Source organism: Arthrobacter sp. NPDC090010 (assembly GCF_044748305.1).
Classification (GTDB): Bacteria; Actinomycetota; Actinomycetes; order Actinomycetales; family Micrococcaceae; genus Arthrobacter_E.
This window is the reverse complement of sequence record NZ_JBIVFT010000007.1, coordinates 36,408-92,476: the sequence shown is the minus strand read 5'-3', so window position 1 is coordinate 92,476 and position 56,069 is coordinate 36,408. Positions and strand designations below refer to the sequence as shown.

General features: G+C 66.4%; 51 protein-coding genes and 1 CRISPR repeat array. Of the genes, 23 read left to right on the top strand and 28 right to left on the bottom strand.

The features are described 5' to 3' along the window. Positions 1-52: 52 nt before the first annotated feature. Genes ACIPXZ_RS11735 through ACIPXZ_RS11725 form a run of 3 tightly spaced genes read right to left on the bottom strand, consistent with a single transcriptional unit; the run spans position 53 to position 3,303 of the window. Positions 53-1,222, bottom strand: coding sequence for an XdhC family protein (locus tag ACIPXZ_RS11735; protein WP_400594208.1), 1,170 nt, complete (start codon positions 1,220-1,222; stop codon positions 53-55). Positions 1,223-1,259: 37 nt separating this feature from the next. Then, a complete protein-coding gene (locus ACIPXZ_RS11730) occupies positions 1,260-2,804 on the bottom strand; it encodes an NCS2 family permease (protein ID WP_400594205.1) in 1,545 nt (514 codons plus the stop codon). Between the two features lie 13 nt (positions 2,805-2,817). Next, a complete protein-coding gene (locus ACIPXZ_RS11725) occupies positions 2,818-3,303 on the bottom strand; it encodes a nucleoside deaminase (RefSeq protein WP_400594202.1) in 486 nt (161 codons plus the stop codon). A gap of 381 nt (positions 3,304-3,684) precedes the next feature. Between ACIPXZ_RS11725 and ACIPXZ_RS11720 the strand changes: the two genes are divergently transcribed. Beyond that, entirely contained in the window at positions 3,685-5,034 is a 1,350-nt protein-coding gene (locus ACIPXZ_RS11720; protein ID WP_400594199.1) for an 8-oxoguanine deaminase, read from the top strand. Between the two features lie 103 nt (positions 5,035-5,137). On the opposite strand, the gene ACIPXZ_RS11715 is transcribed toward ACIPXZ_RS11720, so the two are convergent. After that, positions 5,138-5,344 (bottom strand): hypothetical protein, encoded by a 207-nt coding sequence (locus ACIPXZ_RS11715; RefSeq protein ID WP_400594196.1) that lies wholly within the window; start codon positions 5,342-5,344, stop codon positions 5,138-5,140. Between the two features lie 426 nt (positions 5,345-5,770). Between ACIPXZ_RS11715 and pucL the strand changes: the two genes are divergently transcribed. Together pucL and ACIPXZ_RS11705 are read left to right on the top strand one after the other, a co-directional pair. After that, positions 5,771-6,682 (top strand): factor-independent urate hydroxylase, encoded by a 912-nt coding sequence (gene pucL, locus ACIPXZ_RS11710; RefSeq protein ID WP_400594193.1) that lies wholly within the window; start codon positions 5,771-5,773, stop codon positions 6,680-6,682. A gap of 277 nt (positions 6,683-6,959) precedes the next feature. Next, positions 6,960-8,432: a nucleobase:cation symporter-2 family protein gene (locus ACIPXZ_RS11705; RefSeq protein ID WP_400594190.1), complete on the top strand. Its 1,473-nt coding sequence runs from the start codon at positions 6,960-6,962 to the stop codon at positions 8,430-8,432. A gap of 58 nt (positions 8,433-8,490) precedes the next feature. Here the strand turns inward: ACIPXZ_RS11705 and ACIPXZ_RS11700 are convergent, their stop codons facing one another. Beyond that, a complete protein-coding gene (locus tag ACIPXZ_RS11700) occupies positions 8,491-9,288 on the bottom strand; it encodes a hypothetical protein (RefSeq protein WP_400594187.1) in 798 nt (265 codons plus the stop codon). A gap of 300 nt (positions 9,289-9,588) precedes the next feature. Then, positions 9,589-10,344 carry an IclR family transcriptional regulator gene (locus ACIPXZ_RS11695; RefSeq protein WP_400594184.1) on the bottom strand — a complete coding sequence of 252 codons (756 nt, stop codon included), beginning with the start codon at positions 10,342-10,344 and terminating at the stop codon, positions 9,589-9,591. 230 nt (positions 10,345-10,574) lie between these two features. Between ACIPXZ_RS11695 and ACIPXZ_RS11690 the strand changes: the two genes are divergently transcribed. From ACIPXZ_RS11690 to ACIPXZ_RS11670, 5 genes are all read left to right on the top strand, one after another. Continuing rightward, on the top strand, positions 10,575-11,990 hold the full coding sequence (locus ACIPXZ_RS11690) for an NAD-dependent malic enzyme (RefSeq protein ID WP_400594181.1): 1,416 nt from the start codon (positions 10,575-10,577) through the stop codon (positions 11,988-11,990). 74 nt (positions 11,991-12,064) lie between these two features. Continuing rightward, positions 12,065-13,663, top strand: coding sequence for a malate synthase A (gene aceB / locus ACIPXZ_RS11685; RefSeq protein WP_400594178.1), 1,599 nt, complete (start codon positions 12,065-12,067; stop codon positions 13,661-13,663). Further along, positions 13,663-14,928, top strand: coding sequence for a DUF6986 family protein (locus ACIPXZ_RS11680; RefSeq protein WP_400594175.1), 1,266 nt, complete (start codon positions 13,663-13,665; stop codon positions 14,926-14,928). The genes aceB and ACIPXZ_RS11680 overlap by 1 nt, the downstream gene beginning before the upstream one ends. Positions 14,929-14,946: 18 nt before the next feature. After that, complete coding sequence (locus tag ACIPXZ_RS11675; RefSeq protein ID WP_400594172.1) at positions 14,947-15,777, top strand: bifunctional allantoicase/(S)-ureidoglycine aminohydrolase; 831 nt, start codon at positions 14,947-14,949, stop codon at positions 15,775-15,777. 161 nt (positions 15,778-15,938) lie between these two features. After that, positions 15,939-17,729, top strand: a complete 1,791-nt coding sequence (locus ACIPXZ_RS11670) for a DUF4434 domain-containing protein (protein ID WP_400594169.1) — start codon at positions 15,939-15,941, stop codon at positions 17,727-17,729. A gap of 61 nt (positions 17,730-17,790) precedes the next feature. Here ACIPXZ_RS11670 and ACIPXZ_RS11665 read toward each other — a convergent pair whose 3' ends face one another. The 4 genes from ACIPXZ_RS11665 to ACIPXZ_RS11650 are packed head-to-tail and all read right to left on the bottom strand — an operon-like array spanning position 17,791 to position 24,096. After that, positions 17,791-20,895 (bottom strand): glycoside hydrolase family 2 TIM barrel-domain containing protein, encoded by a 3,105-nt coding sequence (locus ACIPXZ_RS11665; protein WP_400594166.1) that lies wholly within the window; start codon positions 20,893-20,895, stop codon positions 17,791-17,793. Beyond that, a complete protein-coding gene (locus ACIPXZ_RS11660) occupies positions 20,892-21,815 on the bottom strand; it encodes a carbohydrate ABC transporter permease (protein ID WP_400594163.1) in 924 nt (307 codons plus the stop codon). Before ACIPXZ_RS11660 ends, ACIPXZ_RS11665 begins: the two co-directional genes overlap by 4 nt. Further along, positions 21,812-22,762, bottom strand: coding sequence for a carbohydrate ABC transporter permease (locus tag ACIPXZ_RS11655; protein WP_400594160.1), 951 nt, complete (start codon positions 22,760-22,762; stop codon positions 21,812-21,814). The genes ACIPXZ_RS11660 and ACIPXZ_RS11655 overlap by 4 nt, the downstream gene beginning before the upstream one ends. Beyond that, a complete protein-coding gene (locus tag ACIPXZ_RS11650) occupies positions 22,759-24,096 on the bottom strand; it encodes an ABC transporter substrate-binding protein (RefSeq protein ID WP_400594157.1) in 1,338 nt (445 codons plus the stop codon). Before ACIPXZ_RS11650 ends, ACIPXZ_RS11655 begins: the two co-directional genes overlap by 4 nt. A gap of 138 nt (positions 24,097-24,234) precedes the next feature. Between ACIPXZ_RS11650 and ACIPXZ_RS11645 the strand changes: the two genes are divergently transcribed. Next, entirely contained in the window at positions 24,235-24,837 is a 603-nt protein-coding gene (locus tag ACIPXZ_RS11645; protein ID WP_400594154.1) for a TetR/AcrR family transcriptional regulator, read from the top strand. Positions 24,838-24,917: 80 nt separating this feature from the next. After that, complete coding sequence (locus ACIPXZ_RS11640; RefSeq protein WP_400594151.1) at positions 24,918-25,562, top strand: NADPH-dependent F420 reductase; 645 nt, start codon at positions 24,918-24,920, stop codon at positions 25,560-25,562. A gap of 151 nt (positions 25,563-25,713) precedes the next feature. Here ACIPXZ_RS11640 and ACIPXZ_RS11635 read toward each other — a convergent pair whose 3' ends face one another. Continuing rightward, positions 25,714-26,919, bottom strand: a complete 1,206-nt coding sequence (locus ACIPXZ_RS11635) for a hypothetical protein (protein WP_400594148.1) — start codon at positions 26,917-26,919, stop codon at positions 25,714-25,716. A gap of 202 nt (positions 26,920-27,121) precedes the next feature. On the opposite strand from ACIPXZ_RS11635, the gene ACIPXZ_RS11630 reads away from it, so the two are divergent. Beyond that, complete coding sequence (locus ACIPXZ_RS11630; protein WP_400594145.1) at positions 27,122-28,180, top strand: App1 family protein; 1,059 nt, start codon at positions 27,122-27,124, stop codon at positions 28,178-28,180. Between the two features lie 25 nt (positions 28,181-28,205). Here the strand turns inward: ACIPXZ_RS11630 and ACIPXZ_RS11625 are convergent, their stop codons facing one another. The 6 genes from ACIPXZ_RS11625 to ACIPXZ_RS11600 all read right to left on the bottom strand — a co-directional run bounded on the left by ACIPXZ_RS11625 (position 28,206) and on the right by ACIPXZ_RS11600 (position 33,926). Then, positions 28,206-29,654, bottom strand: coding sequence for an aldehyde dehydrogenase family protein (locus ACIPXZ_RS11625; protein WP_400594142.1), 1,449 nt, complete (start codon positions 29,652-29,654; stop codon positions 28,206-28,208). A 77-nt stretch (positions 29,655-29,731) separates the two neighbouring features. Beyond that, entirely contained in the window at positions 29,732-30,475 is a 744-nt protein-coding gene (locus ACIPXZ_RS11620; RefSeq protein WP_400594138.1) for a maleylpyruvate isomerase family mycothiol-dependent enzyme, read from the bottom strand. 4 nt (positions 30,476-30,479) lie between these two features. After that, positions 30,480-31,301 (bottom strand): fumarylacetoacetate hydrolase family protein, encoded by an 822-nt coding sequence (locus tag ACIPXZ_RS11615; RefSeq protein ID WP_400594135.1) that lies wholly within the window; start codon positions 31,299-31,301, stop codon positions 30,480-30,482. Beyond that, on the bottom strand, positions 31,298-32,428 hold the full coding sequence (locus ACIPXZ_RS11610; protein WP_400594132.1) for a cupin domain-containing protein: 1,131 nt from the start codon (positions 32,426-32,428) through the stop codon (positions 31,298-31,300). The genes ACIPXZ_RS11615 and ACIPXZ_RS11610 overlap by 4 nt, the downstream gene beginning before the upstream one ends. Before the next feature lie 93 nt (positions 32,429-32,521). Beyond that, on the bottom strand, positions 32,522-33,310 hold the full coding sequence (locus ACIPXZ_RS11605) for an IclR family transcriptional regulator (protein ID WP_400594127.1): 789 nt from the start codon (positions 33,308-33,310) through the stop codon (positions 32,522-32,524). Between the two features lie 37 nt (positions 33,311-33,347). Then, on the bottom strand, positions 33,348-33,926 hold the full coding sequence (locus tag ACIPXZ_RS11600) for a histidine phosphatase family protein (protein WP_400594120.1): 579 nt from the start codon (positions 33,924-33,926) through the stop codon (positions 33,348-33,350). A 141-nt stretch (positions 33,927-34,067) separates the two neighbouring features. Here ACIPXZ_RS11600 and ACIPXZ_RS11595 point away from each other — a divergent pair, with 141 nt between their 5' ends. The 4 genes from ACIPXZ_RS11595 (at position 34,068) to ACIPXZ_RS11580 (ending at position 36,380) form a co-directional block, all read left to right on the top strand. Further along, on the top strand, positions 34,068-34,574 hold the full coding sequence (locus tag ACIPXZ_RS11595; RefSeq protein ID WP_400594117.1) for a hypothetical protein: 507 nt from the start codon (positions 34,068-34,070) through the stop codon (positions 34,572-34,574). Positions 34,575-34,649: 75 nt separating this feature from the next. Beyond that, positions 34,650-35,474, top strand: coding sequence for a metal-dependent hydrolase (locus ACIPXZ_RS11590; RefSeq protein WP_400594114.1), 825 nt, complete (start codon positions 34,650-34,652; stop codon positions 35,472-35,474). A gap of 28 nt (positions 35,475-35,502) precedes the next feature. Beyond that, a complete protein-coding gene (locus ACIPXZ_RS11585; RefSeq protein ID WP_400594111.1) occupies positions 35,503-36,093 on the top strand; it encodes a YdeI family protein in 591 nt (196 codons plus the stop codon). Beyond that, positions 36,090-36,380, top strand: a complete 291-nt coding sequence (locus ACIPXZ_RS11580; RefSeq protein WP_400594108.1) for an acylphosphatase — start codon at positions 36,090-36,092, stop codon at positions 36,378-36,380. The genes ACIPXZ_RS11585 and ACIPXZ_RS11580 overlap by 4 nt, the downstream gene beginning before the upstream one ends. A 208-nt stretch (positions 36,381-36,588) precedes the next feature. Here ACIPXZ_RS11580 and ACIPXZ_RS11575 read toward each other — a convergent pair whose 3' ends face one another. Then, the gene (locus tag ACIPXZ_RS11575) at positions 36,589-36,807 is read right to left on the bottom strand and encodes a hypothetical protein (protein WP_400594105.1); all 219 of its coding nucleotides are present in this window, start codon (positions 36,805-36,807) and stop codon (positions 36,589-36,591) included. A gap of 209 nt (positions 36,808-37,016) precedes the next feature. On the opposite strand from ACIPXZ_RS11575, the gene ACIPXZ_RS11570 reads away from it, so the two are divergent. Then, a complete protein-coding gene (locus ACIPXZ_RS11570) occupies positions 37,017-37,607 on the top strand; it encodes an adenylate kinase (RefSeq protein ID WP_400594102.1) in 591 nt (196 codons plus the stop codon). A gap of 47 nt (positions 37,608-37,654) precedes the next feature. Next, a complete protein-coding gene (locus ACIPXZ_RS11565; protein WP_400594099.1) occupies positions 37,655-38,116 on the top strand; it encodes a GNAT family N-acetyltransferase in 462 nt (153 codons plus the stop codon). Here ACIPXZ_RS11565 and ACIPXZ_RS11560 read toward each other — a convergent pair. Next, entirely contained in the window at positions 38,111-38,863 is a 753-nt protein-coding gene (locus ACIPXZ_RS11560) for an NUDIX hydrolase (RefSeq protein ID WP_400594096.1), read from the bottom strand. The two genes, ACIPXZ_RS11565 and ACIPXZ_RS11560, sit on opposite strands and share 6 nt — an antisense overlap. Before the next feature lie 100 nt (positions 38,864-38,963). On the opposite strand from ACIPXZ_RS11560, the gene ACIPXZ_RS11555 reads away from it, so the two are divergent. Together ACIPXZ_RS11555 and ACIPXZ_RS11550 are read left to right on the top strand one after the other, a co-directional pair. Continuing rightward, on the top strand, positions 38,964-39,959 hold the full coding sequence (locus ACIPXZ_RS11555; RefSeq protein WP_400594094.1) for an SPFH domain-containing protein: 996 nt from the start codon (positions 38,964-38,966) through the stop codon (positions 39,957-39,959). Between the two features lie 47 nt (positions 39,960-40,006). Beyond that, on the top strand, positions 40,007-40,897 hold the full coding sequence (locus tag ACIPXZ_RS11550) for a hypothetical protein (RefSeq protein WP_400594091.1): 891 nt from the start codon (positions 40,007-40,009) through the stop codon (positions 40,895-40,897). Positions 40,898-40,920: 23 nt separating this feature from the next. Here the strand turns inward: ACIPXZ_RS11550 and ACIPXZ_RS11545 are convergent, their stop codons facing one another. From ACIPXZ_RS11545 to ACIPXZ_RS11535, 3 genes are all read right to left on the bottom strand, one after another. Next, on the bottom strand, positions 40,921-41,520 hold the full coding sequence (locus ACIPXZ_RS11545; RefSeq protein ID WP_400594089.1) for a DnaJ family domain-containing protein: 600 nt from the start codon (positions 41,518-41,520) through the stop codon (positions 40,921-40,923). Positions 41,521-41,660: 140 nt separating this feature from the next. Next, positions 41,661-43,049 (bottom strand): APC family permease, encoded by a 1,389-nt coding sequence (locus tag ACIPXZ_RS11540; protein WP_400594086.1) that lies wholly within the window; start codon positions 43,047-43,049, stop codon positions 41,661-41,663. A gap of 199 nt (positions 43,050-43,248) precedes the next feature. Then, positions 43,249-43,671 (bottom strand): hypothetical protein, encoded by a 423-nt coding sequence (locus tag ACIPXZ_RS11535; protein ID WP_400594084.1) that lies wholly within the window; start codon positions 43,669-43,671, stop codon positions 43,249-43,251. A gap of 57 nt (positions 43,672-43,728) precedes the next feature. Between ACIPXZ_RS11535 and ACIPXZ_RS11530 the strand changes: the two genes are divergently transcribed. Continuing rightward, positions 43,729-44,451: an AAA family ATPase gene (locus ACIPXZ_RS11530; RefSeq protein WP_400594081.1), complete on the top strand. Its 723-nt coding sequence runs from the start codon at positions 43,729-43,731 to the stop codon at positions 44,449-44,451. Between the two features lie 151 nt (positions 44,452-44,602). On the opposite strand, the gene ACIPXZ_RS11525 is transcribed toward ACIPXZ_RS11530, so the two are convergent. The 5 genes from ACIPXZ_RS11525 to ACIPXZ_RS11505 form a co-directional block, all read right to left on the bottom strand. Further along, positions 44,603-45,088 (bottom strand): SRPBCC domain-containing protein, encoded by a 486-nt coding sequence (locus ACIPXZ_RS11525; protein WP_400594078.1) that lies wholly within the window; start codon positions 45,086-45,088, stop codon positions 44,603-44,605. 17 nt (positions 45,089-45,105) lie between these two features. Next, entirely contained in the window at positions 45,106-45,462 is a 357-nt protein-coding gene (locus ACIPXZ_RS11520; RefSeq protein ID WP_400594075.1) for an ArsR/SmtB family transcription factor, read from the bottom strand. A gap of 162 nt (positions 45,463-45,624) precedes the next feature. Then, positions 45,625-46,920, bottom strand: a complete 1,296-nt coding sequence (locus ACIPXZ_RS11515; RefSeq protein WP_400594072.1) for an MFS transporter — start codon at positions 46,918-46,920, stop codon at positions 45,625-45,627. A 22-nt stretch (positions 46,921-46,942) separates the two neighbouring features. Next, positions 46,943-47,926: an alpha/beta hydrolase fold domain-containing protein gene (locus ACIPXZ_RS11510; RefSeq protein ID WP_400594069.1), complete on the bottom strand. Its 984-nt coding sequence runs from the start codon at positions 47,924-47,926 to the stop codon at positions 46,943-46,945. Beyond that, positions 47,916-48,884: an alpha/beta hydrolase gene (locus tag ACIPXZ_RS11505; protein ID WP_400594066.1), complete on the bottom strand. Its 969-nt coding sequence runs from the start codon at positions 48,882-48,884 to the stop codon at positions 47,916-47,918. The genes ACIPXZ_RS11510 and ACIPXZ_RS11505 overlap by 11 nt, the downstream gene beginning before the upstream one ends. 140 nt (positions 48,885-49,024) lie before the next feature. Between ACIPXZ_RS11505 and ACIPXZ_RS11500 the strand changes: the two genes are divergently transcribed. Together ACIPXZ_RS11500 and ggt are read left to right on the top strand one after the other, a co-directional pair. After that, entirely contained in the window at positions 49,025-50,008 is a 984-nt protein-coding gene (locus ACIPXZ_RS11500) for a LacI family DNA-binding transcriptional regulator (RefSeq protein ID WP_400594063.1), read from the top strand. Between the two features lie 183 nt (positions 50,009-50,191). Next, complete coding sequence (gene ggt, locus ACIPXZ_RS11495; protein ID WP_400594060.1) at positions 50,192-52,021, top strand: gamma-glutamyltransferase; 1,830 nt, start codon at positions 50,192-50,194, stop codon at positions 52,019-52,021. Between the two features lie 87 nt (positions 52,022-52,108). On the opposite strand, the gene ACIPXZ_RS11490 is transcribed toward ggt, so the two are convergent. Continuing rightward, entirely contained in the window at positions 52,109-53,035 is a 927-nt protein-coding gene (locus ACIPXZ_RS11490) for a hypothetical protein (protein WP_400594057.1), read from the bottom strand. Positions 53,036-53,190: 155 nt separating this feature from the next. Between ACIPXZ_RS11490 and ACIPXZ_RS11485 the strand changes: the two genes are divergently transcribed. After that, positions 53,191-53,586 carry a VOC family protein gene (locus ACIPXZ_RS11485; RefSeq protein WP_400594055.1) on the top strand — a complete coding sequence of 132 codons (396 nt, stop codon included), beginning with the start codon at positions 53,191-53,193 and terminating at the stop codon, positions 53,584-53,586. Positions 53,587-53,710: 124 nt separating this feature from the next. Further along, positions 53,711-56,062: direct repeats of the CRISPR family, unit length 29 nt; unit sequence GGGCTCATCCCCGCCTGTGCGGGGAGCAC. Between the last annotated feature and the right edge of the window lie 7 nt (positions 56,063-56,069).

The window sequence follows — 56,069 nt, the reverse complement described above, 5'->3', positions numbered from 1 at the left end:
CGCGGTGTGCGCCCGGGCGGGGTCGTGGGTGGCTGAGCCGGTGATGACCGGATCAGTGATGAATGGGCCCGGTTCCCCGGGACAGCGGTGTGGGGCTACGGGTGCCGCCCCGGAGTGTCGCGACCAGTTCGGCGGCGACCGCCACGGCCACTTCGCCCGGCGTCACTGCGCCGAGGTCGAGCCCGATGGGGGAATGAAGGCGATCCAGAAGCCCAGGCTCAAGGCCTTGCTCCAGCAGGGCCGCGCGACGCTGCCGATCGCTGCGCCGCGAGCCGAGAGCCCCGACATAGGCGAGGTCGAGACGCAATCCCGTGGTGAGAAGCGGGATGTCGAATTTCGGGTCGTGGGAGAGCACGCAGAGAATGCTGCGCTCGTCCAGGAGGCCGCGGTCCGCCTGGTCCCGCAGATAGCGGTGCGGCCAGCTCCGCTCGAGGCTGTCGGCAGCGGCGAATCGTTCCTGGGCGATGAAGCTCGGCCGGGCGTCACAGAGGGTGAGGTGGAAGCCGAGGAGCTTCAGGACCGGGATGAGCGTCTCGGAGAAATCATTGGCGCCAACCACTACCGCCCGCGGGGCCGGCAGGCGGCTCTCCACGAAGAGCTCGACCGGCTCGGCCTCCCGCTCTCCGGCCCAGCAGCCCTGCGGAGGTGCCACGCGCACCAGACCGGACAGGCCCTGCCGGAGGAGGGACTCCACCTGCGTATGGGCCCGCTCCAGCACCTCGTCCTGGACTAGCGCGGGCTCAGCGTCAAGTCCCAGCAGCGTCGTCCAGGCACCGCGCGGCAGTTCGCGGACGACGGCGGCTGCCGGGACGGCCAGAGTCGGTGCGGCTGCCGTCGTCGTCGTTCCGGTGTTGAGCCTCCGCAGCAGAGCCACCGGCTCGGCCGAAAGCGCCGCGCGTGCCCCGAGGTCGAGCCTGCTCAAGTGGACGTCGAGTTCGCCTCCGCAGCTCAGGCCCACCGCGAAGGCGTCTTCGGCACTGAATCCGAAGCGTTCTCGCCGTTCACCGCCTCCGGCCAGGATGTCCTGCGCCGCGGCGACGACGGCCCCCTCCACGCAGCCTCCGGAAAGGCTGCCGAGGATCCGCCCGTCTGCGGAGACGAGCATGGAAGTACCGGTGGGGCGCGGTGCGGAACCCCGGGCGGCCACGATGGTGGCGACCACGAGCTCCTCGCCGCATTGCGCGGGTTCCCAGGTGGTGAAGTGCTTTCCGAGTTCCAGCACCGCGCTCCTCCTTTTCTTTCTCAGTTCCGGCTCGGGCCTAGGCGCCCATCAGCGTGTTGATGGGGCCTCTGGCGAAGTAGACCACGAAGCCCGCAGTGACCACCCACATGAGCCAATGAACCTTCTTGGCCCGCCCCGAGGCCGTGGCGATCACGGTCCAGGAGATGAATCCGGCCCCGATGCCGTTGGCGATCGAGTAGGTCAGCGGCATGGTCACGATGGTCAGAAAGGCTGGCAGGGCCACCGAGAAACGGTCCATCTTGATCTCGCGGATCTGGGCCATCATGAGGGCTCCGACCACCACGAGTGCACCGGCCGCCACTTCGAGCGGAACCACCGAGGTCAGCGGTGTCAGGAACATCGAACCGATGAACAGGGCACCGGTGACGACGGAAGCCAGCCCGGTCCGGGCGCCTTCGCCGATGCCGGCGGCCGAGTCGATGTACACCGTGTTGGAGGAGCCGCTGTTGAAGCCGCCGGCCACGGCGCCGAAGCCCTCCACGATGAAGGCGCTCTTCAAGCGCGGGAAGGTCCCGTCCTTGTAGGACAGCCCTGCACTCTTGGCCAGGCCCGTCATCGCGCCCATGGCGTCGAAGAAGTTGGTGAACACCAGAGTGAACACGAGCATGATGGCCGCCAGGCCGCCGATCCGCCCGAAGGATCCGAACAGATCCACCTGTCCCACGAGGGAGAGGTCCGGTAAGGACACCAGCTGCCCGGAGATGACTGGCGTGTTCAGATGCCAACCGCCCGGATTGTTCGCACTGGCGGCGCCGATGTGGAAGACCTGCTCGGCGATGACCGCCAGGATCGTGGTCACCACGATGCCGATCAGGAGCCCGCCCTGGATCTTGCGGGCCACCAGGACCCCCATCAGCAGCAATCCGATGATGAAGACGAGGGTGGGGATCGTGGCGATGGACCCGTCGGTTCCGAGCTGGACCGGCGGACCGGCAGGGGTCCGGGTGACGAATCCCGAGTCCACGAAGCCGATGAAGGCGATGAACAGGCCGATGCCCACCGTGATGGCGGCCTTGAGTTCCTTGGGCACTGCTTTGAAGATGGCCGTCCGTGCCCCGGTGATCCCGAAAAGGACGATCAGGATGCCGTTGATGACCACCAGTCCCATCGCTTCGGGCCAGGTCACTTCGTGGATGACGGAGACCGCCAGGAAGGAGTTGATGCCCAGCCCTGCGGCGATCCCGAACGGCAAGCGGGCCACGAGCCCGAAGATGATGGTCATGACACCGGCGGTCAGACCGGTGACGGCGCCCACCTGCAGGGCCGGGAGCCAGCCGCCCATGACGTCACGTGGGGCGCGATCGGCGGAGAATCCGCCGAGGATGAGCGGGTTGAGCACCACGATGTAGGCCATGGTGAAGAAGGTGACGACGCCGCCGCGGATCTCGCGGGCCACCGTGGATCCGCGTCGGCTGATTTCGAAGAAGCGGTCCAGGAGAGAGCCTTCACGGGCGGGGCCGCCCTGAGCAGACGACCTTCCCGTGCCGGCTTCCGAGCCGCGTGCGCTGGTGTTCCCTTGATTCCCGCCTTGAGTACCGGACTGGGTTGAGGTGATGGACATGGGAGCACCTGCCTCAGTAGTCGATCCGGGATTCGAGGGTGTTCCAGGTGGTGAAGGGGTCCATGCGCTGGGGGCCGTCGGCGTCCAGCTCCTCACGGACCACGGGCATCATGGCCCGGGCTTCCGGCTTCTCGAAGTAGTCGTAGAAGACCGCGTCATCGAAGCCCACCGAGGCGGCGTCGTGCCGGTCCGCGGCGAAGACCACGCGGGAGACGCGGGCCCAGAGGGCGGAAGCGAGGCACATGGGGCAGGGCTCGCAGCTGGTGTACAGCGTGGCTCCGCTGAGGTCGAAGGTGCCCAGGGCCGCACAGGCGGTGCGGATCGCCGTGACCTCGGCGTGGGCGGTGGGGTCGTTGTTCGCGGTGACGCGATTGACGCCCTCGAAGCGCTGGCCGTCGGCGGTGACGACCAGAGCCCCGAAAGGGCCCCCGTGGTTCAGAACGTTCTCAGTGGCCAGCTGCACTGCAGCGGCCAATTCCTTGATGGCGGTGGTGCTCATTTCAGAGACTCCCTTGCGATGGCTGGAACCGGCCGCAAAAGAAGCCCCGGGAGGCGGGGTTACCATTCGACCTGGATCCAACGTTGTGCTGTGAAGGATTGTAAGTACGCCTGGTAGATAGCGTCCCGTGATCCGGGGTGCCCGCCTTTGGCAGGAACGAATGTAGCAGAGCTTCTGTGAGCCGCGCCACATTTTTTTGAAACTCTTTTTCCACTCACCGGAAACTTACAGCGGACCTGGGGCAACGCCGTCGTCGGCCCGAAAAGCCGGGCAGTCACCGTTGACCCGGAACGGTCCGCCACCTACGCTGAAGCCACCTGGATCAGCAGACAGGCCATAACTGAGCTGGCACACACCCTTCGTACCGAAAGGATGCCAGCCATGGGCCGGATCTGGATCAAGAACCCCCTCGACATCTTCACCGCATCGCCACGAAACGCCCCCGGAGGCCTCGTGGTCGAGGACGGGGTCATCGTCGAACTGCTCAACAGCGGACAGAGCCCATCCACCCCCGTGGATGAGACCTTCGACGCCTCGGGGCACGTCGTGACTCCCGGGCTGATCAACACGCACCACCACTTCTACCAGACCCTCACCCGCGCCTGGGGGCCGGCCGCCAACGCCAAACTCTTCCCCTGGCTCCAGAACCTCTATCCGGTCTGGGCGCGTCTCACACCCCAGAGCCTGGATCTCGCGGTCACCGCGGCACTCGCCGAGCTGCTGCTCTCCGGATGCACGACGGCGGCCGATCACCACTACGTCTTCCCGGCCGGACTCGACGACGCCATCGATATCGAGGTCGACGCCGTCCGCAGGCTCGGCATGCGCGCAACGCTGACCCGCGGCTCCATGACACTCGGGGAGGACGATGGCGGACTGCCGCCCCAGAGCGTCGTCCAGGACGCGGACACCATCCTGGCCGACTCGGAGCGGCTCATCGCCCGCTACCACTCCACCGCGCCGGACGCCGACATCCACATCGCCCTCGCCCCCTGCTCCCCCTTCTCGGTGACCCGCGAGATCATGGCGCAGAGCGCGGAGCTCGCCGCCCGCCATGGAGTCAGGCTGCACACCCACCTTGCCGAAACCCTGGACGAGGAGGACTTCTGCCGGGAGATGTTCGGATTGCGCACCGTCGACTATCTGGAAAACGTCGGCTGGCTCGGCCCGCAGAGCTGGCTCGGTCACGGGATCCACTTCGACGACGCCGAGGTGGCCCGGCTGGGAGCCGCAGGCACGGGCATCGCACACTGCCCGACGTCGAACATGCGGCTCGCGTCCGGCATCGCACGCGTGGTGGAGCTGGAAGACGCCGGCACTCCGGTCGGCCTGGGGGTGGACGGCTCGGCGAGCAATGACGCCTCCAACATGATTCAGGAGGCACGCCAGGCCCTCTATCTTCAGCGCCTGCGTTACGGAGCGGACATCCCGGTGGAACGGGCTCTCGGATGGGCCACTCTCGGATCGGCACGCGTCCTGGGGAGGGAGGCGCAGATCGGTTCGCTCGAGGTGGGCAAGCAGGCGGACCTTGCCTTCTTCCGGCTGGACGGGCTGCGCTTCTCCGGCAGCCACGACCCCCTCGCCGCACTCCTGCTCTGCGGTGCGGAACGGGCGGACCGGGTCATGGTGGGCGGGACCTGGCGAGTCGTGGACGGCCAGATCCCCGGCCTGGACCTCGGCGAGTTGATCAGCCGGCACAGCGCGGCCGCGCGACGCATCGTGATGGCCTGATCCGTCGACCCGCCTTCGATGACACACGGAAGAACCCCCGGGCTCCATTGACCGGGGGTTCTTCCGTGCTCAGTGACGCCTGCCGACAGGCCGCCGTCGCACCCTAATTGCCGGACGCCGTCCTGCGGAAGAACGGAAGCGCCTTGACCCACCGATTGGCGCGGCCCTTCGCGGCCTCCGCTTCACGGGCCCGCCGGTACGCCGGCAGGCAGAAGTCGGGATCCGTCCCGCCGAGCGGCAGGTAGAACTCCTGAGTGCGGGCCTGGGCCGCGAGTTCGTGAATCCGGGTGGTGCTGCTGCGATCCTGCATGATCTACTCCTTACCGTTCGTCCAGGGAACCCCGCGTTCCAGCGGTCGTTCCTAGCTGACCATCCACTTTACATTCCGTATTGCGGAAGAACTTTTCTGTTCTACGAAAAGTCTAGAGAGGCCACCCCTCGCCGTCAAGACCTTCCGGAGCGCTTCCAGGGCGGCCGCGAGAGCCGACTGTCACAATCGCCAATTTTGAGTGATTCAAAAAATGTGATTTACAACACGACAAGGCCGTGCCTACGATATTGAGCAATTCGTGATCCACATCACGGGTTACCTGAGAGCAGCAGGCAGGGTCGTAATGAGCTGGCATCCACGGATGTCGGCTCTTTTTTTGTGCCGGGATCCGCCACAACAGGCGCCATACGGCGCACGACACCAGAGCGGTGGGCAGCGAAGCCCACCAGGAAAGTTGAGCAGACCATGAGCAGCAACATCGTCCTCGGCAAGAACCAGTACGGCAAGGCCGAGAACCGCGTCGTCAAGATCACCCGCGACACGGATCGCCACGAGATCGAGGACCTCAACGTCACGTCCCAGCTCCGCGGCGACTTCACTGCGGCGCACATCGACGGCGACAACGCGCACGTCGTCCCGACCGACACCCAGAAGAACACCGTGTTCGCCTTCGCCCGTGACGGCATCGGCTCCCCCGAGGAATTCCTCATCCGCCTCGCCAACCACTTCACCGGCGAATTCGAGTGGGTCACCGGCGGTCGCTGGGAAGCCGAGCAGTTCGCCTGGGAGCGCATCCTCGCCGGCGGCCAGGAGCACAACCACTCCTTCGTCCGCAAGGGCCAGGAAGTCCGCAACTCCGTGGTGACCAAGGACGGTGACGACATCTACGTCATCTCCGGCCTGAACGACCTCACGGTCCTCAAGTCCACGCAGTCCGGCTTCGTCGGCTACCCGAAGGACAAGTACACCACCCTGCAGGAGACCACGGACCGCATCCTGGCCACCGACGTCTCCGCCCGCTGGCGCTACAACAACGAGGCCGTCGCCAACGGCACCGTCGACTTCAACGCCACCTATGAGTCCGTGAAGGCCCTGCTCCTGGAAGGCTTCTCCGAGGAGTACTCCTACGCACTGCAGCAGACGCTCTTCCAGATGGCCCAGAAGGTCTTCGAAGCTCACCCCGAGATCGACGAGCTGCGTTTCTCCACCCCGAACAAGCACCACTTCGTCGTGGATCTCACCCCGTTCGGTCTCGACAACCCCGGCGAAGTCTTCTTCGCGGCCGACCGCCCGTACGGCCTGATCGAGGCCAACTTCGAGCGCGAGACCATCTCCGACCCGGGCAACGCCTGGGACGGCATCGTCGGCTTCTGCTGACATCCAGAAACTCACCCGGGCCGCGCGTTCGGCGCCCACCGTGCCTGCTCTGCACCGCTGCGGCGGCCAGCGCGGCCCGGGTGACACCCCACCACGGAACCACACCGCCCAGGCGACCCGGCGTCGTCGTTCCCCCCTGACTGACTTTCGTGCCCCGGCAATGGCGCCGGACCGCACACCCCTCCAGTTCTCCGGCCCCCGGTTCCCACCGATGTCGGCCACCCTCGCCGCAACGCCGCGGCACCTCACCAATCATTAGGCAGACAGGAAGTCTGAAATGAGTGCAACAACCGTCAAGCCCACCGCTACACGGCCAGAGGACGAGCGCCTCCCGCTCGGTGCAACCGTCGCGTACGGGCTCCAGCACGTTCTCACCATGTACGGCGGCATCATCGCTCCCCCGCTGGTCATCGGCCAGGCCGCCGGCCTCCAGCCGGACCAGATCGGTGTACTGATCGCCAGCTGCCTCTTCATGGGCGGTGTCGCAACGCTGCTGCAGACCCTGGGAGTGAAGTTCTTCGGCTCTCAGCTCCCGCTGGTGCAGGGTGTCTCCTTCGCCGGCGTGGCAACCATGGGTGCCATCGTCTCCCAGGGCGGAGGGCTCCCGGCCGTTTTCGGTTCCGTGATCGTCGCCTCGATCATCGGCCTGCTCATAGCGCCGTTGTTCTCCCAGATCCTGCGATTCTTCCCGCCGGTGGTGACCGGCACCGTGATCACCACCATCGGCCTGACGCTCCTGCCGGTCGCGGCCAACTGGGTCATGGGCGGCAACTCCAAGGCACCTGACTACGGCAGCGTCCCGAACCTGGCACTGGCCGGCGTCACCTTCGTGATCGCCCTGGTCCTCTCCAAGGTCGGCAGCGGCACCATCTCCCGCCTGTCCATCCTGCTCGCCATGGTCCTCGGCACCGTCATCGCCATCTTCACTGGCCAGGCCGACTTCTCCAAGGTGGGCACCGGCGCGATCTTCGCCATCCCGACCCCGTTCGCCTTCGGCCCGCCGACCTTCAACGTGGCTTCCATCATCTCGATGTTCATCGTGATCCTGGTGACCCTGACCGAGACCAGCGCCGACATCATCGCCGTCGGTGAGATCGTCGGAACCAAGGTGGACCGCAAGCGCGTCGCCAACGGCCTGCGCGCCGACATGATCTCCAGCGCCGTCGCGCCGGTGTTCGGCTCCTTCACCCAGAGCGCCTTCGCCCAGAACGTGGGCCTGGTGGCCATCACCGGCATCAAGAGCCGCTTCGTGGTCACCGCCGGTGGCGGCATCCTGATCCTCCTGGGCCTGTTCCCCGTGGTGGGCCGCGTGGTCCAGTCTGTCCCGATGCCAGTGCTCGGCGGCGCCGGCGTGATCCTGTTCGCCACCGTGGCGGCCTCCGGCATCCGGACGCTCTCCACCGTGGAGTACAAGGGCAATATGAACCTGATCATCGTGGCTTCTTCGCTGGGCTTCGGCCTGCTGCCCGTGGTGAGCCCGACCATCTACAACAAGTTCCCGGATTGGTTCATCACGATCTTCCACTCCGGCATCAGCTCAGCCGCCATCATGGCGATCCTGCTGAACGTGCTGTTCAACCACTTCAAGGCGGGTAACTCCAAGGACTCCTCGGTGTTCGTGGCAGGCTCGGACAGAGTGCTCACCACGCAGCAGATCCGCGTACTGCGCGAGGGTGACCGCTTCGAGAACGGCAAGCTGATCGACTGCGACGGCAAGGAAGTCCCGATCGAGCCCGAGAGCGCTCACTAGCGCACCTCCCCCTCCGCGAAGTAACAGTTGACGCCCCTAAAACTGAGTTTTAGGGGCGTCAACTGTAACTTCGGGCTCGGTTGCCGGGCCATCCTGCACTCGCGAGCGCCTCACGGACGCGGACGACGGCGAACGGCCGGCTCCCTTTCAGGTCACCTTTCCCGATTCGGACCTCGGTCCACCCGGCTTCCTCGGTCAGTCGTTGACGTTCGAAGTCCCGGAGGTACTGATCCTTGCCATCGTGCACACCGCCGTCGTACTGCAGTGAGAGCCTCCATTCCGGATACGCGGCGTCCGGCCACACGCAAACACCGCGCCACGGCAAGGACAGCGAATGATTGAGCACGGGTTCGGGCAGCCCGTGCTCAATCAGGGCCAGACGGAGCAAGGTCTCCTGGGCGGAGTCCGCACCGACGCGAACCATGTCGAGCGCCAGCCTGGCCTTCTTGATCCCACGCTTCCCCGGATGCGCTTCGACAGTTCCCCTCAGTTCGGCCACGGTGCACAGTGCCTTGCGCGGGTAAGGATGGTGTTCGTCATGCGCGTTGACCAAGTAGTCGCCCACCGCCACCAGGTCCTCCAAGCGAAGGAACTCCGCAAGGTCGAGGTAGGTCCGCGCCGGCGAGGTGACCCGGACGCCGTCGTGGATCACCACTTCCCCTGACGCGAAACTCAGCTTTCTGCCGCCGACCCGCTTCCGCCGCGGAGTGCTCGCCCCACTCGGACGCGCGAGGCGGACTTCCCCGCACCGCGGCAGCCACAGGGGCAGAGGCGCCCGCCAGATCCGTGCGGCGCTGAAGTCGACGAGCACGGAGCTTTCGTCCAGTTCGGAATAGCCGCGCAGCAACGACGTCATGGATAGCTCCGCCTCAACAGGAAAACGAAGTCCTCGGGAGGGAACTGTGAGGTCGCGGCCGAGTGTCCTCTTACGTGGAACGTCCAGCCGATCTGATCTGGTCAGTGCGAACGAAGTCCCAAGGAGCGATTCCGGGAGCGGGGCGGCGCGACGTGGCATGCCTCATTCTGGCCAGTCGACCGGCACCCGCGGCGGGTTATCCACAGGAATCGAACACTTCACCCCGCGAAGTTACAGCTGACGCCCCTAAAACCGAGGTTTAGGGGCGTCAGCTGTAACTTCGCGGAGGAGGGACGGGCGTCAGACGCGGTTGAACTCCAGGGACAGCGCCGCAGCGGCGTCACGGAGCATGGGCACGGCCCGCTCCGAGAAGGACTGGTCCACACGGGTGATCGGGCCCGAGACGGAGATCGCACACGGCGTCGGCGCATTGGGCACCGCCATGGCGAAGCACCGTACACCGAGCTCCTGCTCCTCCTCGTCGATCGAGTAGCCCCGTTCCCGGATGTCCGCCAGGTCCGCCAGCAGATCGTCGATGGTCCCGAGGCTCTTGACGGTGGGGGTCGGCATCCCGGTGCGCTGCACGATGCCCCGCACGGTCTCGTCGTCGAGCTGAGCGAGGATCGCCTTGCCGACGCCGGTGTCGTGCATATGCGCACGGCGGCCCACCTCGGTGAACATGCGCATGGCGTGCGGAGACGGCACCTGGGCCACATAGATGATCATGTCCGTGTCCAGCACCGCCATGTTGGCGGTCTCCCCGAGACGGTCCACCAGCGTCTTGAGCTGAGGGCGTGCGACGGCGCCGAGCTGCATCGAGGCCGCCTCGCCGAGGCGGATCAGCCGCGGGCCCAGGGCGTAGCGCCGATTGGGCAGCTGGCGAATGTACCCGAGGGACACCAGCGTGCGCAGGAGCCGATGGATGGTGGGCAGCGGCAGATCCGTCGAAGAGGACAGCTCACTGAGCGTCACATCCCCGCCTGCGTCCGTGATGAGTTCCAGCAGTTCGAAGACGCGTTCCACGGACTGGACACCGCCTGAGGGCTTCTCTGCCATCCCAACTCCTTCCCGCGTCGTTGCGTAGGTGTGCGCGGTCACTACCGGTAAATCTTATCCGCATCGCGGAAAGGCTTCGGACCGCCTAGATACATACAACAGTTAGAAACGGTCTGGATGCAAGCACTTTTTGGTCTTGTCTTTCCGCTCTGTAGAGAATAATATCCATAATACGAAAACATCTCGCGGACTACCGAAGCCCCGCGGGCCCTACTCTGGAGGAGTATTCAATGGCGAATCCCAGCCCCGGAAATTCCATCACCCTGCGCGTCGAGGCCCCTTCGAGCTTCACCGCCACCAGTGAGCTCGCCGCCGCCGTCGGCAACGCGGGCGCTGCCGTCACCGCGTTGGACGTGGCGGAATCCCACCACAACACCATCGTCGTCGACGTCACCTGCAACACCACGGATGACGAGCACGCGAAGCGCGTCGAGGCAGCCCTCAACGCGCTGGAAGGCGTCAAGGTCCTGCACGTCTCGGACCGCACCTTCCTGATGCACCTCGGCGGCAAGCTCGAGGTGGTCCCGAAGGTTCCGCTGCGCAACCGTGACGACCTCTCCCGGGCCTACACCCCCGGCGTCGCCCGCGTCTGCATGGCTATCGCCGAGGATCCCTCCGCCGCCCGCAACCTCACCGTCAAGCGCAACACCGTCGCCGTCGTCACCGACGGCTCCGCAGTGCTGGGTCTCGGTAACATCGGCCCCGCAGCCGCCCTCCCCGTCATGGAAGGCAAGGCCGCGCTCTTCAAGCAGTTCGCCAATGTCGACGCCTGGCCGGTCTGCCTGGACACCCAGGACACCGAGGAGATCATCCGCACCGTCAAGCTCCTCGCACCCGTCTTCGGCGGTGTGAACCTGGAGGACATCGCAGCTCCCCGTTGCTTCGAGATCGAGGCCCGTCTGCGCGACGAGCTCGACATCCCGGTCTTCCACGACGACCAGCACGGCACCGCCATCGTGACCCTCGCCGCCCTCGTCAACGCCCTGCGCGTGGTGGGCAAGAAGATCGAGGACGTCAAGATCGTCGTCTCCGGCGTCGGCGCGGCCGGCTCCGCCATCATCCAGCTCCTCAAGGCCCAGGGCGCTCAGCACATCATCGCGGCCGGCCGTTCCGGCGCCATCCACAAGGGTGAGAGCTACGACGACCGCCACCGCACCTGGATCGCCCAGAACACCAACGAGGAGGGCTACTCCGGCAGCCTTCACGACGCTCTGGCCGGCGCCGACGTCTTCATCGGCGTCTCCGCTCCGAACATCCTGGGCGAGGAGCACGTGGCCTCCATGGCCAAGGACGCGATCGTCTTCGCCATGGCCAACCCCACCCCCGAGGTCGACCCGGTGGTCGCATCCAAGCACGCGGCCGTCGTGGCCACGGGCCGCAGCGACTTCCCGAATCAGATCAACAACGTCCTGGCCTTCCCCGGCCTGTTCCGCGGTCTCCTGGACGCCGGAGCAAGCGACATCACCCCGGACATGCTCGTGGCCGCCGCAGAAGCGATCGCCAACCGCGTGGCTGATAATGAGCTCAACGCCAGCTACATCATCCCGAGCATTTTCGACCTGCAGGTGACCAAGGACGTCGCAGCCGCCGTGGCCGCCGCCGCCCACGCCAATTCGGCCGCTGCTGAGGCAGTGGCAGCCCTCTGACCGGCTGGGAAATCCAGCACTCGCCGTCCGGCCCCGCGGGGCCGGACGGCACCGTGGAGAAGTAAGGACAGCACATGACCATCACCGTCACCAACCCCCAGCCGGTGGAGCGCGCCGAGGAGATCCTCACCCCGGAAGCCCTCGCCTTCGTCGAGGCCCTGCACCAGAAGTTCGCCGCCCGGCGCGATGAACTGCTGGGTGCCCGCGTCACCAAGCGCGAGCAGGTCGCCAAGACCGGAACCCTGGACTTCCTGCCCGAGACCGCCGAGGTCCGCAGCGGCGACTGGAAGGTCGCGGAAGCACCGGCCGCACTGCAGGACCGCCGGGTTGAGATGACCGGTCCGGCGTCGCCGGCCAAGATGGCCATCAACGCATTGAACTCCGGCGCCAAGGTCTGGCTCGCCGACCTCGAGGACGCCAGCACCCCTACCTGGCACAACGTCATCGACGCGATCCTCAACCTGCGTGACGGTGCCCGCGGCACCCTCTCCTACACCTCCCCTGAGGGCAAGGAGTACCGCCTGCGCACGGACATCCCGCTCGCCGTCGTCGTGACCCGTCCCCGCGGCTGGCACATGGACGAGAAGCACGTGCTCGTGGACGGCCGCGAAGGCGTGGGTGCCCTGGTGGACTTCGGCCTGCACTTCTTCCACGTGGCCAAGCAGCTGATCGAGAACGGTCACGGCCCGTACTACTACCTCCCGAAGATGGAAAGCCACCTCGAGGCCCGTCTCTGGAACGACGTCTTCACCTTCGCCCAGGAACACCTCGGCATCCCGCACGGCACCATCCGCGCCACCATGCTCATCGAGACCATCCCGGCCGCCTTCGAGATGGACGAGATCCTCTACGAACTGCGCGACCACGCCTCCGGTCTGAATGCCGGCCGCTGGGATTACATGTTCAGCATCGTGAAGTACTTCCGCGACGGCGGCGAGGACTTCCTCTTCCCGGACCGCGCCTCCGTGGTCATGACCGCTCCGTTCCTGCGGGCTTACACCGAGCTCCTCGTGAAGACCTGTCACCAGCGTGGCGCCTTCGCCATGGGCGGCATGGCGGCCGTCATTCCGAACCGCCGCGAGCCGGAAGTCACCGCCGCAGCCTTCGAAAAGGTCCGCAACGACAAGACCCGTGAAGCCACCGACGGCTTCGACGGCTCCTGGGTGGCGCACCCGGATCTGGTCCCGATCTGCGTCGAGGTGTTCGATTCCTTCCTCGGCGACAAGCCGAACCAGCTGGACAAGCAGCGCCCCGAGGTCGAGGTCACGGCAGCTCAGCTGCTCGACGTCGCTTCCGCCAAGGGCGAGGTCACCGAGGCCGGTCTGCGCCTGAACCTCTACGTGGCCATCGCTTACACCGCGGTCTGGATCTCCGGCAACGGCGCGGTGGCCATCCACAACCTCATGGAGGACGCCGCCACCGCGGAGATCTCCCGCTCCCAGGTATGGCAGCAGATCAATGCCGGTTCCGTGCTCGCCGACACCGGCAACACGGTCACCCGTGAGCTGGTCAGCACCATCCTGGCCGAAGAGACCGAGAAGCTGCGCGGCGAAGTGGGCGAGGACGCCTTCGCCAAGTACTACGCACCGGCCAGCAAGCTGATCGCGGATCTCTGCCTGAACGAGGACTTCACCGACTTCCTCACCACCCCGGCCTACGAGCTGGTCGACTGATGGCGGGCACTTCTCTCTCCGCCGCCGATCTGGCGGCCGTCGAATCCCAGCTCGAAGCCACCGACACCCTCCTGGACCGCAACTACCCGGGTGATGACGGAAGCCGTCAGCCCATCCACACGGTCTACGTCTCCGCCGAGCGCTTCACGCCGGACTTCGCGGCGGAATGGGGCCAGGCGGCGAACGACGTCGTGGCACAGCACGGAGGCTTCGAGGCCTTGGGTTCCCTGCTGGGGCAGTCCGATGAGCTGAACGCCGCCGTCGCGCCGCGCGTCGCCGCCAAGCTGGCGAGCGAACCGATCGAGGATCTCCGGCTGGACTTCGAAGACGGTTACGGCAACCGTGGCGACGACGCCGAGGACGCCGACGTCGTCGCGGCCGCCAAGGCGGTCCACCAGGCGGTGGAAGCCGGCACGGCTCCCCCGTTCATCGGCATCCGTTTCAAGTGCTTCGAGGCTCCCACCCGGGCCCGCGGCCTCAAGACGCTGGACCTGTTCGTCTCCACGCTGGTGGAGCAGGGCGGTCTCCCCGACGGTCTGGTCCTGACCTTGCCGAAGGTGACCACCGTGGACCAGGTCACGGCCATGGACCATGTGGTGTCCCGCCTCGAGGAGATCCACGGCCTGCCGGCCGGGCGTCTGCGCTTCGAGGTGCAGGTGGAGACCCCGCAGCTGATCCTGGGACACGAGGGCACCCACCCGGTGGCCCAGCTGCCGCACGTGGTGCCCGGACGCATCAGCAGCCTGCACTACGGCACCTACGACTACTCCGCCAGCCTGCAGATCGCGGCGGAGTACCAGTCCATGGAGCACCCGGTGGCCGATGTGGCCAAGGAGATCATGCAGCTGGCCGTGGCCGGGACGGGCATCCGTCTCTCCGACGGCTCCACGAACATCATCCCGGTGGGTGAGAACGTGGAGAACGCCTGGAAGCTGCATGGCCGCCTGGTCCGCCGCTCCCTGGAGCGCGGTTACTACCAGGGCTGGGATCTGCACGCCCACCAGTTGCCGAGCCGCTTCGCCGCCAGCTACGCCTTCTACCGCGAGGGTCTGGCTTCGGCCGCCACTCGCCTGAAGAACTACTTCTCGCAGACGGATGCGGGCGTCATGGATGAGCCCGCCACCGCCCGGGCGCTGGCCAACTTCGTCCTCCGCGGCGTCCAGTGCGGCGCCGTCGGCGAGGACGAGGTCCTTGCCCTGACCGGCGTCGCCCTTCCGGAGCTGACGGTGCTCGCGCACCCGCGGCTCGCCACCACTTCTCACTGATTCACGAAGGAGTCCTTCATGGGAAATCTCTACTACCCCACCGGTGGCCTGCCCGCGCAGACCCATCTGACCACTGAGCGTGCGATCGTCACCGAGGCGTACACGGTCATCCCCAAGGGCGTCCTGACGGACATCGTGACCAGCCTCCTGCCGGGCTTCACGAACACCCGTTCCTGGATCATCGCCCGTCCGATCTCCGGCTTCGCCACCACGTTCTCCCAGCTCATCGTCGAGGTGGGAGCGGGCGGCGGCGCGCCGAAGGCGGAGTTCGAGTCCGGCGTCGAAGGCGTCATCTTCGTGGTCAAGGGCACGCTGAACCTCACCCTCAAGGGCGAGAAGCACGTCATGGAAGAGGGCGGCTACGCCTACCTGGCGGCCGGCGACGAGTGGGGCGTGGACAACTCCTCCGACGACATCGCCACCTTCCACTGGATCCGCAAGGCGTACGACCGCCTGGAAGGCTACGAGGCCACCTCCTTCGTCACCAACGAGAAGGACGTCCAGGGCACCGCGATGCCGGACACCGACGGCGTCTGGAGCACGCAGCGCTTCGTCCCCTCCGACGACCTGGCGCACGACATGCAGGTCAACATCGTGACCTTCCAGCCCGGTGGGGTCATCCCCTTCCCGGAGACCCACGTCATGGAGCACGGCCTGTACGTCCTGGAGGGCAAGGCCATGTACCTGCTCAACAACGACTGGGTCGAGGTGGAGGCCGGCGACTACATGTGGCTCCGTGCCTTCTGCCCGCAGGCCTGCTACGCGGGTGGCCCTGGCCAGTTCCGCTACCTGCTCTACAAGGATCAGAACCGCCAGATCAAGCTCACGGGCGCCCCGCTCCCGGGCTGATCCGGTATTGTCCATCCAGCGCTGAGCCGCTGACCGCGACGGCCGCCGTCGTGCTCTCCAGAGGGGAGCACGACGGCGGCCGTCGGCGTTGGCGGGCGGGGCTCCGGAGAACGCCGCCCCGTATCCTGGGACAACACTGTTCAGCGGGGGGACGAATGAACATGCGAAAAGTAACAGCGGCCGTTGGAGTGGCCGTCATGGCGCTGGCGATCGCGCTGCCATGGTGGGCGCCTCAGCACGCATCGGCAGCCCAGCTTCCGGGGTCCATGTCCGCCGACGTGCAGACGGTACCCGGGCCGGCCCTCGGGTCGACATTCCTGGATTCGAATGCCGCCAAGGACTGGTCGGACGAACGATGGGATCGGTCGTTCACTCAGATGGAGTCCGTGGGGATCCGCTCGGTGATCGTCGAGGTGGCCATCGACGATAAGCAGCAGTTCTCCTACTATCCGACCGGGCTGGTCGGCTATCCCTCGAAGGACGTCATCGGCCACGCCCTGGACGAGGCCCAGGCGCACGGCATGCGGGTATGGCTCGGGCTTCGGATCGATCGCGACGCCTGGTACAGCGGCCTCAGCTTCGATCCTGCCTGGCTGAGCGGACTGGCAAGCCAGGAGGTACAGGCCGCCACGGATCTCACCGCGCATTTCGCCGATCGTATGAACATCGTCGATGGCTGGTACTTCGCCGGCGAAGACACGCCATGGGGTGTCGGGAACGACGGCGGTCTGGCCAGACAGCAGTTCTACCGCGAGCTCGGCACGGGCCTCGACGCCGTGACCCCCGGCAAACGGATCATGATCTCGCCCTACTACCACGCGACGCCGGGGAACAAGACGAGCAGCGAGTTCCGCGACTACCTCGCCACGGCACTCAATGGGACGAGCATCGACGTGGTGGCACTGCAGACCTGCGCCGACATGGCCTGCTATCCCCCTGATCCGACCGATCAAGCCCGTCGGGCGACCGTGATCTCCGACTGGGCTCAGGCAACGCGCGCCGGGGTTCTCGCCTCCGGCAGCGGTGCCGAAGTCTGGGCGAACGTCGAGTTGTTCAGCACGGGCGTGACGCCCTTCGCAACCGTCGACGACGTCGTCGCGACCATGCGTGCGGCGCAACCTTTCGTGTCGGGATTCACCAGCTGGAGCTTCGGTAACCAGTGGGCGACCGACGCCAGCTATGGGACGGACTGGTGGCTCAACGCCTACTCCCAGTACGTTCAGACCGGGCTCGTTCCCTCGACAGCCCCGGCCCCTCCGTCCAACACCACCGGCACGGTCTCCGGCACCCAGCTCACCGTCAGCTGGACGACACCGCCCGGCCAGCAGATCGCCTATCTCGAACTCCTCCGTCGCGGCACGGATGGCTATCACAAGGTCGCGGACGGCCTGTGGAACGACGTGTCCTCCGTGACGATCGACGGATATCAAGCGGGAGCGGAATACCTGCTCCGCACGCGGAACGCCGCAGGTATCCGTTCGGCACCGGTCGTCGTGCCCGTGGGCTCACCCGTCACTGCAGAACAGTGGTCCGCGCATGCGATGTACCAGGCCTCGGAACAGGCTTCCCCGGCCTACCCGGACGCGGGTGGGGAGCTCACTGATGGCGCCATGGGCGGAGGAGACTTCACCGCGGCACCGTGGCAGGGACATCAGAACCAACCGTCGCAGCAGTACACGGTCGATCTGGGGTCCCAGCGTCCGATCCGCACGGTGGATCTCGGAACGCTCGCCGCACCCGAGGCGGGCATCGTCCATCCTGATGAGGTCACTGTCGAGTCTTCTCCTGACGGCATCTCGTGGGTGCCTTTCGCTACGGCATCACCACCCACGAGTTCCACCGGCCGGGGCGTCTGGTCGGCGCAAGGACTCGCGAGTGCGCGATACATCCGCGTTCACGTCGCGGCCCACGCGGAATGGACCTTCCTCGACGAAGTGAGCGTCCGAGGCTGACCGCGCCGTCCGCCGTCGTGCTCTCCAACGGGGAGTACGACGGCGGACGGCGGCGTCGGCGCTACAGCGCCGTGAACTTCAACTGCAACGTCCGGGCCTCGGCGCGCAGCGCGTGCTCGGGCCAGACGTCCGGCCCGCAGGCCCGGGAACCGAGACCGTGCTGGGCCGCATCCAGGTAGAGCCACGTGCGCTCCGAGGACGGGAGCTCATGCGGATGAGCAGCCGCGGAGAGTTCCTGGGCCGTGTGCCGGGAGAGCGTGAATCCGGGTCTGCGACCGGAGGTGTCAGGCAAGGCATCGATCCTCAACCAGGGCCGGCCCTCCCCCAGCAACAGCTCCAAACGCCGCATTTCGCTGCGGTGTCCGTTCTCCTGGGGCCGCGAATACCTGGTGCCGAGATCCTCGACCGACGAGGAGTAACGGCCCACCAAGGCGGCGTGGCGGCTGTCCGGATAGGACTCACGCGGACCGGTCCCGAACCACTCGGCACCGGACACCGCCCCCGGCACGCCGAAACGCACGCCGATCCTCGGCAGGATGCGGTCCCAGCCCGCAGATGGGGTCAGGTCGAGACGGAGCAGGAGCGCCCCGTCCACCAGGCTCCAGTGCTCGTCCAGCCGGAAGGACACCGCCTGATCGGCCGCCGCGTAACGCGACAGCACCCGGACGGAGTCGGCTGCGGCCATCACGGACTCGATCCGCCGGTGCAGGCGGTCCAGCCCCGCCGCACGCCAGCTCTCCTCGGAGCTGGGTGCCGCGGTCCCGGTGCCGATCGCGCCGCGCAGACCAGGGAGTCGCGGGTCGGCCGCGTCATAGGAGCCGAAACCCTGACCGCGGTCGTTATCGGTGGGGGCGCGCCACAGCTCCAGACGAGGAGCCTCCACCGCTTGCCCGGCCAATCCGGTGAGCAGACCGCCCTCGAACACCGCCGGGCCGAGTTGCAGTCGCCGCGGAGCCGTTCCGGCCGAACCCGATGCCACATCCTGGGACCCGCTCAGCGGCCGGAAGCCCGACGCAGGCACTCTCACGGGAGTCAGATCCAGCTGGGCGTTCGAGAACACGTGCCCGGCCTCAGCCCAGGCCTCGTCCCTGTCCAGAACGGCTTCGACGCTCAGCCAGGTCTCCCCGTCTCCCGCAAGCGGCATCGATGGAAGCGTGACGACGGCGGACGCACCGGCGGCGAGAGCACCGCCGTCGTCATCCACGACGGCCAGCGTCCCACTGTCCACTACGCCGCCGTCGTGCTCCAGTCGCCAACGCACGCTGACATCGGCCGCAGAAGCGCTGTGCCTCAGGTTTTCCATCCGCAACTCCGGCGCCGACGCCGGTCCGCTGAGGGTCAGCCGGAGAGGCGAGACCACCTGCTTGTACTCGAACAGACCCGGGCTCGGGGTGTTGTCGGCGAGCACCATGCCGTCCATGACGAAGTTCCCGTCGTGAACCTCCTCCCCGAAATCACCGCCGTAAGCGTAGAAAGGGGTCCCGTCCGCCGCATGATGAAGCAGGCCGTGGTCCCGCCATTCCCAGACGAAACCACCGTGCAGGCGGGGATACTTCTCCACCAGTTCCTCGTACTGGTCGATGGCGCCCGGGCCGTTGCCCATCGCGTGGATGTACTCGCAGAACAGGAACGGTTTGCTGCGCTGCCGGGCCGACTCTGCGGCGCTGCAGCCCAGCAGCAGGGCGGTCTCCCCGTCCCGTCCGATGGACTCGGTCTCCGGAACCGAGGCGTACATCCTCGAGTACACATCCGTGTACGCGCCGGCGTAGTCCCCTTCGTAGTGCACTGGCCGTTCAGGGTCCCGGGCGTGGACCCACGCCGCCATCGCGGCGAGATTCTCACCGGTGCCGGCCTCATTGCCCAGGGACCAGAGGACGATCGAGGCGTGGTTCTTGTCCCGTTCCACCGTCCGCTCGATACGGTCCAGCAGGGCGTCCCGCCAGCCCGGATCGTCGCTGGGGTTTCCCACCCAGCCGTGCCGTTCGAAGCCGTGGGTCTCCAGATCGCACTCCAGGATCACCCAGAAACCCAGCTCGTCGGCCAGATCGAGCAGGCGGGGGTGCGGCGGGTAGTGGCTGGTGCGGATCGCGTTGACGTTGAAGCGCTTCATCATCTGCAGATCAGCCCGGGCGAAGTCCTCATCGAAGACGCGGCCGCGTTCCGGATGGGTCTCATGCCGGTTCACACCGTGGAAGACCACCCGGCGCCCGTTCACCAGGAAGCGATCCCCCTCGATCCGCACCGTGCGGAACCCGATCCGCTGCGTCACGGTCTCGCCCTGTGCCTCCACGCGCGCTTCGTAGAGGCGCGGCGTCTCGGCACTCCAGGGCTCGACGCCGGGAACCGGCACCGGGGTGACGTCAGCGGGCGTCTCCCAGACGACGTCGATGTCCAGTTCGGGGATGCGGAACCGCACGGGGAACGCCGACGCTCCCGCCGTGAGTTCCACAGCGACCGAACCATCCCCGGTGCCTGCCGCGTCGCCGTCGTACGCGGTGCGCAGCCAGAGGTCCTCCACCCCGCCGGAAGGACGCGCCTCCAGGGTCACCGAACGGAAGATGCCGGGCAGCCACCACTGGTCCTGGTCCTCCACGTAACTCGCGGCGGACCACTGGTGCACCCGCACCGCCAGGACGTTCTCACCCGGCGTCAAAGCCTCGGTGACATCGAACTCCTGTGCCAGGCGGCTGCCGGAGCCCACACCGACCTCGACCCCGTTGAGCCAGACCTTGTAGCGGGATTCCACGCCGTCGAAACGCAGCAGCACCCGCTCGGCGTCCGAGAAGGAAGCCGGGAGCGTGAAAACCCGGCGATGATCCCCCGTGGGGTTGGCGTCCGGAACGAACGGCGGTTCGCAGGGGAAGGGGAACTGGACGTTGGTGTAGATCGGCCGCCCATAGGAACCGTCGCCCTGCAGCACCCAGTGCGAGGGAACGGGAAGGGTGTCCCAGCCCTGCGTGCTGTATCCCGGGGCGGTGAAGTCACCGGAGGCTTCCCCCTCCGGCAGCACGCGGGCGCCCGCAGGTGTCCCGGGGGCCGCCGGGAGGAGGCGGAAGTCCCACTGCCCGTCCAGGTCCAGGCGGGGCGCGTCACTGTGCAACCAGGATCGTGCCGGGCTGCGCCGGCCTTCCCCGGGGGCGGTACTGGTGAGATAGCCGAGGCTCATTTGACGGCTCCTTCGGTCAGGCCCCCGCGCCAGAAGCGCTGCAGGACGATCATGGCGATGGCGAGCGGAATGATGGAGAGCAGGACACCGCCGGTGGTGAGCTCGTAGAACTCGGGAAGACGGTCCACCTGCGAGAGCCAGTTGTTCAGGCCCAAGGTGATCGGATACAGGCGTGAATCGGAGAGCATGACCAGAGGGAGGAAGTAGTTGTTCCAGATCCCGACCAGCTGGAAGAGGAACACGGTGACCAGGGCAGGAGTGAGCACCTTCAGACCGATGGTGTGGAAGATCCGCAGCTCCCCCGCCCCGTCGATCCGCGCCGCTTCGATCAGCGCCGTATCCACGGTGGCCTGGGCGTAGATCCGGCAGAGGAACAGCCCGAACGGGGAGACGAGGGAGGGGATGAGCACGGACCAGTAGCTGTTCGCCAGGCCCAGCTGGCTGAAGAGCAGGAAGAGCGGCAGAGCCGTGGCCGTTCCGGGCACCAGGACACCGCCCAGGATGGTGCCGAACACGGCGTTACGGCCGCGGAACTCGTATTTGGCCAGGGCGTAGCCGCCGGCCGCCGCGAGGTAGGTGGCCAGCAGGGCCCCGACGCCCGCGTAGATCACCGAGTTCAGGAACCACTGGAGGAAGATCCCGTCGTCGTAGCTGAGCACCTTGGCAAGGTTGTCCCAGAGCGCGAAGTGGCCGGAGAAGACGAAGCCGTTGGTGCTGAAGAGATCCTGCGTGCTCTTGGTGGAGGCGACCACCACCCAGTAGACGGGCACCAGGAAGTAGAGCGCGACGACGACGAGCACCGCCGTGACGATGATGGCGCTGGACCGTTTGCGGCCGGCCGAACGGTCGGCACCTCGTGCCCGCTCGGGGCGGGCGTCCTGCGGGGCGGCTCGGCGGGCGGGGGCGCTGGTGGTGGTCATGAGGACTTCCTGTTCGTGAGGCGGAGGAAGACGAAGGAGAGAACAAACGCGGCGAGCGCGATGAGGACTGCCTGTGCTGCGGCGACGTTGTAGTCGTTGTAGGCGAAAGCCGTGGAATATGCGGAGAGGTTCGGGGTGTACTGACTGTCGATGGCCGGCGCGGAGGTCTTGAGCACCTGAGCCTCCGCGAAGAGCTGGAGGGTGCCGATGATGGAGAACACGGTGGTCAGCACGAGAGCCGGGGTGATGAGGGGCAGCTGAATGCTGCGGGCGATGCGCCAGGGTGAGGCACCGTCCACTCGGGCGGCCTCATAGAGCTCACCGGGGATGGCTTTGAGCTGGGCGACCACGATCAGCATGTTGTAGCCGGTGTAGCTCCACGTGACGATATTGGCGATGGACCAGAGCACGGTGTCCTGGCCGAGGAAGTCGAGCTTGATGCCGACGGTCGAAGCGATGTCGACGAACGGGCTCAGGCCGGGGACGTACAGGAAGGACCAGAGGATCGTGGCGATGACGCCCGGCACCCCGTAGGGCATGAAGTAGGCGGCCCGGAAGAATCCCGGCCACCGGGCCGAGGCGGATTCCAGAAGGAGGGCGAGGATGGTGCAGAGCACGATCATGACAGGCACCTGCACGATGCCGAAAAGGAGCACCCTGCCGATCGACGCGATGAAGTTCGCATCGCCGAGGGCCTGGGCGTAGTTGTCGAAGCCCGCGAAGCCGCTCGTGACGCCCTTCTCTCCGAACAGGCCGTTACGGGTGACCTTGGTGAAGCTGGAGATCACCGCGATGATGATCGGCAGGATGAAGGTCAGAGTGAACAGCGCCAGGAAGGGCGTCAAGAGGATCCAGGGGGCCCGGGTGGCGGCACGGGAGCGACCGCCGCTCCTCCCAGTCGTCCGCGAAGCCCCGCTCGAGGTGCGCTCGGAGGTCGCCGTGCTCATGCCTGCTCCTTCCGGATGGTGAGTCCTTTATTGCGGAACACCGTGATGATGTCCTGTTCGGCCTGGGCGACGGTGTCGGGGATGGAGGTTCCGCCCGCCTTCTTCCGGAAGCCGTCGCTGAGGATGTTGAAGCTCTGCTGAGTGATGGGCCACCAGGACCATTTCGGGTTCTGCTCGCGGCTTGCGGGGACGAGAACGTCCTTGAAGTAGTTCTGACCGCTGAAGAAAGCGGAAGGCTGCTGCCGCGCTGTGCCGACGAAGTCCTTCGCCGGAGACCATCCGATGCCGCTGTACTTGATCATGGCGTCGATGCCTTCCGGTGAGGTGGTCAGCCAGACCGCGAATTCCAACGCTTCCCGCGGGTGCTTGCTGCCTGCCAATACCGCGGCGGTGGAACCTCCGAGGTAGCTCGAACCGAAACCGCTGTTCCCCCAGACGGGCATGGGAGCGGCCTTCCACTTGCCCGAGCCGCCGCTGACGCCCTCCACCAGGGCGTCACCCCAGCTGCCGCTGGTCAGCGAGGCGATGCCGCCTTTCGCCGCAGCGGCGAACCAGGCGGGGCTGTATGGCGCGAAGGCTGTCTGCACCGCGTCGTCACTGATGGCCTTGTCGAAGAAACGGGCCACCGTCATGGTGGCGTCGTCGGTCATGTTGATGACCCAGCCGTCCTCTTCGGGTTTCAGCCAGGTGGCCCCGGCCTGGGCCGCGAAGGCCGCGAAGGGGCTGGCGTCGCTGAGGGCGAAGCAGTCGATGTACGAACCGGCCTTCCGCAATTCCTTGCCGACTTGATACCAGTCGTCCCAGGTTTTGGGCGCCACCGCCCCCACCTTCTCCAGCACTGCCGGCTGGTAGAAGGTGGCCATCGGGCCTGAATCCTGAGGAATGCCGTACACCCCGTCCACGAAGCTGACCTGGCCCCAGAGAGTGGGATCATAGCGGCTCGCGAACTCCTGCGCCCCGTAACGGTTCAGATCCACCAGTCCGTTGACCAGCATGAACTCGGGGATGGAGCGCAACTCGATCTGCGCCAGGTCGGGCCCCGCACCGGCGGCCAGGGCTGAGTACATCTTCTGGTACCCGCCGGAATTGCCGCCTGGAATCCACACGACGTCCACCTGCACCTGGGGATTCTTGGCATTCCACAGGTCTGCGACCTTCTGGAAGTCCTTGAGCCAGGCCCAGTAGCTGAGCCTGATCGTCTGGCCGGTGGCGGGCGGAATCACCGCATCGGAATTGACCGAGTGGGTTCCTGGGGTCGCGCACGCCCCCAGCGCCGCCGTGGACAGTCCACCCAGGCCCGCGCCGAGCAGCTGTCTGCGGGATAGTCGGGGCATCTCACGTACCTCTCTGTACCGGGAAAGCAGCGCTGACGTTCAGGGCCGGCACCGCGCAGTGTGACGAGGCTAACACAAAATTCGAGTGAGCACTCTAAATTGATGAAACGCCCGACGCGGGCGCTAAGCTCCACTGTCATGAGTCCCCAGCGAGCGCCGCGCACCGGCAAACGCGGCCCCTACGCCAAGACGGCGCAGACCCGGCAGAAGATCATCGACGCCGCCATGAACGTCTTCGCGGCGCGCGGTTACCACGCGGGGAGTCTGCAGGACGTGGCCGACGTCGTCGGGATGAGTCAGACCAGCCTCCTGCACCATTTCAAACGCAAGAGCGAGCTCCTGCTCGCCGTCCTGGACCAGCGTGATCACAGCGGCGTCTCGCGCGCGCTCGGCCCCATGCCATTCCGCGAGATGGTGTTGATGCAGGCGCGAGCCAATGTTGATATCGCTGGCCTCACCCAGCTCTATGCGGTGCTCAGCGGCGAGTCGACCACTGAGGGACATCCCGGTCGCGGCTATTTCGCCGAGCGCTTTGAGCGACTGCGAGAGGAGTACGCAGGCGAATTGGAGGACCTCCGCGCCCAAGGCAGACTGCGCCCGGGCGTGGATCCGGCCCAGGCCGCGGCCTCCCTCATCGGCCTCTGGGACGGCATGCAGTTGCAACGGCTCTATGCGCCGGACTCCGTGGATGTCGCCGCAAGCCTGGACGCCTACCTGGATCTCATCCTGCTGCCCGAGTGATCGTTCGGCGGGCACCAAATCATTCCGCGTCATATTTCTCAACCCTGGAATGAGCCTGGCCCAGGACAGGTTTCCTCAGCATGACTGAGACCATTGGAATCATCGGAGCAGGGAACATCGGAAGCCAGGTGGCCCGCAAGGCCGTGGAGCTGGGCTACGACGTCGTCATCAGCAACTCGCGCGGGCCGGAAAGCCTCGCCTCGCTGGTCGAAGAGCTGGGCCCGAGGGCCCGCGCCGCCACCCCGGAGGACGCCGCCGCGGCGGGCGACTTCGCCGTCGTCACGGTGCCCCTCAAGGCCTACCAGGATGTACCCGTCGAGCCCCTGGCGGGCAAGATCGTCATCGACACCAACAACTACTACTGGGAGCGCGACGGTCACATTGAGGCGCTCGACGCCGGAGAAGCCACCACGAGCGGCCTCCTGCAGGAGCACCTGGCAGGGGCGAAGGTCGCCAAGGGCTTCAATCACATCCCCGCGGCCGACATCACCACCGACGGCGCACCGAGCGGAGGTGAGGACCGTCGCGCCCTCGCCACGGCCAGCGACTTCCCCGAAGCGGCCGAGCTGGTGACCCGCCTGTACGACGAGTTCGGTTTCGACACCGTGAACATCGGCCCGCTTTCCGAGAGCTGGCGCGTGGAGCGAGACCGCCCCGCCTACGTGATCCGGCAGAACAAGGCCGAGCTTGAAGCGAACCTCGCCAAGGCGCCACGGACCGTCTGAGCTCGGCCGGCCGGGTTTCGGCCCGCCCGGATTTCGGCCCGCCCAGGCCTGGGCAAACGGGGAGATCCCCCGGCGGTGCGCTGCACCGCCGGGGGATCTCCCCGTTGTTCAGGACCGCTGTCCCGATTTCACGTCCGCAAGGGTTCTGGACTCAGAACGCGGCCGTCCCATTGGGCGTTCCCAGACCCGTGGGACCGTCCCAGCCGGTGCCCGCGTTGCACCACAGCGCGGTGGGGCAGCTGCCGTTGCTTCCACTGGTCACGTCGAACAGGGCACCCGGGTTGGCGTACGGCAAGGAGTTGGCGTACTTGCCCGCGCCGCCGGTGTTGCCGCTGAGCGCGTACACCGAGGCGATGATGGGCGAAGCCTCACTCGTGCCGCCGAACTGCCCCCAGGTCGAGGACGAACTGGTGGTCGGGTAATACACGGCCAGCCCACCATTGCCCGGGTCCGAGGCCGCGGCGACGTCGTTCATGGCCCGGTTCGCACACTGCGTGGTGACGGAGGACGCCGCAGGAAGAGCGGCGTTGTAGGTGGAGCAGCCCGAACCGGTCCCGCTCCACACGGATTCGCTCCAGCCACGCACGTTGGAGGCCTTGTTCAGCGACGTTCCGCCGACCGCTGTCACATAGCTGGACGACGCCGGGTACGAACCGCCCTGGTAGCCGTTGTCACCGGCGCTGGCAGTCACTGCGATGCCCGGGAAGTTGTAGTACTTGCCGTAGCTGGCGTCTGAGGCGTCCCCGCCTCCATAGCTATTGGAGATGGCGACGACGCCAGGCATCTTCGCCGCCGTCTGGACGCCCGTCCCCAGATCAGTGAAGGAGGCCGACTTGGTCTGCACCACCACGATCTTGCAGTCCGGGCAAGCGGAGGAGACGGCGTCGACGTCGAGCGCCTGCTCTCCGGCCCATCCGGCGTTGAAGCGCGGCAGCGAACTGCCGCCGGTCTGGTTGACCACCTTCAGGCAGCCATTGGCCGTGGTGCAGGACGGGAGACCGAACTGGCTGCGGAAGACGCCGAGGTCCCGCTCCAGATTCGGGTAGCCGTACGCATCGACGATCGCCACGGTGCGACCGCCGGAGCTCAGGCCGGTGAGCTTGTAGGCATCCTGCAGGCCGGCCGGTGTCAGGGCGCCGGGAGGAGGCGTGGAACTGGCGAGCGGCTTACCCGTCGGATCAGTCTCCTTGTACGCATGACATGCGGCTTCGCCTGCACTTGCTTGTGAACAGACGCGGACGGCATGCCCTTTGGCCTGCCCATGCCCCGGATCTGCGGAGCTGGGAGCTGCCGTGGCCACCAGGCTCGCAGCGAGAAGCAAAAAGGAACCGGTGACACTGATGAGAGTTCTCTTCATGGGATATTGACTCCTTATGTCAATCCAAACACTAGAGTTGCTGCCCTCTGATAAATGCGAGTTAACTACCCCCACGCGGAGCTTAGCCCCGCTCTGCGTCCCGGGGAAGGGGGACCGACGATTCTTCTGCAGATGAGCTTCTTCAGCGCTCATCCGGCGCAGCGCCCGGAGATGCCGGGGATCCTGTGTCAGAGTTAAGCCCATGCACTACGAGCCAGCCCGCCGCTCCTGGGCAGGCAACCCGCTCTTCGAGGCCGCCCACAAGGTCTCATCGTTCATCAATTCGGCGCGCCTGCGGATGGCTCGGAAGACCCACTTCCAGCCGGCCACCGTCCCGTACATGGGTTATGGATCGGCCACGCAAGTGCGCATCCTGGCCCGCGTGATGCTGGCGCCGCGCCCATTGCCGGGCAGCAAGGCGGACCGCGAGGCGAAGGCCGGGAATCAGAACATCCGCGGTTGGAGGGCGTTCACCTCCGTGCCGATCCCGAACCGCGAAGTCGATATCGAGATCGGCGAGGTGAGCGTTCATGTCCGGGCCGACCGGGGCGGCCTGGTGGACACCACGGTGCCCGTCACGCTGGAACCCGGCTGGCACACCGCCACCATCCGTGCCTCGGGAACTCCTGCGGCCCAGGCCACGGTGCTCGTCCTGGACCCGTCCACGACCTTCGGCATCCTCTCGGACATCGACGACACCGTCATGGTGACGGCTCTCCCCCGGCCGCTGCTCGCCTTCTGGAATGCGTTCGTACTGAATGAGCGTGCACGGATGGCCACCACCGGCACAGCGGTGCTGTATGAACGTATCCGCAAGGCACAGCCCGATGCCCCGGTCTTCTACCTGTCCACGGGCCCGTGGAACGCGGCTCCCACGCTGAGCCGTTTTCTGCACCGCAACATGTTCCCTCTCGGACCGCTTCTGCTGACGGACTGGGGTTTGACCGAGCATCGCTGGTTCCGCAGCGGGGCCGAGCACAAGGAAGCGAATCTCGAACGCCTCGCCGTGGAGTTCCCGAACATGAAGTGGCTCCTGGTGGGGGACAACGGCCAGCATGACGAGGCCATCTATTCGCGTTTCGCTCAGCGGCATCCGGAAAATGTGGCGGCGGTGGCCATCCGGCAGCTCTCGGTCGGCGAGGCGGTTCTGGCCGGCGGTCACACCCCGGATGTCGACCACTCCGGCTCGGCGATCCCCTGGGTCTACGCCCCGGACGGTGCCGGGCTGGCGGAACAATTGCGCAAGATCGGACTGGTCTGAACCTGCCCAGGGCGTGCTCCCGGTCTCAGCCGGTCTGCTGCGCGTACGTCTTGAACTCCTGGAACTCGGCCAGCCCGCCGAGGCCGTTCAACCGCCCGAGGCCTGACTGTTTGAAGCCGCCCTCCTCGAATTGATCCGCCACTACCGCCCAGGTATTGGTCCAGACGGTCCCGACTTTGAGCTGCCTCCCCACCCTGCCGGGACGGTCGATGTCCCGGCTCCAGATCGAGGCGGCGAGGCCGAACACGGTGGCGTTGGCCTTGGCGACGGCTTCTTCCTCGGTGTCGAACACCTCGAAGGTCGCCACCGGGCCGAAGACCTCCTCCTGGACGATCCTGGAGGAGACGTCATCGACCTGAACGAGCGAAGGACGGTAGTAGCCGTTCTCGGTCCCGTCCTCTGACGGCATGAGCCCGCCGCGCACCAGGATGGTGGCATAGTCATCGGCTTCCTCCACCAGGGTGTCGACGCGGCGCGCATTCGCCGCATCGATCATGGGACCCATCTGGCTGGCCGGGTCATCGCCGGGCCCCACCTTCACTGCAGACAACGATTCGCTCAGCCGCTCAGCCAGCCGCTCAGCGATACCGGACTGCACGAGGACTCTGCTGCCGGTCATGCAGAACTGGCCGCCGAAGGTGGTGACCGCTGCGGTGAGGACGGGGACCGCCTGATCGAGGTCGGCGTCGTCGAAGACGATCATCGGTGTCTTGCCGCCCAGCTCAAGAGACAGCTTCTTGAGGTTGACGGCGGCATTGGACATGATGGCACGTCCGACGGCAGTACTTCCGGTGTAGCTGAGCACATCCACATCCGGCGAATCCACCAGGAGCTTGGCAACCTCAGAGCCGCTTTCGGTCACGGAGTTGATGACCCCGGCGGGAAGATCCGGGATCTCCGCCAACACCTGGTGCAGGAGACCGTTCACCAGCCCGGTCTGCGCGGGCAGCTTCATGGCCACCGTGCAGCCTGCGGCAAGGGCCGGCGCAAAGGACCGGACGGCGAGGACCACCGGTGAGTTCCACGGCACGATCACTCCGGCGACCCCGACCGGTTCGGGGACGGCCCTCATCTGAAGCCCCGGCGAGACTTCCATGGCCCGCCCCGAGTCGCTGAGCGCCAGAGCCGCGTAGTAGCGAAGTTTCGGCACGGTCAGACTGAGCTCAAAGCCCGCCTCGGCGAGGGTTTTGCCATTCTCCTGGGAGAGAAGGAGGACGAAGTCCTCGGTACGCCGTTCGATGGCGTCGGCGATCTGATTCAGAACCTTGTGCCGCAGATGCCGGTCCCGGCTCCACGGTCCCTCTTGAAAGGCGGCACGGGCGACGGCGATCATCCGGGCGCCGTCCTCGGCGTCGGCGAGGTGGAAGCCACCCAGGACCCGGCCGTCGGCAGGGCTATGCGATTCGGCCACGGCGGCGGAGTCGCACAACTCACCGTTGATGAAGTGCCGGGCGGGAGAAGTCGTGTGATTCATGGTCTTCACTTTCAGGAAACCGCAGCATTGTCACGGCGGGAGGGGCGGAAGCGGAAGATAAGGGCAGAAAAGACGGTTCAGATCCACGGAGGGGCGGGAAGGAGTGGGCCGCGATCCTGCGAAACCCCTTTGGCGCCCCGCCCCGCGGCCCAGGCGGTGATCGCGGGCAATGAGCCGGTGACCAGTCGCGCACGCGGCGATGCCAGATCTCCCCTGGCCAGGGTTCCGGCGTCCAGAGGGACCTCGATCCGGAGGCCCTGATCGGTCCCCCTTACACGCCAGGATGCGGTGATGTCGTCCAGAAATCTGCGCAGGATCGAATCAGGAATGTCCTCGAACCCGGCGCCGTTGGCCAGGTCCACGGCATGCACCCAGACTTCACGTGTGCGCAGCCAGACGGTTTCGCCAGCGGCCACGTTCCTGCCCTGAGCGGTCCGGACCCGGGCCTCCCAGGACTCATCGGAAAGATCGCGCCATTCCACATTCAGATGCACCGCGGAGTGGTCGAAGAGGTTACGGAGTGCCGCAGGGCTCAGCGTGGCCCCGAAAAGGATCTCCCGATCCCGGTATTCCGGGGAGGGGTACATCGGCGTCTCCACGCCAGTCGCGGCCCATTCGATCAGACGGGACAGAGCCCTGGCGTTGTAGCCCACATGAGCTACAACGTGTCGGCGACTCCATCCGGGCAGCAGGGAGGCGCCGTCGAGTTCTTCGTCACCCAGCTCGTTGAGCTTCCTGGCGAAGAACGCCGTACCCCGTCGCGCCTGTAGAAGATCCGCCAAGAGCGTGGTGTCCGTTGCCTGATCCATGCGCGCAACCATGAGTTCAGACCTCGACGATCCGGTTCGTGAGGGTTCCCAGACCCTCGATGGAGGTTTCCAGGACCTGCCCACCCTTGAGATAGATCTTCGGGTCCCGGGCGTGCCCCACGCCGCCGGGCGTTCCGGTGGCGATCACGTCCCCCGGGTTCAGGGTGATGATGGTGGAGATGTAGGAGACCAGGAAGGCCGGAGTGAACACCAGATCCCCGGTGGGGGTCTGCTGCATGACCGCGCCGTCCACCGCAGCGGTCATGAGGGGGCCCGGGGAGAACTCGTCCACAGTCACCAGATCCGGACCGAACGGCGTGGAGGCCTCCCAGGTCTTCCCTTGCAGCCACTCCACAGTACGGAACTGGTAGTCCCGCATGGAGACGTCATTGAGCACCGAATACCCTGCAATGTAGCTCTCCGCCTCGTCGAACGGGATGCGGCGCCCTGCCTTGCCGACGACGACGGCGAGTTCCGCCTCCCAGTCCACCGCGCTCGATTCCGGCGGAAGCACCAGATCATCGAAAGGGCCGATCAGACTCTCCTGATATTTCGCGAAGAGCGCCGGGTATTCGGGGATTTCCCGACCCATTTCACGGATGTGGTTGCGGTAGTTGTGGCCCACGCAGACGATCTTCCCGGGGTGCGGCACCACCGGGGCGCGATCGGCACCGTCCACCGCGTGCCGTGGACCATCGGCCGCTTGCGCCAGCTCACGCCAGTTGTCCTGACGGAGCAGCTGCCCGACGTCGTCGTGCCCTTGAATCTCAACCAGGGCGGCAGGGTCGACGCGCACCGCCGCCGTGCCGTTCCGGGTGCGGATTGTTGCCAGCCTCATCGGCCATCTCCTTCTGCGAAACTGCGGTCGAAGTGCAGACGCTCCACAAGCGGGGCGTCACTGAAATGGAACAGATCGAATTCGCTCTCGGCGTTCAGGGACCACCGGCACCAGGAGGGGACTACGAAAAGGTCTCCCTTTTCAACAGCCGTGGTCACGCCGTCCAGGACCACCTCGCCCCGGCCCTCGAAGACCTGCCACACGGAGGAGCCGACCTCGCGGAGCGGAGAGGTGCTCGTTCCGGCTCTGAGCCGGTGGAATTGCGCACGGATGGTGGGCATGACATCTCCCCCGGTGGTCGGGTTGGAGAAACGGACGGCGGCATGCCCCTGGCTCACGGTCGCCGGCTGCCCTTCATCCTCGAGAAGCAGCTGCTGCCGCAACGCGGCGTCCGTGTACTCCCAGCGATAGGCCGCGATGGGCGAGTTGACCGTCCGCCCGAGCCCTGACAGCGGGCGGAGACCCGGGTACGCCCAGAGCCGCTCCGAACGGGAGACGTCTGGCGTCGCCTCATCAGTGACCCGCTCGGTGCCGTACTCGAAAAAGCCGGTGTCCAGATAGTGCACCAGTGGAATGTCCAGGCCGTCGATCCAGGCCATGGGTTGATCGGTGTCGTTGTGGTGCCCATGGAAGTTCCAGCCTGGGGTGAGGAGGAAATCCCCTCGCCGCATGGCCACAGGATCACCGTTGACGACCGTCCAGACACCCTCGCCCTCCACGACGAACCGGAACGCGTTCTGAGAATGCCGGTGTTCCGGAGCGGTCTCACGCCCGCCGAGGTACTGAATCGCGGCCCAGAGGGTCGGGGTGGCGTAAGGGGTGCCGCCCAGCCCCGGATTGGCCAAGGCGATTGCCCGCCGTTCGCCGCCGCGGCCCACCGGGACGAGTTCACCGGCACGCTCGGCGAGCGGGTAAAGGGAGTTCCAGGCCCAGACGTGCGGTACGGCTTTCGGGGTGGGGACCATCGGCATCAGATCGGCGATCTCGGTCCACAACGGAATGAGATTCGCCCGCCCGAAGTTCGCATAGAGGTCTTCGAGCGCCCCAGCCTCTTCCGGCGTCGGCTCAGGGACAGAGGGAGTCACATGATGCTCAGGTGCCCCAGGAAAGAGGTCGGTGCTGGACACGTCGCTGCTCCTTGCGTGGTTGGATAACGCAACGCTAAGCAGATGCCGTTTCAGAAGACATCAAGTTCTGCACAGCAGAATCGTCGCCCAGGATCACTCCAATTGCTCAGCCAGTTCGCGCTCCAGTTGACGCACCGCCGCATGAAGGCGGCCCACCAGCCCGCCTTCCAGGACAGCGCGGAAACGACTGCTCGGGACGGCCACACTGACGGCGGCCACGGGACGTCCGGCACGGTCCCGGACGGCCTCGCCCAGTGCGCTGACACCCGTCTCCGTACCCTCGATGTTCGCCGCGAAACCACGCTGACGGACGCCGTGCAGCTCGGCCAGAAGACCCTCGAACGCTTCCGCCCCGATGTCCTCCCCGGCGGCTGCAGCAGTCGGCCCCAGGAAGAGTTCACCCAGCTCGCCGTCGTCCAGCGCGGCCAGCAGCGCCTTCCCGCCCGAGGTGAAACGGGCAGGCAGAACCGCACCCTGACGGTCTCCGACGCGAAGGATCCCGGAACCTTCGACGGTGTCGAGGAAGCGGGTGCTGGTTCCGACCCTGATCGTCAGGCTCACCGTTTCACCGGTCTTCGCGGCGAGCATCTCCAGGTGGACCTGAGCAGCACGCCGCAGCCTGCTGGTCCACGCCAGCCCGGCGGGCCCGATCCCGAGCGACGGCCCCGGCAGGTAGCGTTTGCTGCCGTCCTGCACGGCGAAGCCGCGGTAAACCAGCATGGCCAGCAGACGGTGGGCGGTCGAAGGCGCCACGCCGATCTCCTCCGCGGCATCTTTCAGGCGCAGGGCCCCGACATCACGCAGACGCTGCAGAAGCCGCAGCGCGTTGTCCACCGATTCGATGGGGTACGGCGGTTTCTCTCGCAGCGGGTTTTTCTTCACAGAAGAAATCTAGTTCACGGGCCCACTCCTGGGGCGCTCAGTTGAGCGCAGTCTCCTCCACCGCACCGACGACGTCGACACGACCGGTGGCGGCATCCCAGCGCAGGGTGTGGACGGAGCAGTTGGTGATCGAGGAATAGTCGTACGCCTCGCCGACCAACTCGCGCAGCACCATGGCGATCCACCCGCCGTGAGTGACGATCGCGATCTGCTCGCCGTCGAACGCCGCCGCGAGTTCCTCCAGGACCGCGAAGGCGCGTGAGCGCAGCTCTTCATCGCTTTCGCGGCCCGGGATGAGGTTCCGGTCCGGGAACCGGCTCTTCACCTCGTCGTCTTCCAGCCCTTCCGCCACGCCGAAGTGCCGCTCCATGAGCCGGGCGTCGGTGGCGGGCAGCGGGAGCCGCTGCAGATCGGCGATGGCTCGGCCTGTCGCGTGCGCACGGCCCAGGGTCGAGGTGACGACGGCGGCCAGCGGCACTGTGCGCAGGCTCTCGGCAACCTCCTGCGCCTGAGCCCGGCCGGTGGCGTTGAGGAGGATGTCGGTCTGCCCCTGATAGCGGTGCTGCACATTCCATTCGGTCTGGCCGTGACGGACGAGGTGCAGGGTGCTTGACATGAATGACCTTTCAGTGGGATTGCCTCCATTGTCCCAAATACGCCTGAGAGTTCCCTCAGCAGCCCCTGGACCGCCCGAGACCCATACGATCGTGATGCGATCGTCACCGCCGGAAGTGCGAAGTCACCGGACAATGAACCCATGGGGACCCGCACCGATCCGGCCACGCGAGCGTGGCGTCTGTTCAACGTGCTCATCATCGGGCTGCCCCTGGTGCTGGGGCTCGCATTCTTCGGATGGTCGATGGCCGCGAGCCCCCGGAACTTCAGCCCGCCCTGCGGACCACCCGCCTACCACCTCAGTCAGGACACCGTCCACGCCGGCGAGAGCATCGGCGTCGCCGCTCCGGACGCGGACTGCGAACCCCGCTACGCTGGTCAAGCCCAGGTGGAGATCCGATTGCTCGATAAGAGTCATCATCAGTTGACCCGCCTGCTCGCACCGATGAACGACCGAGGCGGCTTCACCGCGACCCTGGATCTCCCGGCCACCCTGCCCGTCGGGGACTACACGGTCAGTGCCATGCCCCACGATGTCGATTGGTGCGACGACACGGGGCGCAACAACCGGGTGGCGGGCTCCCTTGGGTCGGCCTCCTCTGCGTCTTGCGCGGAGCCGGCCGCCCGGCTCACGATCACGGCACCCTGAGCACCGAGAAAACTGTCAGTCCGGGTCACTATCGTAGGAAAGTCCTGTTTTCCCCGGTCAGGGAGGGTCTTCCCCATGATGGGTGGGCATCACGCCGCCACCGGTGCAGCCGTCTGGCTCGCCGTCACCACACGCTTCCACGTCGACCTCGGCGCGGTCGCCTCCGGCACGCCGTGGGGGTTGCCGGCCTTCGACGTCGGCTGGGGACTCCTGCCGGTCAGTCCCCTCGGCGCGGCGACCGGGGCGCTGGTCACCGCCGGCGCGGCACTGCTCCCGGACGCCGATCACCGGAACGCGACCATCGCCCATTCACTGCCTCCGGTTTCGAAAGCCCTGTGCCTCTGCATGGAGGGGCTGGCCGGAGGACATCGGCACGGAACCCACTCGATCCTGGGTCTTGCGGCCTTCACCGTCCTCGCCTGGGCCGCAGGTCTGTGGCAACTGACTCTTCCGGGACTCGGTACCGTCGACGCCGGGGCTGGTCTGCTCTCCATCCTGCTGATCTCTTTCGCGGCCAAGGCCTTGAAGCTCGTTCCAGACCGGTTGAAGGTCACGCCCTGGGTGGTCGGGGTCCTGTTGGGAGGGTTCATCGCCGTCTTCGCACCGGAAGAACAAGGCTGGTTTCCGCAGGCCGTGTTCCTCGGCGTGGCCGCCCACATCGTCGGGGACGCCCTCACGGTCGGAGGAGTGAACCCGTTCTGGCCGTTCGTAGTGAAATCGCCGAGATTCTTCCGACGACTCCCGCTGCTGTCCTCGGTGTGGACTCGAGGCGGATACTTCGCCGTCCCGGTCCTGGGCAAAGCCGGTTCGATCCGCGAATGGCTTCTCCTGGTGCCCGTCAGTCTCTACACGCTCTGGGCACTGGGAATGACCGCATTCCAGGTGTTGGCCCGTCGCTGAGCATCCTGTCGACGAGTACGCTGAGCGCATGGCTGTGGAGCTTCCCGAATTGCTGGTGCCGGACGAACAGGCCTGGCGCGCCTGGCTTCAGGAGAACCACGCCAGCAGCCCCGGCGTGTGGCTCGTGGAGCACAAGAAGGGTGGCACGGTCACGGCCCTGACCTTCGAGCAGGCACTGGACCATGCCCTCTGCTTCGGCTGGGTGGACGGTCAGATCGGGCGCCGGGATGAAGGCAGTTACCGCACCCGCTTCACTCCCCGCGGTCCGAAGAGCCGTTGGTCGAAGATCAACGTCGCCAACATCGAGCGGCTGGAGGCTGCCGGTCTGATGACGGAGGCGGGGCGCGCCGTCGTCGACGCCGCCAAGGCCGACGGGCGGTGGGAGCTCGCGTATGCGGGCCAGGCCACCTCCGAGGTGCCGGCTGATCTGGCGTCGGCGGTCGCAGAGAACCCCGAGGCGCAGGCGATGTTCGAAGTGCTCACCTCAGCGAACCGCTACGCGCTCATCTACCGGCTCAGCTCGGTGAAACGGCCTGAGGCCAGAGCCCGTAAAATCGAGGATTTCGTGGCGATGCTGGCTCGGCACGAGACCATCCATCCGCAGAAGCGGCGGCCATGACGGGCGAAGAACCGGGCACCGTGCGGCTGCACGCGATCGTCTCGGGGGTGGTCCAGGGTGTCGGGTTCCGCTACTGGACGCAGACCGAGGCGGTACGGCTCGGTCTCACCGGCAGCGCAGGCAATCTGCCGGACGGAACGGTCGAGGTCACGGCGGAGGGAACGCCCGACGCCATAGGCCGGCTTCTGAGCTGGCTGCGCTCGGAGGCGCCTCCTGGGCGCGTCACGTCCGTACGGGAGGAATTCCTGCCCGCCACCGGCTTCTTCGCAGGTTTCAGCGCGTGGTGAGGACACGACACCCAGGGACTCGAGCGAATAGCCGATCACGCGTCCCGCGCGCGAAGCTTCGGGACGGTGGGGATGTTCTGAGAAGTAGGTCATTCCGGAATTCGCAAAGGCAAGGGTGGGCGTCAAGTCTTCTTGACACCCACCCCTGGCAACTGATGGAACAGATCAACGACGCCGACCGGTCACCGTGAGCGACAGGCCGTTGGCATCAGCGCCATCCGTAGAAGTGCCAGTACCCTTCAACGGTCCGGTAGCAGCCCACAGCGGACTTGAGGTAACCGCTGTTCAGCAGGTCCGTCCGGTCTGCGTTGCAGGAGCCGCTGGCGTTGTAGGGACCGTAGTAGATCTCCGTGCCGGCCTGCGAGGGCGCGGCTGTCGCGAGACCTGCACCGACGACGACGGCGGCCGTGCATGCGGTGATCATCATTCTCTTCAGCGGATTCATTCTCTTCAATGGCTTCATGGCAAACCCCCAAAGTTTTTAATGCATTCGATAGAGATATCGGTGACGGTACCAGACCCAGAGCCGCTTGTCTGCACCCCTCCCGGACCGTCCCATCGGGAACCCCGCGCAGATTCGTCACTCCCGGACCCCGCGGAGTGCCCGTCCCCACGCATACCGCTTACGCTGAATCCATGCCTCTCGCCGATCCGAATGCGCCCCTGCCCCGGCGGATTCTCTTTCATGGAGTGACCGGGACAGGGAAGTCGTCCGCCGCCGCCCGGCTTTCGGCGCTGAGCGGCATCCCCTGGCACAGTGCGGACGATGACATCGGCTGGCTTCCCGCCGAGGAAGCCCGGTGGACCAACCGGCCACCCGAAGAAATGCTCTGGATCGCGAAGGACATCTGCGCCCAGGACGAGTGGATCCTCGACAGTGCCTACAGCCTCTTCATAGAGCCCGTGATGGAACGCGTCGAGCTGGTGATCGCACTCGACTATCCGCGCCACATCTCATTCCTCCGCCTCCTGCGTCGCACCGCACAGCGGGTCAGGGACCGGCGGCCGGTCTGCAACGGCAATATCGAAACGCTCCGCCAGACGTTCTCCAAGGATTCGATCCTGCTCTGGCACCTGAGAACGTTCACGCGCAAGAAGTCCCAGGCCCGCAGCTGGGCGGCCGACCCCGACGGTCCACAGGTCCTGGCTTTTTCACGCCCCGAGGAGCTCGACCAGTGGCTGACCCGTGCGACCCGTACGAACCCTGAGGAATCACAACGCCCCTGACACAGCCTGGAAACACGGCGGAAATCGCCATTTGCCAGGCTTGCCACGTGGAGATCATCATTGAACGCAGCCGAACCCGGACCGAGCCTCTGGCCGCTTTCCTCCAGGGGCACCACGAAGAACTCGCACCCACGGCTCCCCCGGAAAGCCGGCACGCCCTCGCCCTGAACGAGTTGCTGAACCCTCCGGTCCGCCTGTTCACGGCCCAGCTCGGCAGGGACCTGGTCGCCACGGGTGCACTCAAGGATCTCGGACACGGGCATGAGGAACTCAAATCGATGCGCACCCACCCCGGACGTCGCGGGCTCGGTCTCGGCCGGAGGATGCTCAACTTCCTCCTGGAGGACGCGCGACGGCGCAAAGTCCACCGGGTGTCACTGGAGACCGGCAGCGCCGACTTCTTCCGCCCCGCCCGCACCTTGTACCTCTCCGAAGGTTTCGAGACGTGCAAGCCGTTCGGGGACTACACGGACGACCCGCACAGCGTCTTCATGACACGCGTTCTATGACGCGGGGGACGACGCCGGCCGCATGATGGGCGGATTGAGAACGGCCGCCGTCGTCGGCCCATCGCCCTGTCGCGACTGCGGCGCAAGGCGGTAGAGAGCCGCCGGCCTGCCCGCATCTCCGGAGGAGACCTGGCCCGTCTCCTCAAGGAATCCAACCGCGCCAGTGGCCTTGCGATGGAAGTTCCGGGGATCGAGCCTGACGCCCCAGACGGCTTCATAGACGCCGCGGATCTGGGCGATGGTGAACTCCGACCCGCAGAAGGCTGCAGCCAGCGGCGAGTATTCGAGTTTGGCCCGAGCACGCTCGACGCCGTCCGCCAGGATCAGGTCATGATCGAAGGCGAGCGCTCCCTGCACCGTGGAGACCGGATGCCAGGCCGCTTCGGCGGCATCACCACCGGCGGCGATCACCGGGAAGTCCGGGGCCATGACCAGGTGAGCCACCGTGAGGACATCTCCGCGGGGGTCCCGCCCGCCAGGGCCGTATGAGGCGAGTTGCTCAAGGTGTCCCGGCACGGGGTCGACCCCGGTCTCTTCGGTCAACTCACGGCGAGCCGCGTCTCCGAGCCCTTCGCCTCGCATCATGAACCCGCCCGGCAGGGCCAGCCGCCCTTCGAACGGCGGCAGGAGCCGTCGGATGAGCAGGACACAGAGGACACCGTCGCGCACGGTGAGCGCGACGACGTCAACCGTCACCGGCAGTGCATGAAAGACTGCGAGCGCGTCGGCGCTGGGGGTTCGCGACATGACTCGATCCTACCATTTATCGTCATATTGACATTAATGCCGGAGAAGCTCTAATCTCTATTTATCGTCACATTGACGATAAATAGAGAAGGAGAACATCATGACCACCATCAAGCGATTCCCCTGGATCAACCACTTCCTCGGCAGCCCCACCGGATATGTGGTGCACCTGCGCAAGGGCAGTGTCCGGCATCATGGCGTGGGGCAGGCATTCTGGTACCGGCCCGTCGATTCGGTGCTGAGTGAAGTACCCGTGGACGATCGTGAACTTCCGGTCCTCTTCCACGCCGTGACCCTGGATCACCAGGATGTGAGCGTTCAGGCAAACGTGACCTACCGTTTCTCCGATCCGGTGGCCGTGAGCCAGCGGCTCGATTTCAGCCTCAAGGCCGCCCAGGAGGCACCGGCCACGGGCGCACGCCAGGTCGAGACCATCATCGGCCAGCTCTGCCAGGCAGCAGCGATCGATCAGCTCAGCCGTCTGGGTCTCCACGACATCCTTGCGCAGGGCGTCGCCGAGCTCCGCACCGTCCTCGGCGAGAATCTGACCCGGGACCCCCGGCTGAACGCCACCGGCATCACCGTCCTGGGGGTCCAGGTCCTGGCCGTCCGTCCCGACACGGACATGGAACGCGCGCTCCAGACACCCATCCGGGAACAACTGCAAGCCGAAGCGGACCGGGCCACTTTCGAAAGGCGTGCCTTGGCCGTGGAACGGGAACGGGCCATCGCCGAGAATGAGTTGGCCAATCAGATCGAACTGGCCACCCGGCGTGAGACACTCGTGGCCCAGGAAGGCGCGAACACCCGGCGTGAGGCACAGGAGCGCGCCGGCGCCGCCGAGGTGGATGCGCGGGCGGCGGCGGAACGCGTGAAGATCACGGCCGGGGCCGAAGCGGAGAAGATCAGGAGCCTCGGCGAGGCCGAGGCGGCCCGGGAAGCAGCGACGATGGAGGTGTACCGCACGATGGACCAGGCCACGCTGTTGGCCCTGGCACTCCGCGAAGCCGCAGCGCACCTGCCGGAGGTCCGGAACCTGACGATCACCCCGGACATGCTCAGCGGGGCACTCGCCGCCCTCACCACCCGCCCATGAGCAATCGCCCGGACACCCCGACCCCATCTCCCTGAAGGAGGAGCATCATGCCCACCCCACGGCTCGTCATCGTCCACCGGCGCACAGAGCTCGAGGAGCTCCTGAACCGTCACGGAACACGTGGACAAGTGGAGTTCTTCCTCAAGACCCGCGGCCGGGATCTCTCGGGGCCCGAGGAGTCCCATGAGGCTCAAGGCGCGGCCCAGGCACAGGTCCGCGCAGCGCTCCCGCCTGGCTGGCGTCTTGGAGAAGTGGAGCGCGAGGACCTCAGCAGTTTCCTGCTCGCCCCCGAGGACATCCTCGTGGTGGTGGGCCAGGACGGACTCGTGGCCAACGCCGCGAAGTATCTTCAGGGTCAGCCCGTCATCGGAGTGAACCCGGAACCTTTCCGCAACCCGGGAACACTGGTCCGGATGACTCCCTCGGAGGCCTCCGAGCGGCTGAAGGTCTGCCACGACCCGGCGGTCCTGCCGCTGGAACGGCGGACGATGGTCACCGCGCGGACCGACGACGGCCAGGAACTCTCCGCATTGAACGAGGTGTTCATCGGGCACCCGTCACATCAGTCGGCACGATATCGGGTCAGAACGCCCCAGGGGGCGGAGGAGAATCATTCCTCCTCCGGCCTGATCGTCGCCACCGGAACCGGCTCCACCGGATGGTGCGCCTCCATCGCTCTTGAACGCGGCGGGCGACTGCTGCCGGGGCCGACGGAACCCCATCTCAGCTGGTTCGCCCGCGAGGCCTGGCCGTCCCCGGCCACCGGGGTCGGCCTGACCGAAGGAGTCCTTCAGCCGGGCGAGGAACTCAGCGTCACCATCGCCTCGGATCGGCTGGTGGCCTTCGGAGACGGCATGGAGAACGACCGCCTGCATCTGATGTGGGGACAAGAGGTCCGGATCGGAACTGCCGCGACGCCGCTCAACCTCGTGATCTGAACCTCGCGGCCTGAGCGGAACGGTCAGGACCCGTTGACGATCTTCCGCCACCATCCTCGACGGGGCTCAGGCGCCGGCGATTCCTCCTCGGAAACCACCGCTGCACGCCGGTCCCGCCACCGCGCCACCTCTTCCTCGACATCTCGCGTCGGAGTGACCACCGGAGGGCCTCCTTGCAATTGGCGACGGGCATTCACCACTCGCCTGTTGAACTCCTCCAACGCTTCCCGGACCTGACGCTCTCCCGGGAGGGCATCCAGCGTCTGCTCCAGTTCCTTGTCCGCAGTACGCAACAGGATCGCCTCCGGGCCGAGACCGCTGAGGTTCTCCCGCTGAATGAGACCCTTGAGCCACCAATCGGGATCGTAACCGCCGTCCAGCCCAGGAACCTGCTTGCCCGCGTACTGAAGCTCATCGAACTTCCCCTGCGCCATGGCTTCCCGGACCAGATAGTCGGCACGGGCTGCGGTGTCCAGTTGAGCCCGCTTCTCGCGCAGCGCTTCCTGCTCCGCTTCGTGGGCCAGCTCCTCCTCCGTCAGTTCGGGACCGCCCGAACCGGCCCGCAACGAGGCCGCCCGTTCCAGACGGGCCTCCAGCGCAGAGTGGCGTGCATCACGAGGCATGCCTCTACGGTACTTCGGAATTCCTTGCCCTGTCCTCACCCGTGTCGTCCCCACTCGCGCTGCGGGCGCTTCGTCCTGCAGAACGACGACGGCGCGCAACCCTCCGGAAGGGCCACGCGCCGTCGTCGTTCTGCGATCGTTCAGGAGGCCTCCCGCTCACGAACCCCTCGGCTTCGCACCTGCTGCACGACGGCGACGATCAGGCCGGCCAGCAACCAGAGTGCCCCGACGATCAGGGCGCTGGCATTCGCGAAAGCGATCACCACCAGGAAGAAGAGCACCGCGACCACAGGCACGGCGAGATGCAGCAGGTAGTTGTGACTGCGTCTCCTGAGGATGAAGTAACCCACCACGGAAGCGTGCAGGAGGACGAAGGCACTCATGGCACCGATGGACACGGTCGAGGAGAGCAGATCAAGCCCGTCCGGTTCCGCGGCGGCCCAGACCGCCAGCCCGAGGGTGACCACCGTGACCAGTATGGTCGCGAGAGCCGGTGAAGATCCGTTCCGGTTGACCTTGCCGAACACAGCCGGGAGCCGGCGCTCACGCGCCATCGTCATCACCACGCGACTGCCGGCGGCAAGTCCCATCATGCCGGCGAAGCTCGCGCCCAGCGCCTTGGCGATGCCGAGCAGGGTGGCCAGCCATGGTGCCACCTGGGACCGGACGGCGTCATAGAACGCGGTCCCCTGGGCCTCGGGATCTGAGGCGAGCTGGGCCGGGCTGGGGACCGTGATCAGCTCGACGAGGTAACTCTGGAAGAGGAAGAGCACCCCTGCGATCACCAGGCAGGCCAGCATCGCCTTGCCGATCATCCGGCTGCTCCCGGAGGATTCCTCCGCGAAGGTCGCGATCGCATCGAACCCCAGGAATGCCATGGCCGCGATGGACACGGCGCCCAGGACGGCCGCCACGGAGAACCCATCCACTCCGATCACCGGAGCGAGCGGAGCCTGCTGAGCCCCGTGCGCCGCCAGCGCCGCGATCACTCCGATCAGCACGACGGCGAGTACAGCGACCTCGGCGATGACCACCGCCATGGCGGCGCGTGCCAGGCTCTTGCCGCCTGCGAGATTCAGACCCGTGGTGAGGATGACCGCAAGAGCGGTGAAGATCCACGCCGGCACTGCGGGAAGGAAGGAGTGCATGGCCAGTCCGGTGAAGAGGAAGGCCACGCTGGGAATGAGGAGGTAGTCCAGCAGGACCATCCATCCAGCCACGAATCCCGTACCTCTGCCGATGCCTGCGCTCGCATAGGAGTAGACCGAGCCGGCCGCCGGGACGACCCGGGACATCTGCGCGTACGAGAGAGCGGTCAGTGCCATGATCACGGTGGCCACGATGTACACCGTGACGACCGCGCCTCCGCTCTTCGCGTAGATCGGTCCGAAGATGCCGACCGGCGCAGCCGGTCCGATGAACACCAGCCCGTTGCCGACGAGCTGCTTCAGTCCCAGCGAACGGCGCAGGCCGCCCTCCGGGATCGTACTGTTCCCCGGGACGGCTCCCGCCGATGATGCTGTGGTCATGTCGATGCTCCTGCCGGTTTCGGTCTGAGGCTGGATGAGGGCACGTCCCCGCGCGCACCGTCCTGTCATTCTGCACGCCCCCCGCACGCGCACAAGAGGTAAACGATGAAGGACGGGTGATATTCCCGGGCACATTGTTCATCCCGATATCCGGTTCACGGCGCCTCGGAGTCTCTGTCCGAAGCCCGGTGACCGACGGTCAGGACTTCCGCCGGGCTGATCCCGGCCCTGTATCTTTCTTCCGCATCCCGGGAAGATTCACGACTTCCGCCATCAGGGCCGCGCCTGTGAGCGCCATGCACGGCAGCAACGCCATGGACACGAACAGCACCGTGCCCGCGGCGAGCCCCTCGGGAACGAGCTGGAAGATCGGCTTCAGGTTCATGCTGGGCAGCAGACACACGGCGATGCACCCCGCCCGGACGGCCAGCCTGGCTCCGAGGGAGCGAAGTCGTTGAATCCTCCCCGTGCTCCAGAGACCGAGCATCGCGCCGGCCACGATGGACAGGAGAAACGGCGGGAACTCCAGCGCCTCATCGCGGGCCAGCCACGGCACGGATATTAGATAGCACAACAGTGCTATCCAGAAAAGCGCCGCGCCCTTCAACCGCTTGGAGATCATGAGCCAAGGCTAGCGGCGCGCGGACAAGGTGTCAGAGGCCTCGGCTAGCCTGAACGCATGCACTGGGCCGAGTACCCCATCCGACGCGTCGAGCAGGAACCGGATCACCCTGCGCCGCGGGGCGAATGGCCCGCCACCCTGCCTGCGGTCGCCCAGCTGTTGAACTCCGGCCTGGACCTCGGCCCGGCGACCGTCTTCGTCGGGGACAACGGGACCGGGAAGTCCACGCTCGTGGAGGCCATCGCACTGAGTTACGGATTCAATCCCGAGGGCGGCTCCACCGGGGCGCAGCACTCAACCCGAGCATCCGAGTCGCCACTGAATCAGCACTTGCGGCTGATCCGCAATGCCGGAACCACCCGGCGCGGCTACTTCCTGCGGGCCGAGGCCATGCACGGATTCTTCACCTACCTGGAACGGAACCCACGGCTGGGCGGAGCGGAACCCCGCTTTCACGATCTCTCCCACGGAGAGTCCTTTCTCGCCCTGGCCGAAGAGCGCTTCCGCGGAGCCGGGCTGTGGATCCTGGACGAACCCGAGTCCGCACTGTCGCTGTCCGGATGCATGGCACTGCTGGGCATCCTGAAAGACCTCCTGAGCAACGGCGACTCGCAGGTGATCCTCTCGACTCACTCGCCGTTGCTGGCCGCACTGCCCGGGGCGACCATCTATGAAGTGGGTCCCTGGGGCCTGCGGCAGGAGTCGTGGGACGATCTGGATCTGGTGCGGAACTGGAAGAGCTTCCTGAACGAGCCGCAGCGCTATCTTCGCCACCTCTGAGCCCGCGATCCAAGCATGCCGACGGCGCGTGGCCTGCGGCGCCGAACCGAACGTCTCATCGTGGAGACATCCGAGGAGCAGCCGGCCACGCGCCGTCGTCGTGCGTGTGCGTCTGAGGACGTGTGCGCCTGAAGGCGCGCGGGGTGAGTGCTCACTCCGCCAGAATGGCGTCGATCTGTCCCAGGGCCTCCTTCATGCCTTCCTCCATGCCCATGTCGATCAGCTGCTGGAGCTGTTCGACGGTGTCGTTATGGGAGGCGATGGTCATACGCGTGCGTCCACCGAGGTCCTCGATGGAGACCCGCATGGTCCCGGAGGCCATGCTCTGGTCCGGTTCACCGTTCTCATCGGCGAAGCCGTCCTGGATCTCCAGGCTCGTGGGACGCCCGATGGCCAGGAACTTCCACCAGCCGTGAGCCTTGTCCCCCTCCGGTCCGGTCATGTGATACTTGGCGCTGCCGCCTGCGGTGAATTCGAACTCGGTGAACGTGGCCGGCCAGGTAGGCGGTCCCCACCAGCGCTCAAGCTGGCGAGGGTCCTCCCAGAGCTGCCAGACGCGATCCACACTCGCGTCGAATTCGTTGACGATGGTGAGGGTCAGGGCTTCGAAGTCCTTGACCGAGCTGACGACTGTCATGTCATTCCCTTCCTGTCCTACGTGGTTTCCTGTGGCGTTTCGGCGAGGATCTGATCCATCCGAAGGGATCGTTCCCGCCAGAGGTTCTCGTAGCGGTCCAGCACCTGGCGAGCCAGGGCGAGACGCTCATGATTGGCGCTGACCACTTGCTCCCTCCCCCGCTTGTCTTTCCGGACGAGCCCCGCACGCTCCAGCACGGCGACGTGTTTCTGAACCGCGGCGAAACTCATGGCATAGAGGGCGGCGAGCGCAGACACGGAGCGTTCCGCCAGGGACACCTGCGTGAGAATGTCACGCCGGGTGGCGTCTGCGAGCGCCTGGAAGAGTCTGTCGAGTTCTTCCGGGTCCGGGCTTCGGAGCTGATCTACAACCATTTGGTTGTACGTTATCGCGTGGAGCGATGGGCGTCAAGAGGTCTCCTCGAGCCCACCCACATTTCTGCGCCCTGTTGTGTTTCCGGCGCCCCAATTGGGGCGCCGGAAACACAACAGGGCGCAGATCTCACACCACAGACTGGCCGACGTCGGCCTGGACGCTCACCGCACGCCGCGCACCGGGATGATCGTGAGACCGGCGACCGCCGAGCAGATCATCGAGAACACATAGAGCGGACCATAGGACCCTCCACCGAGCGTGACGAGGCCCGCGCCGATGAGAGGGGAGATGATCTGCGGCAGCAAGTAGGAGAGGGCCACGATGCCGAGGTCCTTTCCGGCATCGTCGCGGCTCGGAAGCACCTCGGTCATGAGCGCGACGTCGACGGCGGAGTAGGCGCCTCCGGCGAAGCCCAGGATGATCATGGCAACGAAGAACCCAGTCGTGTCGGCGCTGAACATGAGCGCGACCACTCCCCCGGCCGATGCCAGCCCGGAGACCCAGATGATGATCTTCCGCCGGCCCAGCCGATCACTGAGCCAGCCGAAGAAGACTGTCGCGACGATGTTTCCAAGGAAGAAGAAGGACAGCGCCGCCGTCTGCACCCCGCCGACCTCCGCCGCCGACAAGTGCAGCGTGTCCATGATCAGGTAGAAGAGGAACAGGGCGATGGTGAAGATCGACATCGTCATGAAGAAACGGCTCACCCAGGCCCACGCGAAGTCCGGATGAGCGCGGGGACTGATCCAATAGGTCGACAGGATGTCCCTGCCGCCGAGTCGCGGAGCCGGCGCACTCCGCACGGCATCCTGATACGCGACCGTGACCGGGAGGACGGTCACCAGGCCGATCGCCGCGGGCACGACGAACCACGTCCAGCTCTGCTCGATGGGAAGCGCGGCGACGATCGCACTCGCCGCCACCGTCGCGATGCCGGATGACACGCCGACGGCGGCCGAAACCCGGGCCCGGATACGCCCGGGCACCTGGTCGGCGAGCAAGGTGTGGTTCGCCATTGCGACGGCTCCGTAGCCGAGCTGCACGATGACCCACCCCAACGCCAGGACCGGGATATTCGCCGACACCGCCATGACGACGCAGCCGAGTGTCCCCGTGACGATGCCGCCGAGGTACCAGGGCTTGCGCATTCCCATGCGTGCCCTCGTGCGGTCACTGAGTCTTCCGAACAACGGCGTCGTCACCAGGATGACGACGCCCCCGACCATCGAGATGATCGCAAGATTCGCCTCTTTCGCTCCTTCGTCAATCAGCGCGAGCAGCTTCGGCAAAGAGGCCCCGACGATTGCGCCATTCGTGATCCCGCCACCGAACCAGGCGAGTACCAGGGCCGGAAGGAAGTACCAGCGCTGCGGTCGCCCGATGATGGCATCACCGACGAAGGGACTGGCTGCGGGGCCCACGGAAGCCTCCGCGGGATCTGAGGTCTCGGTGGACATCGTCGTCCTTCTTTCAGAGTGCCTATTCCGCGTCTGCGGAAACCGGGTCGTGAAGCGTACGCAGTGCGCCGACCGCTGTGCGATGCCAGATCCGCGCCGCTTCGAGGACTCCGACGAAACCCGCGGAGTCATGGGTCTGCCCGAGCGCGATGGTGGCGCTCGACATCACGCCGGCCTCCCGCAGTCTGGCGTGATAGGCGGCCGCGTCGCCGCGCAGCGCATCGAACTCGGCAGCGAGGATCACCGCCGGCGGCAATCCCTCCAGGTTTTCCCGAAGCAGCGGGGAGACCTCCGGGGCAGTAGGTTTCACGGTGTTCCCGAGATAGTTGCGCACGGTCTTGCGGACATCGCGGCGCATGAACCAGCGGGGTACGCCGAGCGGCTTCACCGCACCGAGCACAGCGTGCTTCCCGGTCAGATCCAGAAGCGACACCTCGAGCAATTGGAGACGCAGCGGATGACGACGCCGGTCGAGGTTGGCCTGCGCGATGCATGCCGCGATCGTGCCTCCTGACGATTGTCCGGAAACAGCCAGACGCCGGGTGTCGATGCCGAGTTGTCCGCCCTCCTCGACGATCCGGTCGAGAACCGCGAGCCCTTGCTCGATCGGCGTCGGAAAGCGGTGTTCGGGCGCCTGCGCATAGTCGACCGCGACGACGACCACCTCGGCGTCGATGGCCCGCTGCGCGTACATCCAGCGATTGACCGCGAAGTCATTGGATCCTTGACGGAAGGCACCGCCGAAGAAACTGATGACGGCCGGCAGCGCCCGGTCGACACCCGGCGGACGGTGAATGCGGATGTCCACGTCCGGCCATCCGTCGACCGGCACGGTCTGACGGGTGAGCGTCACCTCGGGAATCGGCAGCCCGACCTCGGACCAGACACGGGCGACGGCGTCGACGGCGTCACTCCGGATCTGCTCGATGCTCCGCCTGCGGAACGGCGACGGGCCGCCTTCCTTCATCGCCTCGTAGATGCGCAGGATCTCGGGATCAACGGGCATTTGTCTCCTCCTCCGGCTCCTGGGTGCGGTACGCGGTTCGAAGCTCTCCGTCGACGATCGCCCGCCATTGCATGGCCTGCGTCGAAATCCGGGTGATCCCAGGCGTCGCGTGCGAGGTGCCCGGCACCACGTGCGCCCTCACGGGAACATCGACGGCGCGCAGACGGTCCGCGAGCAGCAGGCCTCCTTCGGTCACGGGATCCGCCTCGGCGAGCATGAGGAGTGTGGATGGGAACCCGCGCAGCTCCGCGGCATCGGCGACGAACGCGGAGCCGTCGAGCGCGGGCCGGTAATGCGCCAGGATCGCGGCGTACTCCTGGGCGTATTCCGGGTGTTCACGGAAGAACGCGTCGAGCTTCGCGAGTGACACCGCGGGCACCTCGAGGAGGAGGTGATGAATCGTTTGCCGATCCTCCGCCGCCAACCGGAGAGCCGCACTCGCGGCGACCGATGCTCCTGCCGAGTTGCCGCCGAGCCCGAGCCGGCCGACGTCGATCCCGAGCTGCGGTGCGCGTTCGACGAGCTCTGCGAGCAAGGCGACCGTCGCATCGCGGGCGGCAGGGAACGGGTGCTCAGGAGCAAGCGGGTATTCGAAAGAGACGATCCGTATGCCGGTCGCGACGGCGCGGGCGGCCAACAAGCTGTCATTCACGAGTTCCCGTGTGCTGCCGTGAACAAAACCTCCCCCGTGCAGGAAGAGCTGGGTCGGCGCGTTGTCGCCGATTCGCCATGGCTCGTAGATCCGGACGAATCCGCCCCAGCCGCCCGCCTCGACCGCGAACTCGTGGATCCGCGCGCCGTCGTCGACGGGGTCTGCGGTCGCGGCAGCGAGCGTGTCGGCGATGCGACGCCGGACTCGGCGCTCCTCCGCGATCGGCATGTCCGGCGAGAGCGGCCATTGCTGGTTCAGTCTCTGCAGCAGCTCCAGCCACTCGTTCTGGCCTTCGTCTTGTTCCATCAGAAGCTTCCTCCACGATGAGGTCCATATCGAGCTGTTCCGCTAATCGAAACACTTCGATAGAAGTTCTTTTAGGTGAGGCTACCCCTCTCCATCCGCCTCGGCAAGGCTTCGAGAATGACGGTGGATAGACTTCTGCCATGCAGCCGCCACAAGCCAAGCCGACGATCTACAACGTCGCCGCACGAGCAGGCGTGAGCATCTCGACCGTCTCCCTCGCGATCAACCACCCGCAGCGCGTCAGCGCAGCGACCCGGAAGCGCGTCGCCGAGGCGGCGGAGGCGGAAGGCTACCGATCGGCGGGCGCCGGCCCCCGCCGCGGACTGCGCAGCGTGGCCGCCCTCGCTCCGTTCTCAACCTGGCCCAGCTACTACCAGCGCCTGGACGGCATCCTGGACCGCTGCACGGCGGCCGGCGTCGAAGTGGTGGTGCACAACCTCCCCCCGAATGAACAGTCCGAAGTCCCATTGCTCGATGCGATCCCCGTGCGGGGTGACCTGGATGGCGTGATCGTCATGGGCAGACAGCTCACAGCAGCCGCCGAGGCCGCCATCGAGCGCAGCGGCATTCCGACCGTGCTCGTGGACGCTGAGAGCGACCGCCTGCCCACCGTCCTGACCGACGACGTGCACGGCGGCATCCTGATCGCGGAACACCTCGTCGAACTGGGCCACCGCCGCATCGTCTTCGCCTACGAAGGCCCCGCCTGGTTCGACCACAGCTCCTCCGGCCTCCACCGGCTCGCCGGCATCGAGAAGGTGGTGAAGGCCGGACAGGGCACCGTGTCGCCTCTTCTCTTTGACGAGCGGTTCCTCGACGCCTTCCGCGGCTTCGGCGCCACTGCGATCGTCGCCAACCATGACAGCCTCGCGGCACGGATCTCACGGCTGCTGGCCGATTCCGGCCTGAGTGTGCCTGGCGAGGTGTCGGTTGCAGGCTTCGACGGCGGAGAGCTCGCCACGACGCTCGGCCTCACCTCCGTACGGCAGCCGTTCGCAGCCACAGGCGCCGCAGCAGCCGAGCTGCTGCTGGGAATGCTCACGGGCACGGCACCGCAGATCCGCACGACCACTCTCGCCAGCATCCTGGTCCCTGGAGACACCACCGGCACGCCTTCTGCGTGAACCGGCGAACACCCCCTCATTTCTGCGCTCTACTTGACGTCTCGCGCCCCAATTGGGGAGCAAGGTGCCAAGTAGAGCGCAGAAAGCACTGCCGTCACGTACACCTCCGTTCATTGCCCCACTCCTCGCACGGCAGTAGCGTGACAGAACCGTCAAGAAGCATGACTCAAAGAGGAGAATCACGTGAAACGGTTACCCAGACGCACCGGCGCAGGTCTCACGGCCCTGGCCTTGGCACTCACGGCAGGGACCGCCGTCGTCCCTGCAGCCCAGGCGGATCCACGGCACACCGAGAAGACGCCGACGGCGGTGGGGTACGGCGGCGCGGTGAGCACGGTCGATCCGGAGGCTTCGGCGGCGGCCATCGAGGTTCTGCGCAAGGGCGGCACGGCGGCCGATGCCGCCGTCGCGGCAGCTGCGACTCTCGGCGTGACCGAACCGTACAGTGCGGGGATCGGTGGCGGAGGCTACTTCGTCTACTACGACGCCAAGTCACGCAAAGTCAGCTCGATCGACGGCCGTGAGACGGCTCCTGCCGGCATCAGCCACGACGCGTTCATCGACCCGGCGACCGGCAAGCCGTATCCGTTCACGCCGGAACTCGTGACGAGTGGCGTCGCGGTCGGAGTGCCCGGAACACCCGCCACCTGGGAGCGCGCCCTGCAGCGCTGGGGGAAGCTCAGCCTGGGCGAGGCTCTGAAGCCTGCCATCAAGGTGGCGGACCGCGGCTTCGTGGTGGATGACACCTTCCGGCAGCAGACCCTGGACAACAAGGACCGTTTCGCGGCCTTCACGTCAACCAGCAAGCTGTATCTGCCCGGCGGAGACGCTCCCGCGGTGGGCAGCGTGTTCCGGAATCACGACCTTGCGGCGACGTACCGGCTGCTCGCGAAGAAGGGCACCAAGGCGTTCTATGGCGGGCCGCTGGCGGCCGAGATCGCGCACACCGTGCAGGCGCCGCCGAAGACGGCCGGCACGAAACTCCCCGTGCCTGTCGGCTCGATGACGACGGCGGATCTGGCGAAGTACGCGGTGGCGGATCAGGGCACCACGCACGTGAACTACCGCGGCCTGGACGTCTACGGCATGGCGCCGTCCAGCAGCGGCGGCACCACCGTGGGCGAGGCGCTCAACATCCTGCAGAACTACCAGTTGTCCGGGATGAGCAGCACCCAGGCTTTGCACCACTACATCGAGGCGAGCTCCCTGGCCTTCGCGGACCGGGGGAAGTACGTCGGTGATCCGGCCTTCGTGAAGGTTCCGACGGCGGCTCTGACCGATCCGCTGTTCGGCAAGGAGCGTGCGTGCTTGATCGATCCGGCGAAGGCGCTGCCGAAGCCGCTCGCGCCGGGTGATGTGAGCTCCTACGACGGCGTCTGCCCGGCATCCACCGCCAAGCCGGCCGAGGAACGGGATACGGAGAACATCTCCACGACGAATCTGACGGTGTCCGACCGCTGGGGGAATGTCGCGGAGTACACCCTGACCATCGAGCAGACCGGTGGCTCCGGCATGGTGGTCCCCGGTCGCGGTTTCCTGCTGAACAACGAGCTGACCGACTTCTCCACGGTGTGGAGCGCGGACGATCCGAACCGGATCGAACCGGGCAAGCGGCCGCGCTCTTCGATGTCGCCGACGATCATCCTGCAGAACGGCAAACCGTTCCTGGCCTTGGGATCGCCGGGTGGTTCGACCATCATCACCACGGTGCTGCAGACGATCCTGAACCGCGTGGATCTCGGCATGAACGTATCCCAGGCGATCGCGGCACCGCGGGTGTCGCCGCGTAATGGGGCGACAGTGACGGCGGAACCGGCCTTCATCGACAAGTACGGTGCAGGGTTGAACGCATTGGGGCATCAGCTCGTGGCGTCCGGCGATTCCTTCACCTCGGCCTCCGAGATCGGCGCGGCGACGGCCATCGAGTTCCGTCCGGACGGCAGTACGGTGGCGGCTGCTGAGCGGGTGCGGCGCGGCGGCGGTTCCGCGATGGTGGTGTCCGGAAGGCGCTGAGGCGCGCACAACACAAAGGCCGACGACGGCGGAAGGAGACTTCCGCCGTCGTCGGCCCTTTTGCGCAGTCAGCTGCGTCGTGGACGGTCAGTCGAACACTCGCGTGGTGTCGGGGAGCGCTGGAAGCGATGACGCACCGCCACGGATGTCCGTGTCATTGGCAGTCAGTCCGGTGGGATCGTAATAGGAAGCCACCAAGTGCTGTTTGATGTATCCGATGACGATCTGGCCCTTGGTGCAGTTCCGGGCCGAGATCGCGGTGAAGTTCTGCCAGCCGTTCGGAGCGGCAGGTCGGATGGTCTTGGAGCTCCACTGGGTGGGCGTGGCATCCGGGATCAGGTACTGACGCAGTTCTCCGGTGGAGAGGGTTGCCATGAGGACCGCCACGGGCTTGCCGTTGACGGCGACGGCGGGGGCGGAGCCGATCGAGGTGATGGAGGCACCTCCTCCGAACACCTTGACCGTGCCCGTGACGGTCCGGGCACCGGTGTCGATGGTGTAGCGGTAGAGCTCTCCGCCTGAGGTCAGACGGAAGACGAACTGCTGGCCGCGTACTGTGGAAGTCCCGCTGTACGCGGTCGTGATGGACTTCTGGAACCAACCGCTGCCAAGGGTGGTCACCGCACCGTCGATGGAGTGCTTCCAAGTGCCGTCGGCCTGGAGATCCTGCCGTTCGTCATAAAACTTCGCGGTGCCATCCGAAGAGGTCCCGAAGTAGCTGAACTTGCCGAAAGTGTCGTCCCCGTAGCCACCGAGCTGTGTCAGATAAGTGGCGTCGAAGGGAACCGGGGCCGACCAGTTGCTGTGTTCCCAGCGAAGCTTGCCGTCACTGAGGAAGACAGCTCCGAGATTGCGGTTCGATTCCATGGTCAGCAGAGCGCCGTAGCAGTCGGCGGGAGTCGCGGTGGGCGCCGGATACTGGGTCGCGGCATTCGCGGGCACGGCGGTGACAACGGCGGAGAGCGCCAGCGCCCCCGTGGCGAGACCTCCGAGCAACTTGGCAGTGAGCTTCATGATGCTTCCTCGTGGAGAGTGAGATGGATGCCAGGAATTAATCCAGGAACTGTAGGAATAAGGGCAGTCTATCCCCAAACGCGGGTGGCATGCCTGGAAAATCCTCTTTTGTGGAGACTCTGTCCACAGCCCGCAATCCCTGCTTGACTAGGCCCATGGCTCATCCCCTGGTGTACATCCACTTTCCCGGCACGGCACGACAGGCTCTGGAGTTCTATCAGAGCGTGTTCGGCGGCGAGCTGAGCCTGAACACCTTCGCGGAGTTCGGGCGCAGCGACGGCCCCGCCGATGCGATCGCGCACGGCATGCTGATCGGCACGGTGGAACTGGCAGGGGCGGATGCTGCGGGCGATGAGCGTCCGCTGAGCACGGACGGCCTCATGCTCTCGCTCCTGGGTACCGCCCCGGCTGAGACGCTGCGCACGTGGTTCGAGCAGCTGTCCGAGGGCGGCCGCGTGGTGGAGCCACTGGAGGTCCGCCCCTGGGGTGCGACGGACGGCCAAGTGGTGGATCGCTTCGGCGCGCACTGGCTGGTGGGGTTCGAGGACTAGGCGAACTCGAAGCCGCTACTGCCATGGCCACCCCCTGACTGTGGAGAGACTCGTCCCCTAGAAGACCCTCCAAAGCTTCGTCCCGCCCATGCTGGGAACAAGTCTCCAACCAGCCGGCCACGAGGGGATCATCCCCGCCTGTGCGGGGAGCACCAGAAATCTGCGTAGGCATAGACCTCGACCTTGGGCTCATCCCCGCCTGTGCGGGGAGCACTTAGCGGGTCCTAGCGGACGACCCGGCCCCATGGGCTCATCCCCGCCTGTGCGGGGAGCACGCTGCCGGAGCAGACCAGTAACCCATGGTGAAGGGCTCATCCCCGCCTGTGCGGGGAGCACCGCTTCTGCCTGTAGGTAGCGGACGAGTGCGAGGGCTCATCCCCGCCTGTGCGGGGAGCACGTCAGATGGAGCAGAAGGCTGCCCGCGGAGAAGGGCTCATCCCCGCCTGTGCGGGGAGCACTAGCCCTTGGCCGTGTTGTAGGCGTACGTCGCGGGCTCATCCCCGCCTGTGCGGGGAGCACCCTGGAACAGTCCCAGGGTGCCATCCAGACGGTGGGCTCATCCCCGCCTGTGCGGGGAGCACCGCCGGGTTCACGGTGTTGATGTTGGTGGGAAGGGCTCATCCCCGCCTGTGCGGGGAGCACTCAGACAAGAAGGCGAGTTCGCCATTCAACCAGGGCTCATCCCCGCCTGTGCGGGGAGCACATCACCCGGTATCCACGAAAGAACCCCACACCGGGCTCATCCCCGCCTGTGCGGGGAGCACGCCGGGCGTGACCCAGGCGCCGGGTAGCTCCAGGGGCTCATCCCCGCCTGTGCGGGGAGCACGACCTGCCCCGCGGCGGTGTGGACCTTGGCGTGGGCTCATCCCCGCCTGTGCGGGGAGCACTCATTACTTACGCCGTCCCCGGTAGAACCAGTGGGCTCATCCCCGCCTGTGCGGGGAGCACGTCTGATGAGTACAACCCGGCCAAGATGCCGACGGGCTAATCCCCGCCTGTGCGGGGAGCACGTGCTGGTCTGGACGGTCGGGGTGATTTCCAGGGGCTCATCCCCGCCTGTGCGGGGAGCACAGGTTGTTGAGCTGGGCGTAAATCTGGGACAGGGGCTCATCCCCGCCTGTGCGGGGAGCACGGGTGGGGGACCTCGCCGTCATGGCACAGGCGGGGCTCACCCCCGCCTGTGCGGGGAGCACCCAACCTGCGCGACGACGTCGATACCGTCATTGGGCTCATCCCCGCCTGTGCGGGGAGCACTGCCCCGGATACGTCTTTCACGGCTTCAGATCCGGGCTCATCCCCGCCCATGCGGGGAGCACCGGGGGAGGTATGAGTCATGGCTGACTACTGGGGGCTCATCCCCGCCCATGCGGGGAGCACGCCCTGGTTATGCCCCAGGGCGACGTGGACCAGGGCTCATCCCCGCCCATGCGGGGAGCACCCGTAGGCGACGAGGACGGATGGTGCGCCGCTGGGCTCATCCCCGCCCATGCGGGGAGCACTGGTGGAGATGCGTTTAACCTGTCCGCACTGCGGGCTCATCCCCGCCCATGCGGGGAGCACTTCCCGTAATAGCGCTGAGCGATTGTGGACAGGGGCTCATCCCCGCCCATGCGGGGAGCACTCCGGCAAGCGGATCGTGCTGGACACCAGCCCGGGCTCATCCCCGCCCATGCGGGGAGCACGTACGCCGATGTGGCGCTACCTTGACGGCATCGGGCTCATCCCCGCCCATGCGGGGAGCACGCGCCCCTATCCCCTGGTACTCCCACATTTCCGGGCTCATCCCCGCCCATGCGGGGAGCACATCTCCTTACGTAGTGGCACGTATGCCGATGTGGGCTCATCCCCGCCCATGCGGGGAGCACATTCACTAACCCGGCTTTCCTGAATCAGGTTCGGGCTCATCCCCGCCCATGCGGGGAGCACATGTACAGCTCCTTCACCTTCCAGTAGGTGAAGGGCTCATCCCCGCCCATGCGGGGAGCACCTTCATTACGGGCGTGGAGCGTCTTTCTCCTCGGGCTCATCCCCGCCCATGCGGGGAGCACCCGGGGTCTCAACGACGGACATCACCGCCAAGGGGCTCATCCCCGCCCATGCGGGGAGCACTGACCCGCGCAAGGTCTCCTTGTTCAGTCATTGGGCTCATCCCCGCCCATGCGGGGAGCACTCCGCGACAGCTCCGAGTGGGGGCAGCGTATGCGGGCTCATCCCCGCCCATGCGGGGAGCACATCGGGCCTCCGTCTCGATTTGAGAACAAGAAGGGCTCATCCCCGCCCATGCGGGGAGCACCTTTGGGTGCCTTTCACCATTCGAAGTCCGTCGGGCTCATCCCCGCCCATGCGGGGAGCACTGCTTCGCGGTGGACTGCGCGTCAAGAGCACCAGGCTCATCCCCGCCCATGCGGGGAGCACATCGGGCCTCCGTCTCGATTTGAGAACAAGAAGGGCTCATCCCCGCCCATGCGGGGAGCACCTTTGGG

Excerpts from the sequence above, each read along its gene's own strand:
- ACIPXZ_RS11600 (WP_400594120.1), bottom strand. The coding sequence starts at position 33,926 with ATGTCAAGCACCCTGCACCTCGTCCGTCACGGCCAGACCGAATGGAAT.
- ACIPXZ_RS11730 (WP_400594205.1), bottom strand. The coding sequence starts at position 2,804 with ATGTCCATCACCTCAACCCAGTCCGGTACTCAAGGCGGGAATCAAGGG.
- ACIPXZ_RS11655 (WP_400594160.1), bottom strand. The coding sequence starts at position 22,762 with ATGAGCACGGCGACCTCCGAGCGCACCTCGAGCGGGGCTTCGCGGACG.
- ACIPXZ_RS11575 (WP_400594105.1), bottom strand. The coding sequence starts at position 36,807 with ATGATGATCACCGCATGCACGGCCGCCGTCGTCGTCGGTGCAGGTCTC.
- ACIPXZ_RS11570 (WP_400594102.1), top strand. The coding sequence starts at position 37,017 with ATGCCTCTCGCCGATCCGAATGCGCCCCTGCCCCGGCGGATTCTCTTT.
- ACIPXZ_RS11640 (WP_400594151.1), top strand. The coding sequence starts at position 24,918 with ATGACTGAGACCATTGGAATCATCGGAGCAGGGAACATCGGAAGCCAG.
- ACIPXZ_RS11620 (WP_400594138.1), bottom strand. The coding sequence starts at position 30,475 with ATGGTTGCGCGCATGGATCAGGCAACGGACACCACGCTCTTGGCGGAT.
- ACIPXZ_RS11560 (WP_400594096.1), bottom strand. The coding sequence starts at position 38,863 with ATGTCGCGAACCCCCAGCGCCGACGCGCTCGCAGTCTTTCATGCACTG.
- ACIPXZ_RS11665 (WP_400594166.1), bottom strand. The coding sequence starts at position 20,895 with ATGAGCCTCGGCTATCTCACCAGTACCGCCCCCGGGGAAGGCCGGCGC.
- ACIPXZ_RS11580 (WP_400594108.1), top strand. The coding sequence starts at position 36,090 with ATGACGGGCGAAGAACCGGGCACCGTGCGGCTGCACGCGATCGTCTCG.
- ACIPXZ_RS11510 (WP_400594069.1), bottom strand. The coding sequence starts at position 47,926 with ATGCCCGTTGATCCCGAGATCCTGCGCATCTACGAGGCGATGAAGGAA.
- ACIPXZ_RS11545 (WP_400594089.1), bottom strand. The coding sequence starts at position 41,520 with ATGCCTCGTGATGCACGCCACTCTGCGCTGGAGGCCCGTCTGGAACGG.
- ACIPXZ_RS11615 (WP_400594135.1), bottom strand. The coding sequence starts at position 31,301 with ATGAGGCTGGCAACAATCCGCACCCGGAACGGCACGGCGGCGGTGCGC.
- ACIPXZ_RS11550 (WP_400594091.1), top strand. The coding sequence starts at position 40,007 with ATGCCCACCCCACGGCTCGTCATCGTCCACCGGCGCACAGAGCTCGAG.
- ACIPXZ_RS11660 (WP_400594163.1), bottom strand. The coding sequence starts at position 21,815 with ATGACCACCACCAGCGCCCCCGCCCGCCGAGCCGCCCCGCAGGACGCC.
- ACIPXZ_RS11630 (WP_400594145.1), top strand. The coding sequence starts at position 27,122 with ATGCACTACGAGCCAGCCCGCCGCTCCTGGGCAGGCAACCCGCTCTTC.
- ACIPXZ_RS11625 (WP_400594142.1), bottom strand. The coding sequence starts at position 29,654 with ATGAATCACACGACTTCTCCCGCCCGGCACTTCATCAACGGTGAGTTG.
- ACIPXZ_RS11705 (WP_400594190.1), top strand. The coding sequence starts at position 6,960 with ATGAGTGCAACAACCGTCAAGCCCACCGCTACACGGCCAGAGGACGAG.
- ACIPXZ_RS11515 (WP_400594072.1), bottom strand. The coding sequence starts at position 46,920 with ATGTCCACCGAGACCTCAGATCCCGCGGAGGCTTCCGTGGGCCCCGCA.
- ACIPXZ_RS11725 (WP_400594202.1), bottom strand. The coding sequence starts at position 3,303 with ATGAGCACCACCGCCATCAAGGAATTGGCCGCTGCAGTGCAGCTGGCC.
- ACIPXZ_RS11645 (WP_400594154.1), top strand. The coding sequence starts at position 24,235 with ATGAGTCCCCAGCGAGCGCCGCGCACCGGCAAACGCGGCCCCTACGCC.
- ACIPXZ_RS11700 (WP_400594187.1), bottom strand. The coding sequence starts at position 9,288 with ATGACGTCGTTGCTGCGCGGCTATTCCGAACTGGACGAAAGCTCCGTG.
- ACIPXZ_RS11675 (WP_400594172.1), top strand. The coding sequence starts at position 14,947 with ATGGGAAATCTCTACTACCCCACCGGTGGCCTGCCCGCGCAGACCCAT.
- ACIPXZ_RS11690 (WP_400594181.1), top strand. The coding sequence starts at position 10,575 with ATGGCGAATCCCAGCCCCGGAAATTCCATCACCCTGCGCGTCGAGGCC.
- ACIPXZ_RS11555 (WP_400594094.1), top strand. The coding sequence starts at position 38,964 with ATGACCACCATCAAGCGATTCCCCTGGATCAACCACTTCCTCGGCAGC.
- ACIPXZ_RS11535 (WP_400594084.1), bottom strand. The coding sequence starts at position 43,671 with ATGATCTCCAAGCGGTTGAAGGGCGCGGCGCTTTTCTGGATAGCACTG.
- ACIPXZ_RS11590 (WP_400594114.1), top strand. The coding sequence starts at position 34,650 with ATGATGGGTGGGCATCACGCCGCCACCGGTGCAGCCGTCTGGCTCGCC.
- ACIPXZ_RS11595 (WP_400594117.1), top strand. The coding sequence starts at position 34,068 with ATGGGGACCCGCACCGATCCGGCCACGCGAGCGTGGCGTCTGTTCAAC.
- ACIPXZ_RS11490 (WP_400594057.1), bottom strand. The coding sequence starts at position 53,035 with ATGAAGCTCACTGCCAAGTTGCTCGGAGGTCTCGCCACGGGGGCGCTG.
- ACIPXZ_RS11715 (WP_400594196.1), bottom strand. The coding sequence starts at position 5,344 with ATGCAGGATCGCAGCAGCACCACCCGGATTCACGAACTCGCGGCCCAG.
- ACIPXZ_RS11635 (WP_400594148.1), bottom strand. The coding sequence starts at position 26,919 with ATGAAGAGAACTCTCATCAGTGTCACCGGTTCCTTTTTGCTTCTCGCT.
- ACIPXZ_RS11540 (WP_400594086.1), bottom strand. The coding sequence starts at position 43,049 with ATGACCACAGCATCATCGGCGGGAGCCGTCCCGGGGAACAGTACGATC.
- ACIPXZ_RS11500 (WP_400594063.1), top strand. The coding sequence starts at position 49,025 with ATGCAGCCGCCACAAGCCAAGCCGACGATCTACAACGTCGCCGCACGA.
- ACIPXZ_RS11485 (WP_400594055.1), top strand. The coding sequence starts at position 53,191 with ATGGCTCATCCCCTGGTGTACATCCACTTTCCCGGCACGGCACGACAG.
- ACIPXZ_RS11720 (WP_400594199.1), top strand. The coding sequence starts at position 3,685 with ATGGGCCGGATCTGGATCAAGAACCCCCTCGACATCTTCACCGCATCG.
- ACIPXZ_RS11525 (WP_400594078.1), bottom strand. The coding sequence starts at position 45,088 with ATGACAGTCGTCAGCTCGGTCAAGGACTTCGAAGCCCTGACCCTCACC.
- ACIPXZ_RS11670 (WP_400594169.1), top strand. The coding sequence starts at position 15,939 with ATGCGAAAAGTAACAGCGGCCGTTGGAGTGGCCGTCATGGCGCTGGCG.
- ACIPXZ_RS11695 (WP_400594184.1), bottom strand. The coding sequence starts at position 10,344 with ATGGCAGAGAAGCCCTCAGGCGGTGTCCAGTCCGTGGAACGCGTCTTC.
- ACIPXZ_RS11520 (WP_400594075.1), bottom strand. The coding sequence starts at position 45,462 with ATGGTTGTAGATCAGCTCCGAAGCCCGGACCCGGAAGAACTCGACAGA.
- ACIPXZ_RS11505 (WP_400594066.1), bottom strand. The coding sequence starts at position 48,884 with ATGGAACAAGACGAAGGCCAGAACGAGTGGCTGGAGCTGCTGCAGAGA.
- aceB (WP_400594178.1), top strand. The coding sequence starts at position 12,065 with ATGACCATCACCGTCACCAACCCCCAGCCGGTGGAGCGCGCCGAGGAG.
- ACIPXZ_RS11680 (WP_400594175.1), top strand. The coding sequence starts at position 13,663 with ATGGCGGGCACTTCTCTCTCCGCCGCCGATCTGGCGGCCGTCGAATCC.
- ACIPXZ_RS11650 (WP_400594157.1), bottom strand. The coding sequence starts at position 24,096 with ATGCCCCGACTATCCCGCAGACAGCTGCTCGGCGCGGGCCTGGGTGGA.
- pucL (WP_400594193.1), top strand. The coding sequence starts at position 5,771 with ATGAGCAGCAACATCGTCCTCGGCAAGAACCAGTACGGCAAGGCCGAG.
- ACIPXZ_RS11530 (WP_400594081.1), top strand. The coding sequence starts at position 43,729 with ATGCACTGGGCCGAGTACCCCATCCGACGCGTCGAGCAGGAACCGGAT.
- ACIPXZ_RS11585 (WP_400594111.1), top strand. The coding sequence starts at position 35,503 with ATGGCTGTGGAGCTTCCCGAATTGCTGGTGCCGGACGAACAGGCCTGG.